This window comes from Oscillibacter sp. PC13, from assembly GCF_900115635.1.
Lineage (GTDB): Bacteria > Bacillota > Clostridia > Oscillospirales > Oscillospiraceae > Oscillibacter.
This window is the reverse complement of sequence record NZ_FOXE01000022.1, coordinates 1-54813: the sequence shown is the minus strand read 5'-3', so window position 1 is coordinate 54813 and position 54813 is coordinate 1. Positions and strand designations below refer to the sequence as shown.

General features: G+C 54.4%; 51 protein-coding genes, 1 tRNA gene and 2 other annotated features. Of the genes, 38 read left to right on the top strand and 14 right to left on the bottom strand.

Annotated elements, in window-relative coordinates; translation table 11 throughout:
* Nucleotides 1–132 precede the first annotated feature (132 nt).
* The 6 genes from tnpA to proB form a co-directional block, all read right to left on the bottom strand.
* Nucleotides 133–609 carry an IS200/IS605 family transposase gene (gene tnpA, locus BMZ81_RS12445; RefSeq protein ID WP_091132625.1) on the bottom strand — a complete coding sequence of 159 codons (477 nt, stop codon included), beginning with the start codon at nt 607–609 and terminating at the stop codon, nt 133–135.
* 188 nt (nt 610–797) lie between these two features.
* On the bottom strand, nt 798–1283 hold the full coding sequence (locus BMZ81_RS12440) for a hypothetical protein (protein ID WP_091132623.1): 486 nt from the start codon (nt 1281–1283) through the stop codon (nt 798–800).
* A 16-nt stretch (nt 1284–1299) separates the two neighbouring features.
* Nucleotides 1300–2103, bottom strand: a complete 804-nt coding sequence (gene proC / locus BMZ81_RS12435; protein WP_091132620.1) for a pyrroline-5-carboxylate reductase — start codon at nt 2101–2103, stop codon at nt 1300–1302.
* 39 nt (nt 2104–2142) lie between these two features.
* Nucleotides 2143–2469: a hypothetical protein gene (locus BMZ81_RS12430; RefSeq protein ID WP_091132619.1), complete on the bottom strand. Its 327-nt coding sequence runs from the start codon at nt 2467–2469 to the stop codon at nt 2143–2145.
* Nucleotides 2470–2489: 20 nt separating this feature from the next.
* Nucleotides 2490–3737: a glutamate-5-semialdehyde dehydrogenase gene (locus BMZ81_RS12425; RefSeq protein ID WP_091132616.1), complete on the bottom strand. Its 1248-nt coding sequence runs from the start codon at nt 3735–3737 to the stop codon at nt 2490–2492.
* A 13-nt stretch (nt 3738–3750) separates the two neighbouring features.
* Entirely contained in the window at nt 3751–4584 is an 834-nt protein-coding gene (proB, locus tag BMZ81_RS12420; protein ID WP_091132614.1) for a glutamate 5-kinase, read from the bottom strand.
* A gap of 184 nt (nt 4585–4768) precedes the next feature.
* Between proB and BMZ81_RS12415 the strand changes: the two genes are divergently transcribed.
* Nucleotides 4769–5386 (top strand): ClpP family protease, encoded by a 618-nt coding sequence (locus BMZ81_RS12415; protein ID WP_242942642.1) that lies wholly within the window; start codon nt 4769–4771, stop codon nt 5384–5386.
* Nucleotides 5387–5451: 65 nt separating this feature from the next.
* On the opposite strand, the gene BMZ81_RS12410 is transcribed toward BMZ81_RS12415, so the two are convergent.
* Genes BMZ81_RS12410 through BMZ81_RS12400 form a run of 3 tightly spaced genes read right to left on the bottom strand, consistent with a single transcriptional unit; the run spans nt 5452 to nt 7050 of the window.
* Nucleotides 5452–5655 carry a sulfurtransferase TusA family protein gene (locus tag BMZ81_RS12410; protein ID WP_091132609.1) on the bottom strand — a complete coding sequence of 68 codons (204 nt, stop codon included), beginning with the start codon at nt 5653–5655 and terminating at the stop codon, nt 5452–5454.
* Nucleotides 5652–6761, bottom strand: a complete 1110-nt coding sequence (yedE, locus tag BMZ81_RS12405) for a YedE family putative selenium transporter (protein ID WP_091132607.1) — start codon at nt 6759–6761, stop codon at nt 5652–5654. Before yedE ends, BMZ81_RS12410 begins: the two co-directional genes overlap by 4 nt.
* A 52-nt stretch (nt 6762–6813) precedes the next feature.
* Nucleotides 6814–7050: a putative Se/S carrier protein gene (locus BMZ81_RS12400; RefSeq protein ID WP_091132604.1), complete on the bottom strand. Its 237-nt coding sequence runs from the start codon at nt 7048–7050 to the stop codon at nt 6814–6816.
* A 237-nt stretch (nt 7051–7287) separates the two neighbouring features.
* Here BMZ81_RS12400 and smc point away from each other — a divergent pair, with 237 nt between their 5' ends.
* From smc to rsfS, 11 genes are all read left to right on the top strand, one after another.
* A complete protein-coding gene (gene smc, locus BMZ81_RS12395; RefSeq protein ID WP_347498073.1) occupies nt 7288–10863 on the top strand; it encodes a chromosome segregation protein SMC in 3576 nt (1191 codons plus the stop codon).
* Nucleotides 10860–11108: a hypothetical protein gene (locus tag BMZ81_RS12390; protein WP_091132600.1), complete on the top strand. Its 249-nt coding sequence runs from the start codon at nt 10860–10862 to the stop codon at nt 11106–11108. Before smc ends, BMZ81_RS12390 begins: the two co-directional genes overlap by 4 nt.
* A gap of 98 nt (nt 11109–11206) precedes the next feature.
* Nucleotides 11207–11455: a PhlB family protein gene (locus BMZ81_RS12385; RefSeq protein ID WP_091132598.1), complete on the top strand. Its 249-nt coding sequence runs from the start codon at nt 11207–11209 to the stop codon at nt 11453–11455.
* Nucleotides 11456–11472: 17 nt separating this feature from the next.
* Nucleotides 11473–12345 (top strand): signal recognition particle-docking protein FtsY, encoded by an 873-nt coding sequence (gene ftsY, locus BMZ81_RS12380; protein WP_091132596.1) that lies wholly within the window; start codon nt 11473–11475, stop codon nt 12343–12345.
* 26 nt (nt 12346–12371) lie between these two features.
* Nucleotides 12372–12629, top strand: a complete 258-nt coding sequence (locus tag BMZ81_RS12375) for a hypothetical protein (RefSeq protein WP_091132593.1) — start codon at nt 12372–12374, stop codon at nt 12627–12629.
* 246 nt (nt 12630–12875) lie between these two features.
* Nucleotides 12876–13598, top strand: coding sequence for a ribonuclease PH (gene rph, locus BMZ81_RS12365; RefSeq protein ID WP_091132589.1), 723 nt, complete (start codon nt 12876–12878; stop codon nt 13596–13598).
* A complete protein-coding gene (locus BMZ81_RS12360) occupies nt 13598–14194 on the top strand; it encodes an XTP/dITP diphosphatase (protein ID WP_091132587.1) in 597 nt (198 codons plus the stop codon). Before rph ends, BMZ81_RS12360 begins: the two co-directional genes overlap by 1 nt.
* A gap of 33 nt (nt 14195–14227) precedes the next feature.
* Entirely contained in the window at nt 14228–14557 is a 330-nt protein-coding gene (gene yhbY / locus BMZ81_RS12355) for a ribosome assembly RNA-binding protein YhbY (RefSeq protein ID WP_091132585.1), read from the top strand.
* A gap of 14 nt (nt 14558–14571) precedes the next feature.
* On the top strand, nt 14572–15762 hold the full coding sequence (gene yqeK, locus BMZ81_RS12350; RefSeq protein ID WP_091132582.1) for a bis(5'-nucleosyl)-tetraphosphatase (symmetrical) YqeK: 1191 nt from the start codon (nt 14572–14574) through the stop codon (nt 15760–15762).
* A gap of 7 nt (nt 15763–15769) precedes the next feature.
* Entirely contained in the window at nt 15770–17299 is a 1530-nt protein-coding gene (locus tag BMZ81_RS12345; protein WP_091132579.1) for an LCP family protein, read from the top strand.
* Nucleotides 17300–17365: 66 nt separating this feature from the next.
* The gene (gene rsfS, locus BMZ81_RS12340) at nt 17366–17728 is read left to right on the top strand and encodes a ribosome silencing factor (RefSeq protein ID WP_091132633.1); all 363 of its coding nucleotides are present in this window, start codon (nt 17366–17368) and stop codon (nt 17726–17728) included.
* A gap of 194 nt (nt 17729–17922) precedes the next feature.
* Here the strand turns inward: rsfS and BMZ81_RS12335 are convergent, their stop codons facing one another.
* On the bottom strand, nt 17923–18861 hold the full coding sequence (locus BMZ81_RS12335; RefSeq protein WP_177187311.1) for a LysR family transcriptional regulator: 939 nt from the start codon (nt 18859–18861) through the stop codon (nt 17923–17925).
* 453 nt (nt 18862–19314) lie between these two features.
* Between BMZ81_RS12335 and BMZ81_RS12330 the strand changes: the two genes are divergently transcribed.
* The 3 genes from BMZ81_RS12330 (at nt 19315) to rpsU (ending at nt 23375) form a co-directional block, all read left to right on the top strand.
* The gene (locus tag BMZ81_RS12330; protein WP_091132573.1) at nt 19315–20040 is read left to right on the top strand and encodes a DUF6198 family protein; all 726 of its coding nucleotides are present in this window, start codon (nt 19315–19317) and stop codon (nt 20038–20040) included.
* 157 nt (nt 20041–20197) lie between these two features.
* Nucleotides 20198–20428 (top strand) — a binding site (T-box leader).
* A 69-nt stretch (nt 20429–20497) separates the two neighbouring features.
* Nucleotides 20498–22924 (top strand): leucine--tRNA ligase, encoded by a 2427-nt coding sequence (gene leuS / locus BMZ81_RS12325; protein ID WP_091132572.1) that lies wholly within the window; start codon nt 20498–20500, stop codon nt 22922–22924.
* Between the two features lie 268 nt (nt 22925–23192).
* The gene (gene rpsU, locus BMZ81_RS12320; RefSeq protein WP_091132569.1) at nt 23193–23375 is read left to right on the top strand and encodes a 30S ribosomal protein S21; all 183 of its coding nucleotides are present in this window, start codon (nt 23193–23195) and stop codon (nt 23373–23375) included.
* A gap of 38 nt (nt 23376–23413) precedes the next feature.
* On the opposite strand, the gene BMZ81_RS12315 is transcribed toward rpsU, so the two are convergent.
* The gene (locus tag BMZ81_RS12315; protein WP_091132568.1) at nt 23414–24202 is read right to left on the bottom strand and encodes a hypothetical protein; all 789 of its coding nucleotides are present in this window, start codon (nt 24200–24202) and stop codon (nt 23414–23416) included.
* 77 nt (nt 24203–24279) lie between these two features.
* Between BMZ81_RS12315 and BMZ81_RS12310 the strand changes: the two genes are divergently transcribed.
* Nucleotides 24280–24792: a YqeG family HAD IIIA-type phosphatase gene (locus BMZ81_RS12310; protein ID WP_091132565.1), complete on the top strand. Its 513-nt coding sequence runs from the start codon at nt 24280–24282 to the stop codon at nt 24790–24792.
* Between the two features lie 41 nt (nt 24793–24833).
* Here the strand turns inward: BMZ81_RS12310 and BMZ81_RS12305 are convergent, their stop codons facing one another.
* Nucleotides 24834–25304 (bottom strand): hotdog fold domain-containing protein, encoded by a 471-nt coding sequence (locus BMZ81_RS12305; RefSeq protein WP_091132564.1) that lies wholly within the window; start codon nt 25302–25304, stop codon nt 24834–24836.
* Nucleotides 25305–25569: 265 nt separating this feature from the next.
* Between BMZ81_RS12305 and BMZ81_RS12300 the strand changes: the two genes are divergently transcribed.
* The 3 genes from BMZ81_RS12300 (at nt 25570) to BMZ81_RS12290 (ending at nt 27821) form a co-directional block, all read left to right on the top strand.
* Nucleotides 25570–26475, top strand: coding sequence for a LysR family transcriptional regulator (locus BMZ81_RS12300; RefSeq protein WP_091132561.1), 906 nt, complete (start codon nt 25570–25572; stop codon nt 26473–26475).
* 244 nt (nt 26476–26719) lie between these two features.
* The gene (gene efp / locus BMZ81_RS12295) at nt 26720–27289 is read left to right on the top strand and encodes an elongation factor P (RefSeq protein WP_091132559.1); all 570 of its coding nucleotides are present in this window, start codon (nt 26720–26722) and stop codon (nt 27287–27289) included.
* A 97-nt stretch (nt 27290–27386) separates the two neighbouring features.
* Nucleotides 27387–27821, top strand: coding sequence for a CD1247 N-terminal domain-containing protein (locus BMZ81_RS12290; protein ID WP_091132557.1), 435 nt, complete (start codon nt 27387–27389; stop codon nt 27819–27821).
* A gap of 191 nt (nt 27822–28012) precedes the next feature.
* On the opposite strand, the gene BMZ81_RS12285 is transcribed toward BMZ81_RS12290, so the two are convergent.
* Nucleotides 28013–28852, bottom strand: a complete 840-nt coding sequence (locus BMZ81_RS12285) for a BadF/BadG/BcrA/BcrD ATPase family protein (RefSeq protein ID WP_091132554.1) — start codon at nt 28850–28852, stop codon at nt 28013–28015.
* A gap of 207 nt (nt 28853–29059) precedes the next feature.
* On the opposite strand from BMZ81_RS12285, the gene BMZ81_RS12280 reads away from it, so the two are divergent.
* From BMZ81_RS12280 to BMZ81_RS12210, 14 genes are all read left to right on the top strand, one after another.
* Nucleotides 29060–30508: a nicotinate phosphoribosyltransferase gene (locus BMZ81_RS12280; RefSeq protein ID WP_091132552.1), complete on the top strand. Its 1449-nt coding sequence runs from the start codon at nt 29060–29062 to the stop codon at nt 30506–30508.
* A gap of 133 nt (nt 30509–30641) precedes the next feature.
* A complete protein-coding gene (cls, locus tag BMZ81_RS12275) occupies nt 30642–32195 on the top strand; it encodes a cardiolipin synthase (protein WP_242942641.1) in 1554 nt (517 codons plus the stop codon).
* Between the two features lie 168 nt (nt 32196–32363).
* The gene (locus BMZ81_RS12270) at nt 32364–33251 is read left to right on the top strand and encodes a tRNA lysidine(34) synthetase (RefSeq protein WP_091132550.1); all 888 of its coding nucleotides are present in this window, start codon (nt 32364–32366) and stop codon (nt 33249–33251) included.
* 3 nt (nt 33252–33254) lie between these two features.
* Complete coding sequence (locus tag BMZ81_RS12265; RefSeq protein ID WP_091132548.1) at nt 33255–35297, top strand: SEL1-like repeat protein; 2043 nt, start codon at nt 33255–33257, stop codon at nt 35295–35297.
* 131 nt (nt 35298–35428) lie between these two features.
* Nucleotides 35429–35502: transfer RNA gene (locus BMZ81_RS12260), tRNA-Gln, on the top strand.
* A gap of 2148 nt (nt 35503–37650) precedes the next feature.
* Entirely contained in the window at nt 37651–38217 is a 567-nt protein-coding gene (locus BMZ81_RS12255; protein WP_091132546.1) for a hypothetical protein, read from the top strand.
* A gap of 15 nt (nt 38218–38232) precedes the next feature.
* Entirely contained in the window at nt 38233–40083 is a 1851-nt protein-coding gene (dxs, locus tag BMZ81_RS12250; protein WP_091132543.1) for a 1-deoxy-D-xylulose-5-phosphate synthase, read from the top strand.
* Nucleotides 40080–40904 (top strand): TlyA family RNA methyltransferase, encoded by an 825-nt coding sequence (locus BMZ81_RS12245; RefSeq protein WP_091132542.1) that lies wholly within the window; start codon nt 40080–40082, stop codon nt 40902–40904. Before dxs ends, BMZ81_RS12245 begins: the two co-directional genes overlap by 4 nt.
* Nucleotides 40901–41785, top strand: a complete 885-nt coding sequence (locus BMZ81_RS12240; protein ID WP_091132539.1) for an NAD(+)/NADH kinase — start codon at nt 40901–40903, stop codon at nt 41783–41785. Before BMZ81_RS12245 ends, BMZ81_RS12240 begins: the two co-directional genes overlap by 4 nt.
* Nucleotides 41775–42224, top strand: a complete 450-nt coding sequence (locus tag BMZ81_RS12235) for an arginine repressor (protein ID WP_091132538.1) — start codon at nt 41775–41777, stop codon at nt 42222–42224. The genes BMZ81_RS12240 and BMZ81_RS12235 overlap by 11 nt, the downstream gene beginning before the upstream one ends.
* Nucleotides 42225–42349: 125 nt before the next feature.
* Nucleotides 42350–44050 (top strand): DNA repair protein RecN, encoded by a 1701-nt coding sequence (gene recN / locus BMZ81_RS12230; protein WP_242942640.1) that lies wholly within the window; start codon nt 42350–42352, stop codon nt 44048–44050.
* 279 nt (nt 44051–44329) lie between these two features.
* Nucleotides 44330–44580, top strand: a binding site (T-box leader).
* Between the two features lie 68 nt (nt 44581–44648).
* Entirely contained in the window at nt 44649–45878 is a 1230-nt protein-coding gene (gene tyrS, locus BMZ81_RS12220) for a tyrosine--tRNA ligase (RefSeq protein WP_091132534.1), read from the top strand.
* Between the two features lie 84 nt (nt 45879–45962).
* Nucleotides 45963–47591 (top strand): ABC-F family ATP-binding cassette domain-containing protein, encoded by a 1629-nt coding sequence (locus tag BMZ81_RS12215; RefSeq protein ID WP_091132531.1) that lies wholly within the window; start codon nt 45963–45965, stop codon nt 47589–47591.
* 111 nt (nt 47592–47702) lie between these two features.
* Nucleotides 47703–48908 carry a hypothetical protein gene (locus BMZ81_RS12210; RefSeq protein WP_143072782.1) on the top strand — a complete coding sequence of 402 codons (1206 nt, stop codon included), beginning with the start codon at nt 47703–47705 and terminating at the stop codon, nt 48906–48908.
* Nucleotides 48909–48966: 58 nt separating this feature from the next.
* On the opposite strand, the gene BMZ81_RS12205 is transcribed toward BMZ81_RS12210, so the two are convergent.
* Complete coding sequence (locus BMZ81_RS12205) at nt 48967–49650, bottom strand: YjjG family noncanonical pyrimidine nucleotidase (protein WP_091132527.1); 684 nt, start codon at nt 49648–49650, stop codon at nt 48967–48969.
* A gap of 112 nt (nt 49651–49762) precedes the next feature.
* On the opposite strand from BMZ81_RS12205, the gene BMZ81_RS12200 reads away from it, so the two are divergent.
* The 5 genes from BMZ81_RS12200 to BMZ81_RS12180 all read left to right on the top strand — a co-directional run bounded on the left by BMZ81_RS12200 (nt 49763) and on the right by BMZ81_RS12180 (nt 54368).
* Nucleotides 49763–50614: a dipicolinate synthase subunit DpsA gene (locus BMZ81_RS12200; RefSeq protein ID WP_091132524.1), complete on the top strand. Its 852-nt coding sequence runs from the start codon at nt 49763–49765 to the stop codon at nt 50612–50614.
* Nucleotides 50611–51186 carry a dipicolinate synthase subunit B gene (locus BMZ81_RS12195; protein WP_091132522.1) on the top strand — a complete coding sequence of 192 codons (576 nt, stop codon included), beginning with the start codon at nt 50611–50613 and terminating at the stop codon, nt 51184–51186. The genes BMZ81_RS12200 and BMZ81_RS12195 overlap by 4 nt, the downstream gene beginning before the upstream one ends.
* A gap of 120 nt (nt 51187–51306) precedes the next feature.
* Nucleotides 51307–51882 carry a TetR/AcrR family transcriptional regulator C-terminal domain-containing protein gene (locus BMZ81_RS12190; protein ID WP_091132520.1) on the top strand — a complete coding sequence of 192 codons (576 nt, stop codon included), beginning with the start codon at nt 51307–51309 and terminating at the stop codon, nt 51880–51882.
* Between the two features lie 152 nt (nt 51883–52034).
* Complete coding sequence (locus tag BMZ81_RS12185) at nt 52035–52901, top strand: DegV family protein (RefSeq protein WP_091132517.1); 867 nt, start codon at nt 52035–52037, stop codon at nt 52899–52901.
* A 138-nt stretch (nt 52902–53039) separates the two neighbouring features.
* Nucleotides 53040–54368, top strand: a complete 1329-nt coding sequence (locus tag BMZ81_RS12180) for a radical SAM/SPASM domain-containing protein (protein WP_091132627.1) — start codon at nt 53040–53042, stop codon at nt 54366–54368.
* The last annotated feature ends 445 nt before the right edge of the window (nt 54369–54813 follow it).

Here is a 54813-nt window from a genome sequence, read left to right as displayed (position 1 = left end):
AATCAAAACCACCGGCCGTGCCGGTGGTTTGCACAAGCCCCCTTGGGGCATGCCCTGGGCAGAGCCTATAGGCTCATCGAAAAGTCTGCCAACCGCACGACTTTTCCAGGCTGCCCCTAAAGGGGCTTGATTTTATTTGCCTTCTTTTACTGGCTTACCCGTAAACGGGTCAATATACTCCTGGATGCTCATCTGGTCATCCGTATAATCCTCTTGCAGCTGATTCCTGATATACTGCTCGATTGCCTTCTTGTTTCGGCCAACCGTACTCACATAGTACCCTCTACACCAAAAGTGCCAATTCCCGTACTTGTACTTCATGTTGGCATATTTTTCGTATATCATCAAGCTGCTCTTTCCCTTTAAGTACCCCATGATTTGCGACACGCTATACTTAGGTGGGATACTCACCAGCATATGGATGTGGTCTTTACACGCCTCCGCTTCTATAATTTCTACTCCTTTGTACTCGCAGAGTTTTCGCAACATCATTCCTATATCCTGTTTGATCTTTCCATAGATGACCTGCCGCCGATATTTTGGGGCAAATACAATATGATACTTACATTCCCACTTCGTGTGTGCTAAACTACTTACATCAAGTTTCATCTGGACTTGATTCCTCCTTTGGTTTCTTGTTGACGGTTGGCAGACCATCTTCATCCTACCAAAGGAGGATACTTTTTTCTGTGCATAGCTAAAGCTTTTTGGAACCACCAGCACTGCTGGTGGTTTTCTATGTACAAACAAAAACAAGGACCTGGCCGAATTGTTCGGCCAGGTCCTTGTCATACGGTTCATTCGATGTTGCCGCACATGTCGCTGTCGGGGAAATATGGCTGCACAGCAGCCCAGTAACCACCGCCGTCCACAGAGAGAAAACGGTGCCTTGCTTCCGTTCCATCATCGCGGTAAAAGTTGGCGGCGGTGCCGTCATAGGTCATGGAAGTTCCGTCCGCATAGAAAAATCGGAGCCCGAAGCGGCCACCCCAGTTATAATCCCGGTGAACATACCGCCGGATCAGCGGCAGCTCATCCAATGTATCCGCAAGAGAGGAAAGTTGCTCCGGCGGCAGGGCTGAGGCAACAGGTTTCTCATCGCCCCGCGCCACAAAATACTCGACGCCGGAGAGCTCGGCGTCCGTGTAATAGGATGTCAGTTCCCGGGAGACGTGGTGATCAAAGACTCCAGCCAGCAAAGCTATCAGGATTACCCAGGCTGCGGCCACAGTCAGCAGAACCGCCAGCAGAACTTTGAGAGCGATGTGGACCCGTTTTGCCATCAAGCAACAGCTCCTTTTATGTTCCGGCGCCAACGGTTTTTTCGTAGGCAGCGATCACAGCTTCCATTACAGCGCCGCGGAAACCGGCCTTTTCCAACGCACGAACCCCTTGAATGGTGGTGCCGCCGGGGGAGCAGACGGCGTCCTTCAATGCACCGGGGTGCTGCCCGCTTTCCAGCGCCAGCCGGGCAGAGCCAACCACCATTTGGGCGGCCAGCTCCATTGCCGTTGCCCGGGGCAGACCGCAGGCTACACCGCCGTCTGCCAGCGCTTCAAGAAAGAGATCCACATAGGCCGGGCCGCAGCCGGACACCGCGGAACCGGCGTCAATTAAATTCTCTGGCAGGGCACTCAGGCGGCCCGCACCTGTCATGGCATCTAGAAAGACGGTTTCCTCCGTCTTTGCTACGCCGTCGCCGCAGACATAAAGAATCATCCCCTCTCCAATGGAGGCGGGGGTGTTCGGCATGATGCGGATCACGGGATACGCCCCGCCCGCCATCGCCTGAATACTTGTAATGGTAAGGCCGGAAGCCATGGTTACCAAAATGAAGCGGCTTTGCCGCTTGGCCAGAACCGGGCCGATCTCTGCCAGCAGATCCGTCATCATCTGAGGCTTAACGCCCAAAAAGATGAAATCGGCATTCGCTGCAATGGCGGTGCTGTCTGATGGAAAGCAGCCCAGCTCTTCAGCCAGGAGCCTTGCTTTCTCCGCTGTGCGGTTGGCCACAAATACCTGGTCGGCGGGAATCCGTGTGCACACCGCCCGCGCCAGTGCGCCGCCCATGTTGCCGGTGCCGATAAAACCAAAAGTCGCCATGTTGATCACGTTCTTTCTTTCAGAGTTTCCGATAAAGCGTCACTGCGGATCCTGGGCCCTTTTCTGGCGGGCCAGCTTGGCCGCCTTATTGAAACGCAGCTTTCGCTGGCTGAGTGCTGCCGCAATCCAGCCCCAGGCAGCCAGAAGCAGACAAAGGCCGCAGGGGAGATACAGCTGAAGCAGTTCTCTCCCCTTGTCGGCACCTCCGTTTTGATGCAGTATCCAAAGATACAGCGCCATGGTTGCCAAAGCACAGGTTCCTGTCAGCAGCCCCAGCAGCAGTTTTACATGTCCGGCCTTCCGGGTCAGCATCAGAAAAAACAGCAAAACCGTGATGATACCGATTGCAGCCGCCTGCCATACCATTGTGGTCAGCCCTCCTTCGTTCAGCGCACTTGTCCTTCGCCGTAGATGACGTATTTGCAGCTGGTCAGTTCCTCCAGCCCCATGGGCCCGCGGGCGTGCATCTTCTGCGTGGAGATGCCGATTTCTGCGCCCAGACCGAATTCTCCGCCGTCGGTAAAGCGGGTGGAGGCGTTGACATATACCGCCGCGGCATCCACCCGATCCAAGAATTGCTGGGCCTTAAAATAGTTTTTTGTAATAATGGATTCCGAGTGGCCGGTGCCGTGGGCATTGATGAAGCGAATCGCTTCCTCCATGTCCGCCACGGTCCGCACGGCCAGGATATAGTCATCGTACTCTGCATCCCAGTCGCTCTCCGCCGCCGGAATGCCGCGGCTTCCAAGGATGGACAGGGCGTTTTCGTCGCATCGTAGCTCTACCTGGTGTTTGTCCAGCAGCGGTACGGCCTTGGCAAGGAATGCCTCCGCCACATCCTTCTGGATTAAAACGCACTCCGCTGCGTTGCAGACGGAGGGCCGGGAGCATTTGGCGTTGTACAAAATACCGGCGCCCATATCCAGATCCGCCTCGTTGTCAATGTATACGTGGCATACGCCCTCGCCGGTGCGGATGACCGGGACACTGGCTTCCTTGGCCACTGCCCGGATGAGCCCTGCGCCACCCCGGGGAATCAGTACATCCACATATCCATCCAGATGCATCAGTTCATTGGCCGTTTCATGGCTGGTGTCCTGCACCAGAGAGATACAGTCCGCGGGCAGCCCGGCCTGCTCCAATGCCTGCCGCATCAAATCCGTCACGCAGCAGTTGGAACGGATGGCTTCCTTGCCGCCCCGCAGAATACAGACATTGCCGGACTTCAGGCACAGGGCCGCTGCATCCACGGTAACGTTAGGACGGGCCTCAAAAATGATGGCAATGACGCCCAGCGGCACTCGCCGCCGGCCGATGATTAAGCCGTTTGGCCGGGTCTCCATCCGGTCCACCTTTCCAATGGGATCGGGCAGGGCCATTACCTGCCGTACGCCATCCACAATACCCGCCACCCGCTCCGGGGTCAGCGTGAGACGATCCAGCATGGCGGGCCGCATGCCTGCCTCTTTTGCAGCCGCAACGTCCGCAGCGTTGGCGGCCAGCCACTCCTGCTGACGGGCGGTCAGAACATCGGCGATAGCGACCAGCGCCGCATTTTTTCTGGCTGTGCCGGCGGTGGCCAACACATAGGCGGCAGCTTTGGCTGCCGTACCCTGCTGCTGTAAAGCTGTCATAGAATGTCCTCCTTCACTTCGAGGCAAGGAACCGTGTCCCGATATCCTGCCCTGCTACAATCCCGTACAGATCTTCCATCCTGGTGCCGTTGGTGATCACCATGTCACAGCCGCTCTCCATGGCGATTTTGGCGGCGGAGAGCTTGGTGGACATGCCGCCGGTACCCCGCCAGCTGCCAGCTCCGCCAGCCATCTCCAGAATCTCCGGCGTTAGGGATTCCACCCGATGAATCAAGGTGGCGTCTGGATGTGCATGAGGATCCGCATCATATAGTCCGTCAATGTCGCTGAGCAGAATCAAAAGATCGGCGTGACAGAGCTTTGCCACAATGGCGGACAGGGTGTCGTTGTCGCCCAGCACCTTGTGACGGCCGGTTTCGATCTCGGCGGAGGAGACGGAGTCGTTTTCGTTGACCACCGGGATGACCCGCATCTCCAAAAGCGCGGAGAAGGTGCCCATCAGATGCTCAGCCCGTTCTGGGCTGTCCACATCTTCTCCGGTCAGCAGAATCTGGGCGACGGAGCGGTTATACTCAGAAAACAGCTTGTCGTAGATGTGCATGATCCGGCACTGGCCCACTGCGGCGGCAGCTTGCTTCATTCGGAGCTCTGTCGGCCGTTCCGGCAGTCTTAGCTTGGCGGTGCCGACGGCAATTGCGGCGGAGGTCACTAAAATAATATCGTGCCCTATTCCGTGGAGATCCGACAACGTCCGAACCAGGTGCTCCATACTCCGCAGGTCGACGGTTCCGGAGTCGTGGGTGAGGGTGGAGGTGCCCACCTTTACTACAATGCGCCGCTTTGCCTGTTCCACATATATGTCCTCCTGAAGAAAATTTGCAGTCATTATAGCACACGATGTCAAAAAAAGAAAGTGTGAGCGGCGTGTAGTTTTCGTAAAAGTGCGGAAAATAGAGGAGAAAGCGAGGGATTCCATGACTGATTTTACAAATACCACCGCCCACGACGGCGACGACAACAACAGCGGTACCAAAGATACCACACAGGCCATCGTGGACTTTGGATCCGCTATGACCAGAACGCCGTATGGTACGGTTTACTGCCTGACCATCATCGGCCAGATTGAAGGGCACATGAGCGCCAGTACCAATACCAAGACCACCAAATATGAGCATGTTCTGCCGCTTCTTGCCAAGCTGGAGGAAAGTGAAGATGTAGACGGCGTCCTGTTTTTGCTGAATACGGTTGGCGGTGACGTGGAGGCAGGGCTGGCTATCGCAGAACTGATCGCCGGCATGACAAAACCCACGGTTTCCATTGTCCTGGGAGGAAGCCACTCCATCGGCGTACCGCTGGCAGTGGCTGCCAGGCGGAGCTTTGCGGTGCCATCAGCCGCTATGACCATCCATCCGGTCCGAATGAGCGGCACGGTCATCGCCGCACCGCAAACCTACAGCTATTTTCAGCGGCTGCAGGACCGCATTGTGGACTTTGTGTCCAGACACAGCAGGATTTCTGCAGAATCCTTTCAGCAGCTGATGCTGAAAAAGGACGATATGGCGGCGGATGTAGGCAGCGTGATCTATGGGGAGGAAGCGGTGTCGCTTGGCATCATTGACCAGGTGGGCGGCCTCAGCGATGGGCTTGCCTACCTCTACCGGCAGATAGAGGATCGAAAAAACCTATAAGAGGCGGTGCCTAAGCACCGCCTCTTATGACTGTGGTGAACGGGATAATAAGCTGTACCGTTCCGTTATTTTTCCAGTATCAGTTTAAAATCCCGGCCTTCCGGCGTCACCTGGACCTGGTACCCCTGGGAATGGGCATACCGGGTAATGTTTTCCACGGCTACCTGGGCATCCACAAGAACCGCCAGGGAGGCGGGAGAGTCCTTCTGCACTGCTTTCTGCACCATAATGACAGGAAGCGGGCAGGAAAATCCGCGGGCATCAATCATACGGCTTCCTCCTTTCCGGGGAGATGGGCCAGTGTGACGGCCAGCAGGACTGCAAACCCCAGTGCGACGGCAGCCATACCGGCCGTGCCGATTCCGCCGATGACATAGGTGCCGTCGGCCGCCACAGAATCGGCCGCGCCGGCCAGGCCGAAGTTATGGGACACCGCTGCTCCCACGATCATGCCCAGCACTGTTACGGCGGAGTCGCCGTTGCCCTCACCGGCCAGAATCAGCTGCCGCAGGGGACAGCCGCCAAGGAGAATGGATCCCCAGCCAGCTAGTGCCATCCCCAGGAAGGACCAGAGGTGCTGAGAGTGGGCAATGGGCTGGGAAAGGGCGGAGAGGTGGTAGTTGCCAAGCAGCAGGTTCCCGATTGTCACAGTGATCCAAATGGCGAGAAATCCGCTGAGCAGGCGAAAATCCCGGAGGAGAAAGACGTCCCGCAGGCCGCCGGCCATGCAAAGGCGGCTGCGTTGGGCCAGTGCGCCGACAGCCAGTCCGGCAATGAGGGAGATTCCCCAGAAAGCGTGCATGGAGCCCGGTCCCTCCTCTGAAAAACGAAGGAGGCTTGGAGCTGCCAGCAGAAGGAACAGCAGCAGAATCATCATCCCCGGCAGAATGCTCCCCTCTCCCTTCCGGACGGGATAGGCACGGCCCAGAGAGAACCCTCTCCTCAAAAAGAAAATTCCGACCAGGATTCCTGCAAGAAAGCCAAGCAAGCCCGCCACAGCCGTCAGATCCCCGCCGCCCAAGCGGATGACCATCCGCAGCGGACAGCCCAGAAACACCAGTGCACCGATCATTACAAACACCCCGATGGCAAACCGGCAGGCAGGGGAGGAACCGGCCCGTCCGCGGAATTCCTTTGAGACTGCGGCTGCAAGCGTGGAACCCAGCACAATGCCGATGATCTCAGGACGTAAGTACTGAACCTTCCCGGCGCTGTGCATCCCAAGAGCGCCCGCGATATCCCGCTCAAAGCAGGCAATGCAAAAGCCCATGTTCTTCGGATTTCCGGCGGAGGTCAAGACCAGGGCCGCCACGCCCACCACCACGCCGGTGAGAAGAATCCATCCATATTCCCGTATCCAATTTTTTTCCCGCATACACACACTCCTTGCGCTGTTTTTTTAAAAAAATAGCGAATGGCAAAAAATATCAGAGAAGCAGATCATACAGCCCGGCTGTTTCAATACCGGCCTGCTGAAGCTTGCCCTCCAGAAGCTCCCGCAAATTCGGCGGTGCTGACCAGGCAATTCCGCAGTCAGAAGTAATGATCCTTGGAACAGGGATCAAACGGCCTTCCATTCCGCATGCCTGACACAGCCGTTCCGTTGCGATGGCGCCCGCAGTGGTGTGAAAAGCCACGACCAGCCGTGGCTGCTTTTTCCGCATCTGGATACCTCCTCCCAAAGTACCGCTATTTTTTTAAAAGAATAACATGGCAAAAGGGAAAAATCAACAGGTTGTGGGAATCTTTTTTGAGAATAACGCAATGCGTGCTGGACTCTGTTTTGCCTGAAAGATGCCGCTTTCTGGCTCGCGTTCACGGATTTTTCCTTGAAATGTGCAGCCTTGTCTGATATAATATTCTAGTTATCGTATGTAAAGCGGCTGCTTCGGCCGAGCGAGGTGAAAACGTTGTACCTGAAAGCATTGGAGATCCAAGGATTCAAATCTTTTCCGGATAAAACGGTTCTGAATTTTGGCGAGGATATTACCGCCATCGTAGGGCCGAATGGATCGGGCAAGTCTAATATTTCTGATGCCATTCGATGGGTAATGGGCGAGCAGAGCGCCAAGGGGCTTCGTGGCGCCAAGATGGAGGATGTGATTTTCGGCGGAACGGAAAAACGATCCCAGGTTGGCTTTGCCCAGGTGACGCTGGTCATCGACAATACGGAGCACATCTTCCCCACCATGGAGGAAGCGGAGGTTTCCATCACCCGCCGCTATTACCGCAGCGGTGAGAGCGAGTATTACATCAACCGCCAGTCCGTCCGCCTGAAAGATGTATCTGAGCTTTTTATGGATACCGGCATGGGCAGAGAGGGCTACTCCATCATTGGACAGGGTAAAATCGATGAGATTTTGTCTGCGAAGAGCGGAGAGCGCCGGGAAATTTTTGAAGAGGCCGCCGGCATCTCCAAATTCCGCCACCGGAAGGAAGACGCAGAGCGAAAACTGGAGCGCACAGAGGAGAATCTGGTCCGTATCAATGATAAAATTGCAGAACTGGAGCTGCAGGTGGATCCGCTCCGGGATCAGGCTGAAAAGGCCAAAAAGTACTTGGTCCTCCGGGACGAGCTGCGCTTGCTGGAGATTTCCGTCTGGCTGGAAAACCTGGACACACTGAAGGCGGGAGCGCGAAAGCTGGAGACAGATTTCCATGCGGCGGAGGCCCAGCGGGATGAGGCCCGGGCCGCTCTGGACGCCCTCTATGCAGAGGGAGAGCGGTACGGAGAACGGATGCAGGAAAAGGATATGGAGGCCGAGCGTACCCGCTCCGAGGCCTCTGAGCTGGATGGCCGGATAAAGGAGCAGGAGAGCGCCGTCGCTGTGCTGGAGGGTACCATTTCCCACAACCAGGAGAATATTGAAAGAGCCGCGGCGGAGCTTCAGGAGACGGACAGCCGTGCCGGCAGCCTGGAAAGCCAGGCGGAGGAGCAGGAGCACCGTATTGCCGAGATTGAGGAGCAGCTGGCTGAATGGAATGCCGCCTTGGATGCCTTGCTGACAAAGGCGCGGGAAACTGCGGAGCAGGCGGGCGGCGCGCAGAGTCAGGCGGAAGCCCTGCGCGCGCAGGAGGCCATTCATATCGCTGCCGCCGCAGATGCAAAGGCAGAGACTGCTGCCATCGCGGCGGAAAATGCACAGATTGCTGATCGCAGGACGGCTGTGGAAGCGGACAGGACTGCCGCGGAGGAACAGCTGGCCAGGACGGAACAAGAGAGCAAAGCCAACCGGCGGGCGTTGGAGGACGCGCGGGACGAGGCAGAGGCGGCCGGCAACATCATCGCAGGCCACAGTCTGCGAATGGAGGAGCGGAAAAAGAAGTCCGCGGCGGCGGCAGAGAAAAAGGTCCAGCTCACCATGGATGTGGGGGCCTTGGATAACCGCATCCGCCTTCTCACGGAGATGGAAAAGGAGTACGAGGGCTTTTCCAAGGCCGTCAAGCTTGTGATGCAGGCAAAGGGAACGCTGCGCGGTATTCACGGGCCGGTGGCAAATTTGATGAAGACAGACGGAAAATACTCTCTTGCTATTGAAATTGCCCTGGGCGCGGGTCTGCAGAATGTCGTGGTGGACCGGGAAGAGGATGCCAAGGCAGCCATTGGCTTTTTAAAGCAGCGGGATGGCGGACGTGCTACCTTCCTGCCGCTGACTGCCATTCATGGTGACGAATTGCGGGAGAAGGGCGTGGAGCAGGAGTTCGGCTTTGTAGGCATTGCCTCCCGATTGATCTCCTTTGATGCAAAATACCGGAATGTGTTCACCAGCCTTCTGGGCCGCACCGTGATTGCGGAGGATCTGGACTGCGGCATTGCCATGGCCAGAAAATACCGCAGTGCCTTTCGGATTGTCACACTGGATGGACAGGTGATCAACCGGGGCGGATCGATGACGGGCGGCTCCGTCTCCCGCAGCGCTGGCGTTTTAAGCCGGGCCGCAGAACTGGAAAAGCTGAGCGGCCGTTCCGACGCGCTTCACAGAGCGCTGGAGGAGGCAAAAGAGGCGGAAGCGGCTGCCAGCCGGGAGATGTCCGCTGTCCAGTACGAGCTGGAGACTGCGGAGGCGCAGCGCCGCCGGGCTGAGGATGAGGTGCTGCGGCTGGAGGGTACCGGGCATCACCTTGAGAGCCTTCTGCGAAGCCTGAGGGAGAACTTAGAAAACTTGAATGGAGAGCTGGAAAGCCTGAACGGGCGAATTGTGGACAACGTGTCCCGCTCTGAACAAACCGGCGGGCGGATTGCAGAGGCGGAACGGCTGGCGGCGGCCTGCCGGGATCAGGCGGAAAGCATTCTCTCCGGAAAGTCAGAGCTTTTGGCGCAGTCCGGTGCGCTGGCCGAGGAAATCAGCTTAAAAAAGAGTACGTTGGCGGCACTCACTGCCGAGCGGGAGGCCACGCTTGCCCGGGCTGCGGACTTGAGGCAGCTGGCAGACAGCCTTACCGGCGACCGAACCCAAAAGGAGCAGACGCTGCTGTCCTATCACCGGAACATTGAAACCGCCCGGGAGGAGATTACCCGGCGGCAGGATGCCACGGCAGCGCTGGCCGCAAAGGCGGCTGCGCTTCGGGAGAGATTGACGGCGCTGAATGAGGAAAAGATTGCACTGGAGGCGGAGCGGACTGCCAAGAACCGGGCCGGACAGGAGATGAATGAAACCCTTCTGAACCTGGAGCGGGCGGTCTCCCGCCTGGAGCAGAAGATTGCCACCGGCGCCATGGAGGAAAAGCAGATTCTGGATCGATTGTGGGAGCATTATGAGCTTTCCCATACCGATGCGCAGGCCCAGCGGATAGAGTTGGAGAGCCTGCCCAAGGCAACCCGGCGCATTGGGGAGCTGAAGCAGGAGATTACGGCTTTGGGCACGCCCAACATCGGCGCCATTGAGGAATTTGAACGGGTGAACACCCGGTATACGTATCTCACCGACCAGCGCAATGATGTGGAAAAGGCCAAAGGGGATCTGGAGGAGATTATTGAGGAGATCACGGGCCAGATGACCCTGATTTTTGCCGAGCAGTTCCGGCTGCTCTCCGAAAGCTTCCAGACAACCTTTGTGGAGCTGTTCGGCGGAGGCACCGCCACGCTGGAGCTGGAGGACGAGGCGGACATCCTGGGCTGCGGTATTGAAATTAAGGCGCAGCCGCCGGGCAAGACGCTGAAGACCATCTCGCTTCTCTCCGGCGGCGAGAAGGCGTTTGTGGCCATTGCCCTGTATTTTTCCATTTTGAAGGTACATCCGACCCCCTTCTGTGTGATGGACGAGATTGAGGCCGCGCTGGATGATGCCAACGTGACCCGTTATGCCCGTTATATGCGCCGTTTGGCAGGGAAGACGCAGTTCATCGTCATCACCCACCGCCGGGGCACCATGGAGGAGGCTGACGTTCTCTATGGCGTGACCATGCAGGAGCAGGGTGTGAGCAAGATCCTGACGATTAACCTGAACGACATGGTCAAGGAGCTGAAGATTCAATGAGCTTGAAGCAGAAGCAGTATGTGGTTCTTGTCCTACTGGGAATCGGACTCATCCTGATCATGACAGGGGCGGTCAAGGCCTGGGGCTTGATAGAGGGATCCGGATTCTTCATGATGATCTTCGGATTTGCGGCAGATTTTGCGCTGCTCCGCTGCCCGCGCTGCGGCGTCTGGCTTGGAAAATATCCTGGGGAATACTGCCAGAGCTGCGGAAAGAAGATCGACTGGAACGATCCAGCCGAATGAATACTCCGGTGAGAGCGCGAACAATCAAGTGACGCCGGGCTGCGGATCCATTGCAGAAACGGCACGGAAGACGAATAAAAATCAGGTAGGAGTGCGGTATGAGCTTAAAACAAAAACAGATGGTATCCGTCGGCATTATGGTGGCCGGCCTATTTCCGATGATTTTATGCGTGCTCGATGGAAACCGGCAGCAGCTGATGTGGCTTGGCATGCTGGTCTTCTTTGCGGGCATGGCGCTCAATTTTTTGCTGGTGCGCTGCCCGCACTGCGGAAAGTGGCTGGGGCAGCATCCCAGTGAATACTGCCGGGAATGCGGTGGAAAAATTGATTATCAGGCGAAAAAATAGATAAAAGGACGAACGCTATGGGCTTTTTTGACAAACTGAAAAAAATTACCACCAATCTCTTCTCCGGCTTTACGGAGGCGGACGAGGCATTTTTTGAAGAACTGGAGGAGACGCTGATCCTGGCCGACCTTGGCATGAACACTGCTTTGGAGGCGGTGGAACAGCTGCGCACGCGGGTTCGGAAGGAAAAACTCCACGATCAAGAGGAGGTCAAGGCAGCCCTGCGGGAGATCTTGGCAGAGATGATCTCTGTCAGTGATACGGAGCTGGCTCTCTCTACCAAGCCGTCGGTGGTACTGGTCATCGGCGTCAACGGCGTTGGCAAGACCACCTCCATCGGAAAGCTGGCTTACCAGCTGAAGGGCCAAGGCAGGCGTGTCCTGCTTTGTGCTGCGGACACCTTCCGGGCTGCCGCGGCGGACCAACTGGAAATCTGGGCCCAGCGGGCGGGCTGTGAGTTGATCCGCCAGCATGAAGGAGCAGATCCCGGCGCCGTTCTGTTTGACGCCCTGCAGGCCGCCAAGGCCCGGGGCGTGGATGTGGTGCTGTGCGACACTGCCGGACGTCTCCACAACAAGTCCAATCTGATGGCGGAGCTTTCCAAGCTCTCCAAAATCATTGATCGGGAGTGCCCCGGCGCCGCCAGGGAGACATTGCTGGTACTGGATGCCACCACCGGCCAGAACGGTTTGGTGCAGGCCAAGCAGTTTAAGGAGGCCGCCGGCCTTACGGGCATTATCCTCACGAAGCTGGACGGCACCGCCAAGGGCGGTATTGTGGTGGCCATTGCCAGGGAACTGGGGGTACCCGTCAAGTTTGCCGGCGTGGGAGAGGGCATCGAGGATTTGAAGCCCTTTGACGCCAAGGAATATGTGGAGGCAGTGATCTGACCGTCTGAAAGAGGGGAGGAGCTTTCGTGCTCACCATTTTGAATCGAAGAGAACTGATCACGGTGGTTTCACAGGAAAAGCTTTTTCGCATTCGGGAGGATCTTTCCAACGCTGGGATACCCTGTACCGTGAAAATGCGGGGAGCAGCCCGGGCGGCGGAACGCGCCCGGTACGGGACTGCCGGAATCCGGCAGGACGCCCTGTACAGCTATGCCATTTATGTCACCCGTTCTGATTATGCCCGGGCTGCGGCAGCCATCCGGCCCGCCCTGCGCCATGAATAAGGGAGGGACACTTATGGAATGTATTTGCCCCGCCTACGGTGGAAGCCTGCAGAAAGGCTATATACAGAGTCCGCGGCGCATTGTCTGGACAACGAAGAAGCGCCTGCTTTCCGTTCCGGCACCGGAGGAGGGAATGGGAGAATTCTCGCTTCCGGACTCTGAGTCCTTGCATGTCAGCAACTGCCCGGCAATGCATTGCCCGTCCTGCGGGCTGATTTTGATTTCAACAAAAGAGGATAGAGAAGCATGAAAAGACAAGATGGCCGGGGATATGATGAACTGCGCCCCATCAAAATTACCACAGACTTCGTAAAATTCGCAGAGGGCAGCTGCCTCATCGAGTGCGGCGACACGAAGGTGCTCTGCTGCGCCAGTGTGGAGAACCGTACGCCGCCCCACGTGCCGGAGGGCACCGGCTGGGTGACGGCGGAGTACTCCATGCTGCCCCGGGCTAACCGGGAGCGGAGCAGGCGGGACATAGCAAAGCTGAAGCTCTCTCCCCGCAGCGCCGAAATTCAGCGGCTGGTGGGCCGCTCCCTCCGGGCTGCTGTGGATATGGCGAAGCTGGGAGAGCACACCATCACCATCGACTGTGATGTGCTCCAGGGAGACGGCGGCACACGGACTGCCTCTGTCACCGGCGGCTTCATCGCGCTGGCGCTGGCCTGCCGCTCTTTGGTGGAAAGCGGCGCTCTGGGCAGCAGCCCCATCCGCCACTTTGTCACAGGCGTCTCCGCCGGTATTGTGGACGAGCAGCCGCTGCTGGACCTCCAATACAGCGAGGACAGCCGGGCCCAGGTGGATTTGAACTGCGTCATGAATGAGCTGGGGGAGATCATTGAACTTCAGGGCACCGGCGAGGGCCGGGCCTTTACCCTGAACGAGCAGCAGGAGCTGGTGCGCCTGTGCGCCAAGGGCAACCGGGAGCTTCTGGCCATTCAGAAGGAAGCCCTGGGAGGAAGAGTCTGATGTCTGAAAAATTTGTGCTTGCCACCCACAATCCGGGAAAGCTGAAAGAGATGGGGGCCATTTTGTCTCAGTACGGTGTAGAAGTCGTCAGCCCGAGGGAATTGGGAATTGCGGTGGATGTGGAGGAGACCGGCACCACCTTTGCGGAAAACGCCATGCTGAAGGCAAAGGCCATCTGCGCCGCATCCGGCCTGCCCGCTATCGCGGATGACTCCGGCCTCTGCGTGGACGCATTGAACGGCGGACCCGGCGTGTACTCTGCCCGTTACGGCGGAGAGGGCCTGGATGACAAAGGTCGCTGTCAGCTTCTGCTGAACACCATGCGGGGCCAGACCACCCGGGCGGCCCACTTTGCCTGCGCCATCGCCTGCGCATTCCCCAATGGGGATGAGCTGACGGCGGAGGGTCGGTGCGAGGGAACGATCGCTTTTGCCCCCATGGGAGAGGGCGGCTTCGGCTACGATCCGGTATTTTTTGTGCCGGAACTGAAAAAGACTTTTGGCCAGCTGACGGCGGAGGAGAAGAGTGCCATTTCCCACCGGGGAAAAGCGCTGGCCGCCTTTTCGGAAAAGCTTGCAACTTATCTGCAGAAATAACGTCTGAAAAGACAGGGAAAACAGGAGAACCATATGGAACTGACAAGCAAACAGCGGGCCCAGCTGCGGGGACTGGCCAACACCATTGATACCATCCTCCAGGTGGGGAAGGACGGCCTTGGGGAAAACCTCATCAAACAGGCGGACGACGCGCTGGAGGCCCGGGAGCTGATCAAGGGCCGGGTGCTGGACAACAACATCGAGTACGACGCCAGAACAGCCGCTCAGGAGCTGGCCGCGGCCACCCGCAGCGAAGTGGTCCAGGTCATCGGCACAAAATTCGTGCTGTACCGGGAGAGCCACTCCAAGCCCAGGGACAAGCGGATTCAGCTGGTGAAACCGGCAAAGAAGAAACCTGTTTAGAAGAAGGAAGCATCATGAAAATCGGTATCTACGGCGGAACCTTCAACCCGCCTCATCTGGGTCACATTACCGCGGCCCGGGCGGTATTTGAACTCTTGAAGCTGGACCGGCTGCTGCTGATCCCGGCGGGACTGCCGCCCCATAAGGATTTGCCGGCCGGCTCTCCCACGCCGGACCAGCGACTGGAGATGACCCGCCTGGCCGCAGAGCAAACGGGGCTGGGGGACCAGGTGGAAGTACTGGACCTGGAGCTTCGTCGGGAGGGAAAGAGCTATACCTCGGATACTCTGGCCCAGCTGAAGGAGCAGTATCCGGAGGATGAGCTGTGGCTGCTGATGGGCACAGACATGTTTTTAACCATTCAGACCTGGCATGCGCCGGAGGAGATTTTCTCTCTGGCCGGCATCGCGGCCTTCGGACGGACGGAAGAGGACATCGAGGAGCTGTTTTCCGCCCAGCGGGAGTACCTCTATCAAAACTACCCCCAGGCGCGGCTGTTTACTCTGAGCATTCCCGGAGTTGTGGAGGTCTCCTCCACGGATCTGCGGGAACAGCTGGCCATTGGAGGCGGTGGCAGCCTGCTGGCTCCCGCGGTTTATGGATACATCCTGCGGGAGAGACTGTACCGCACCCATGCCGATTTGAAGCATCTTTCTATCAGCCAGCTGCGGCCGGTGGCGTTGAGCTATCTCAAGCATAAACGCATCCCCCATGTGCTGGGAACGGAGCAGGAGGCCATCCGCCTGGCGGAGCGCTACGGCGCGGATGTGGAAAAAGCGAGAGTGGCGGCGCTGCTACACGACTGCACCAAAAGGCTGAATATGGAGGAGCAGCTGGCGCTGTGCGCGCAGTATCACATCCAGCTGGACGAGTTGGAGCAAAAGGCATTGAAACTGCTTCACGCCAAGACCGGCGCTGCCATTGCACGGGATGTGTTCGGCGTGGACGAAGAGATTTACAGTGCCATCTGGTGGCACACCACGGGCCATGCGGGGATGACGCTGCTGGAAAAAATTATCTATCTGGCGGATTATATTGAGCCCTCCCGGGATTTCCCGGGGGTGGACAAACTGCGCAATGTGTGCTATAAAGACCTGAATGCCGGCCTGTTGCTGGGCCTGGAGATGACCGTTGAAGAGATGACGGCCATGGGAAATCCCGTGCACCGTGCCACCCTTGAGGCCCGGGATGCACTGAAAGGATAGAGAGACAGTGGACAGAGAGACTGGAAAGCGCGTGGCGGGTGGAAGGCCGCAAAAGCAGCCAAAAGAGAAAAGACCAAAGAAGCCAAGCCGCCTGACCCGCCAGCAAAAAGTACTGATTGCCGTGGCGGCGGTGCTGGCTGTGGTGCTGGTGGGCGTCCTGGCTTGGCAGAGCGTATTTGTCCGCCCCGATTTGGAAAAGGAAAAGCCTGTCGGCGGAGAGGGGAGCGAAGCGGAAGAAATTGACTACGGCGACGGTGTGCAGCCACGAGCCGATGGTGAGCGGAAGACCAAGGACTGGTATACAGTTCTGGTTTTAGGCCGGGACACCGGCGGAGGCGGCAATTGCGACACCATGATGCTGGCCTCCTATAATGTTACGGACCAAAAGCTGACAGTGCTGAACATTCCCCGTGACACCATGGTAAACGTCCCATGGGATATTAAGAAGATCAACTCCGTATATAATTGGTATGGCGGCGGAGAGAAGGGAATCCAGGCCCTGTACAAGGAGATCTCCCAACTGGTGGGCTTTACACCGGATTTTCAGGTAATTGTGGAATGGGAAGCTGTAGGCGAGCTGGTGGATGCCATTGGCGGCGTCTGGTTTGATGTCCCCCGGGATATGCAGTACTGGGATCCCCTTCAGGATCTGGCGATTAACGTGAAGAAGGGATATCAGCTGCTGGACGGCGACATGGCGATGCAGGTTGTTCGGTTCCGGGATGGAAAAAATGGATACAATAATGGTGATATTGGCCGGATTGAGACCCAGCAGAACTTTCTCAAGGCTGTGATTGAGCAGCTTTTAAAAATTCAAAACGTTCCCAAGATCAAACAACTCGTCAAGGTGTTTGAGGAGAATGTGAAGACGGATCTCTCCTACCAGAACCTTTTTTGGTTTGGCCAACAGGCCATTATGGGCGGCCTGAAGATGGAAAACATCAAATTTGTCACCATGCCCGGCAATTACAGCGCCACCTGCTACAGCCGGACCTACGGCAATATGCAGTCCTATGTCACACCTTATCCAAAGGAACTGCTGGAGCTGGTAAATAATGAGCTGAGTCCCTTTGTGGAGAAATTTACCCTCAGCGATTTGGACATCATGTCTGTGAATTCCAACGGGTCTGTCAGTTCTTCCACCGGCCATGTAGAGGACGGTAAGGCGGCAGTGGCGCCGGTAAAGCCATCCAAACCGGAGACTGAGCCTGAGGAACCTGATGTGGATGAAGATGGAAATCCAATCGATCCGGGCACTGGAGATTCTCCTGAAACGCTTCCAGGAGACGGCGGCAGCGGTGGAGGCACCGGTACGACGACACCGCCGGAGGGCGACGGTGCCGGTGGGGATACTGGCACGACCACGCCGCCGGATGGCGGCAATACCGGTGGAGATACTGGTACGACGACACCACCGGAGGGCGGCAATACCGACGGGAATATCGGCACCACGGCGCCGTCTGAAAGCGGCGGAACGGGTGCCACGGATCCGATGGAACCGGATTTTTCCATCATTGAACCTGCCCCCGCTGCATAAAAGAAGCATGGTGGTATCCGGGTGATGCGTACTCTGGAAACCGCTGATCAAGAAAGGATGAAGCACATGACACCAAAGGAACTGGCTATCATTGCGGCAAAGGCCCTGGACGAGAAAAAGGGCAAGGCGATTTCCGCGATTGAAATCACAGATTTGACTACCCTGGCGGACTATTTTGTCATTGCCACCGGTACTTCCAACACCCAGATCAATGCACTGTGCGGCGCTGTGGAGAAGGCACTGAAGGAACAGGCGGGCGAGGACCCGCTGCGCCGGGAGGGTTACCGGGATGACACCTGGGTTCTGCTGGACTACGGCAGTGTTTGCATTCACGTGTTTTCTGAGGAGGCCCGGGAGTTCTATTCTCTGGAACGGCTGTGGAGCGATGGAAAGCCGCTGGATCTCAGCAGCGTGCTGACTGCGGACTGAGTGCTTCCTGTGCCGAAGGTGCATAAAGCCATTTGGACAGGGATGTATTTGGATACGGGCAGGACCTGCCCGTATCCGTTTTTGATGAGCCAAATTCTCTTGAAAAGCAAAAAGGCGGCAGGGATATTGGAGATGCACGCTCCAACGCCCCTGCCGTTTTTTGTTTTTAAGTTGATATAGATATCTTCAGAATTTCAGTTTAAAGAGCAGTTCAGCCCGGAACACTTCCGCAGGGAGGACTCCATAAAATGAATGTAATCTTCCATCTGTGGCTGAATAACGGTGTTTTTCAGCTTGATCCAGCCAATCTGCATTCCTTCCGTGCGGTCCTGCAGCGGAATGGAGACAATATCCGGGCCAATGACGTGCGGCAGCAGACAGCCTGAACCCATGCCGTATGCATCCGTACACCGGAGAAAGCTGAACAGGGCGGAACGGTCCGTTACAAAAATGCACTTGGAAGTATCTTCCAGAACGATGATTTCCTCTGCAAAATTAAACAGATCCCCGCCGGACTCATAGCGGACACAGGGATACGGCAGGAGCTGTTCAGAGGAAATGGCACTATAGCCAGCCAGAGGGTGGCCGCGCCGCAGATAAACCTGAGGGGAAAATGTCCCCATTGGATGAAATTCCAGATCGTTTTTCTGAAACAGCTGATGCATAAAATGGCTGGTTGCATTGGAGATGTAGAGAACCCCTATTTTACTGTGCTGGAACAACACATCCTTTACAACCTGGGAGGTATTTCCATCACGAAGATTGATTGTAAAAGACGGGGTTTCAGCCAGGCGCTGATTTACAAAATTGATCATAGCATCAATGGGAAAAATATAGTGCTGAACAGATACGGTAAGGCGCAGCATTTCATTTTCCTTTGAATTTAAAAAACGCATTTTCATACTGGAAGCCTGTTCCAGGATTGACTTTGCATACACCAGCAGTTCCAGCCCATCCGCAGTAAAGGATACGCCGCCAGGATTGCGCTCAAGAATGGTAACCCCTATTTCGGACTCCAGGTCACGGATCGCCCGGCTGATGCTGGGCTGCGTGACAAACAGCTTCTGGGCAGCTGCTGTAATGGAACCACAGTGGAAAATCTCTACGACATATCTCAGTTGCTGCAAAGTCATGGTTGCCCTCCCAAAAGCCAATGCTTCTCTAAGCATAACTTTTTCCTATGCATGCTCATACAAAAGCGGCATTTCCAAAAGAATCAATCTTGTGATTTAATACAATACAGGATCATGTTCTATCACATTATAGGCGAAAGACCGATACCTGTCAAATTAAGAACAAATGGCGCGATTCCTTGGTGCAGATCTATGAGTCCACCGCAGTTGCCGCCGCAGGCGATACACAAGTTGGTATATGCAAGCAGCCAGCATTTTCCATCTTTTTATACGTGTTTCATTACCTGCGGCGGCAGCTGCGGTGGACTCATCTTTTAGTTTGACAAAGGACGACTTTCATAGGAAACTGTTTCCTGCAAGCCATACTGCGATGGCTATTTTAAATGCTTAAATGCTTGTACATAAATTTCTTGTACATATAAATTTGGCTAGAAAGGTATTTGACGATTGCTTATGAAAACGGCTCTTACAAAATTCGCGGAACTTTTGTTCGGGGTTACCTCCCTCTCCATAGGAGCGACATTTGGGATCATCGCCGGTCTTGGGCAAACAACCTCCACAGGGACCTGCTCTGCAATTGCGGCCGCACTGCATATAAAAGTTGGCACCGCAATGTTTCTTTTGTACAGCCTGTTTCTCATTTTTCAGATCCTGCTGCTGGGAAAGCGGTTTGAGCGGATTCGCTTTTTGCAGGCAGTTCCTGTCATCATGCAAACATTTATTCTGAACTTTTTTCGATATACCTTTCCACCTTTTCAGGCGCTGCACCCGCAGACCTATGCACAGCGTTTCGGCCTGTTTTTTGTTGGAATGCTTTTGATCAGCCTTGGCTTTACAATTATCAAGTACGCACGGTTCCTCAATTACCCGCCGGAGGCATTTTGCGGCATTATGACGGAGCGGCTCCACATTCAGTTTGGCACCAGTAAAATCCTTCTGGATATTGTGTACGTGCTGGTTTCTATTCTGATTTGCCGCTTGAATGGAATCCCAACGGACATGGTTCGGGAGGGCACCCTGATTTTTGCCATCTGCAATGGGTTGCTGATTGACATTTTTACAAAACCGGTGAAAAAAATCCTGGCCTTTCTTGAAAACAAGATCTTTTCCGGATATACAGCAGTTCTCCTGCTGAACGGTAAATGGTCCTTCACTCCGACAAATGAGTGCAAATCATAAATTGGCAATCGAGTGGGAGTGAATGAGGGAAAAAACGATTAAGAAGAAGAAAAAGTACGCCTTGAATAACAGCTGTTGAAGCCGTCTGAAGCGGAAAAGACGGCTATTTTGGGTTGTACTCTTGACAAAAAACAAAAACGCCCGTAAAATAACTCTGTCAAAGACTTTGAAGGGGAAAAAGATGGGAACTTCCGCCTCCAGAGAGCCGGCGGCTGCTGTGAGCCGGTGGGGGAGTCCCGTGTATAACTGATCCTGGAGTCTCCTGCCTGAATACCAGTAAGGCAGGACGGCAGGCCCCGTTATCGGCTGCTGATCCTTGGGATCACAGAGGGCTGACCGGGTGACTGGCAGCTGAATCAGGGTGGTATCGCGTTCAGACGCCCCTGACCGAAACGGTCAGGGGCGTTTTTGATTTGTATTTTATATAGAACATGATGGAAAGATAAAGGAGTCAGAGATGAAGTACGATTTTACCAGTATAGAAAAAAAGTGGCAGGACAAATGGCTGGAGACAAAGCCCTTTGCTGCTGTCACCGGTGACAAGAACCGGGAAAAATTTTTTGGCTTGATTGAATTCCCCTATCCCTCTGCCCAAGGCCTTCATGTAGGCCATGCCCGGCCCTTCACGGCCATGGACATTATCTGCCGGAAAAAGCGGATGCAGGGCTATAATGTCTTGTTCCCCATCGGTTATGACGCTTTTGGCCTGCCCACGGAGAACTTTGCCATCAAGACCCACACCCATCCCGCCAAGGTGACCCACGACAATGTGGCGAACTTCCGCAAGCAGCTTCAGATGCTGGGCTATTCCTTCGACTGGGATCGGGAGGTGAATACGACCGACCCCAACTATTACAAATGGACTCAGTGGATTTTCCTCCAGATGTTTAAAAAAGGGTTGGCTTACAAAGCTTCCATGCCCGTCAACTGGTGTACCAGCTGCAAGATCGTCCTGGCCAACGAGGAGGTTGTGGAGGGTGTATGCGAGCGCTGCGGCGGCGAGGTCATCCGCAAGGAGAAGAGCCAGTGGATGCTGGCCATCACCAAGTATGCGGACCGGCTGATTGATGACTTGGACGATCTGGATTTTATTGAGCGGGTGAAGATCCAGCAGAAAAACTGGATTGGCCGCAGCGAAGGTACGGAGGTGGACTTCCAAACCACTGCCGGTGACACCATGACGGTTTATACCACGCGGTGCGACACGCTGTTCGGCGTTACCTATATGGTACTCTCTCCGGAGCACCCCTTCCTGGACAAATGGAAGGACCGGATTCAAAACTGGGACGAGGTTGCTGCCTACCGGGAGGAGGCTGCGCACAAGTCTGACTTTGAACGCAGTGAGCTGAATAAGGACAAAACCGGCGTGCGCCTTGCAGGTGTGGAGGCGATTAATCCCGCAAACGGCACCCACATTCCTGTATTTGTCTCTGACTACGTGTTGATGAGCTACGGCACCGGCGCCGTTATGGGCGTGCCCGGCCACGACCAGCGCGACTGGGAGTTTGCCACGAAGTTCGGCCTGCCCATCATTGAGGTAGTGCAGGGCGGCGACATCACGAAAGAGGCCTTCACTCTGAAGGACGACACCGGCGTTATGGTAAACTCGGGATTCCTCAATGGGCTTACCGTGAAGGAAGCCATCCCAACCATGAAGAAGTGGGTCACCGAGCAGGGGCTGGGTCATCCCAAGACCAACTTCAAGCTCCGGGACTGGGTGTTCTCCCGCCAGCGCTATTGGGGCGAGCCGATTCCCCTGGTGCACTGCGACAAGTGCGGCTGGGTGCCCCTGCCGGAAGAGCAGCTGCCTCTGCTGCTGCCGGAGGTGGACTCCTACGAGGTCACAGACACCGGTGAATCTCCCCTCAGCAAAATGACAGACTGGGTAAATACCACCTGCCCCAAGTGTGGAGGCCCTGCCCAGCGAGAGACCGATACGATGCCCCAGTGGGCTGGTTCCAGCTGGTATTTCCTGCGGTATATGGATCCCCATAACGACAAGGCCCTGGCTTCGAAGGAGGCGCTGGATTACTGGTCCCCTGTGGACTGGTACAACGGCGGCATGGAACACACCACGCTGCACCTGCTGTATAGCCGCTTTTGGCATAAATTCCTGTATGACATTGGCGTGGTGCCCACGAAGGAGCCCTATGCCAAGCGCACCAGCCACGGTATGATTCTGGGTGAGGGCGGCGAGAAGATGTCCAAGTCCCGGGGCAATGTGGTGAATCCCAACGACATTGTGGAGCAGTACGGTGCCGATACCATGCGCCTTTATATCATGTTCGTGGGTGACTTTGAGAAGGCGGCCACTTGGTCTACGGAGGCCGTAAAGGGATCCAAGCGATTCCTGGACCGGGTCTGGAACCTGGCGGAGCAGGCAGAGGAGAGCGATGACGTAACGCCCGCCAACGAATCCGCCATTCACAAGACCGTCAAAAAGGTCACTGATGATGTGGATAACCTGAAGATGAACACCGCCATTGCGGCCTTGATGACTCTCGTGAATGAGTTCTATGCCAATGGCTGCACCCGTGGCGATATGCGGTATCTGCTTTTGCTGCTGAATCCCTTTGCTCCCCATCTCACCGAGGAGCTGTGGGAGAGCCTGGGCTTTGCGGCCAAGACCGGAAAGATGTGCTGCCAAGCGGAATGGCCGGAGTTTGATGAGAGCAAGACGGTTGCTGCTGCTGTGGATATGGCTGTTCAGGTCAATGGCAAGCTGAAGGGAACCATCACCATGCCGACCGACAGTGAGGAGCAGGCAGTGGTAGAGGCGGCATTGGCCGTGGAGAAGGTTGCCAAGGCCACAGAGGGTATGAAGATTGTCAAGACCATTCTGGTGAAAAACCGGCTGGTGAACCTGATTGTGAAGCCCCAGTAAAAGCCGCCGCGCCAAATGGCACCGTCCAAGCGGTTTGCGCCTATGAGCAAACCCTTGAACCGGGTGGACTTTGCCGGACTGTTTGATTGTATGGAATTCGGCAGTCCCTTTTGAGATTTTGCAGGAGAACCGAAATTCTGGATGGATTTCAACAAATTCTCTTGACAACTTCCGAAAAGATCCGTATAATAACTTTGTTAACGCCATAGATTATGGCCCTTAAAGTATCCTGGATTTAGCCGGATACCTCGGAGGGAGGGAAATATAAATGTCTGAGATCCATGTGAAGGACGGCGAGTCCATTGACAGCGCACTGAAGCGCTTCAAGCGCAGTTGTGCCAAAGCAGGCGTGATCGCCGAGGTTCGCAAGAGAGAACATTATGAGAGCCCCAGCGTCAAGCGCCGCAAGAAGTCTGAGGCTGCTCGCAAGAACAAGAAGAGATTTTATTGATTCTGAAAAAACGCTGTGCCAACTGGCACAGCGTTTTTTTATGCAAAGGGCTGTTTTCCGTTTTTCGCAAACAGTTTGGGCAAAATATCCTTTACCTCCGGATACATCAAAAATGCGGCTGAAAACCCCATTCCGCTGCCGGTTCGCAATTTTTGCAGCAAAGTCTCCGCATCGTCAAACAATACAAAATGGGTTTGATTCTCCCGGGTATAGGTGAAGTAGCGGGCACACAGATCCTGGGAAAAGAAAACTGAGGGCTGCTCCCGTTCCATCAGTTGATAGAATTCCGCTTCGGTGAGCGGCCGTCCCTCTCCGGTTCTGGCAGGCAGCAGAAAATCCATCCGCAGCCTCTGTACATCCAGCGCCAAGCGACCGGCGCCGCCTCTGGCGGCCGCGGCCTCCTGCAGCCGCTGCATGAAATTGCCGCCGGAGATGGCCGTACAGATCAGCGGCACGGCGCCAGAAGCTGCACGGCCGTATGATTCCGGAATGTACAGACTCCGCTTACTGGCGGAGAGTGCGGCCTCCAGACGCTCAACAAAGACCGATCGATCCCTGGTGGGCGGTGCCTCAAAGTCCAGAAGCACACCGCTGTATCCCCGGCGGTTGCATTCGCGCAGAACAGCGGCGCACAGCTTTTCAGAATCAAGAACCGGCGGCATTTCCCCATCACTGACAGACAGCAGGCCGCCATGGGTCTGCAGCAGCAGACTCTGCCGCAGCAGGGTGGACTCACTGCCGATTCGATAAGCCACGTGGGCAAAGTTTCGGCAGTACCTGGAGGCATCCTGCAGCTGGGCAGGCATCACAGCCAGATAGAGTTGCAAAGGCTCTCCCCCCTTGTGGATTTGCGTCCCTTTTGATATACTGGTTATGAAAAACTTATGCGAAGAAGGAAGTGCCTATGCCATTTTCTCTGATCCCAAGCGCATTATGGAATGGATATGAGGAGATTACACCTGCATGGCTGCAGCAGCGCGGCATTACACTGCTGCTGAGCGACTTGGATTATACGTTGGCTCCTAAATATGTCCGAAGGCCGGATCTGGCCCTGCGGGAGTGGATCGCGGCGCTTCATGCTGCCGGAATCCAGTGCGTAATCGTCTCCAATAACCGATCCGGACGTCGGGTACAGGAATTCTGTGCCGATTTGGGAATTCCATATCAAGGCCATGCCGGCAAACCATCGCCACGGGGATTGGAGGCCGCCATGGCGGCAAGCGGCATCTCCCCAAAGCACACGGCCATGGTAGGGGACAAGCTGCTGACGGATGTGCTGGCTGCCAACCGCAGCGGTGTTCTGGCACTGATGGTCGAGCCAAGGGGGGGTGCTGTGACCCTTTGGCAGAAGGTGCTGCATGGATTGCAGGCCCCCTTTAAAGCCAGATGCCCTGAAAATATGGTGAAAAAATCGTGAGCAGCTTGACACTGCTCACGATTTTCGTCATACTGAATTTATCAAACAGCGAATTTAGGATCCTGCGGACCGCGCTGGCAATCCTTTGGAATCACAAGAACGCCGATTGCCTTGCCGCACAGAATGGGAGGATTGCACACCAGCGCGGCGGACTGCTTCAGGTTCAGCAGCTGAGGCTCCCCTTGAACACCGTCCAGGAAGTTGCTCTTCAATTTGAAGTCATCGGGCATGGTGATGACCTTCCAGGCCTCAAAATGCACTTCATAGGAAGTGGTGCCCTTCTTCTCAATCCAACCATGGTACTCCATGAAATCGCCGACATACACGGGAGCCAGGAAGTCGACTTCCTTGTAGCTTCTGAACAGGCTCAGGTCGCCGTCCATCCGGACCAGCAACTCTGTCGCCACGTCGCCGAAGAAGTCCAGCATGCGGGTGCCGTTGACCAGATTGCCGACATAGTGGCCGTCCTCGCCGGTCATCATGAGTTTGTGAATTACTTTTTCGCCAATCATATTCATGCTCCTTTTATGTTGATTTTTTGCCATATATGCGCAGCCGGATGACGCTTCATTTATTTTGGATGAAAACGACAATCGGAACTGCTTGGTGATTCCAATTTAGTGCATTCTTTCTAATATTTAAATACCAAATTTATAAAGACTTCTTTTAGAAAATCTAAAGGAAATGCGCGGCATGTCAGTGTGCTGCGGAGTTTGACTGCGTGGGGATTCAGACAGTCCCGCACAGGGGAATGCTGAAGGTAAGGGGGCGGAGACGATGGATACAGAGAAATGCAGGATTTTACTGAAAACGGTTGACTGCGGCAGCCTCTCCACTGCGGCGGCAGAATTGGGTTATACGCCGGCGGGAATTGGCTATATTGTAGACGTTGTGGAAAGTGAACTGGGCTTTCCCGTTTTATACCGTGGCCGGACAGGCGTGACACTGACCTCGGAGGGAAAACGAATTCTGCCGGTTATTCAGGAACTGGTGGAATCGGAACTCCGCTTGGAGCAGCGGGCCTTTGAACTGCGGAACCTTTTCAGCGGGGAAATTACCATTGGAACCTTTTCTAGTATTGCCAGCCAGTTGATGCCGCAGATCATCGAGGACTTCCAAAAGGAATATCCGGGAATCACGATTCATTTGGTGGAGGGAATTGAGGAACGGCTGAAGGAACTCCTCTCTGGGAAAAAGGTCGATTTTTGTATCTGCAGCTATCAAAAAGAGGATCCATTCCGCTTTATTCCGCTGAGAAGGGATCCCATGATCTGTGTCCTTCCCTCGGAGCATCCGCTGGCAAAGCAGACGGCGATTCAGCCGGAACAGCTCCGCAATGAGCCAATGATTATGCCAGGCTATGGCCGGGATCCGGATGTGCTGGCCATTTTCAAGAGATTCTGCATTGAGCCCCGCATCAAATATTCCACTGTGGAATACAATTCGGTCTTCGCCATGGTGGAGCGCGGCCTTGGCCTTTCTATTGCAAACGAGCTTGTGACGGTGGGGCGTGTCAAAAATGCCGTGCTGCTGCCGTTTGATCCGCCTCAATACATTGTGGAGGGCATTTTGCTGCGATCCCTGGAAACTGCATCGCCAATTACCAAAAAATTTATGAAGTTCCTGGAACGGTTTTTTTCTGACTGTGGTGAAGAAATACGTGCGGAGGAAATCTCTGGATAGAACGGAGGCTCCTAAAGGGCACCGGCTGGAATCCGGCAAAAATGCTGACAAGAAGGCGCAGATATTTGTGGTTCATGGCTGGAAAGTTTGGAAACTCCAATATTTTCTTGAAAAAGCTCTTGCAATAGCGGACAACATAGGATAAAATATCTTAGGTAATTTGACTGAATATGAATGTGAAAAAATGGAGAAAATGTCCTTCTGCAGGTCGTTTTCTCATAGATTTGTAAGGAGGATCAATTTTATGCCAACAATTACTGCCGGTGATTTCCGCAATGGTGTCACCTTTGAGATGGACGGTAAGGTTATGACTGTCGTGGAGTTCCAGCATGTGAAGCCCGGCAAGGGCGCTGCGTTTGTGCGTACCAAGTACAAGAACGTGATGACTGGTGCCATCCGCGAGGAGTCCTTTAACCCCACTGCCAAGTTTGAGCAGGCTGTGGTGGAGCGCAAGGATGCGGAATACAGCTATAATGATGGCGACCTGTACTACTTCATGGATCCGGAGACGTTTGATATGACCCCGCTGAACCGGGATGTCCTGGGTGACGCGTTTAAGTTCGTCAAGGAGAATACCGTGTGTAAGCTGGTGAGCTATAAGGGCAGCGTGTTTACCGTAGAAGTGCCTAATTTTATGGATCTGGAGGTTACGGAGACAGAGCCGGGCGTGCGGGGCGACACGGCGACCAACGTGACTAAGCCTGCAACCCTGGAAACCGGCGCAGAGGTCAAGGTGCCCCTGTTTATCAACACCGGTGACAAAATCCAGATCGATACCCGCACTGGTGAGTATATCGGCCGCAGCAAAGAGTAAAGAAGATAGAAAAGGGGGGATGAAGATCCCCCCTTTCTTACCCCTGCAAAACAAACGATCGGATTGTTAGCTGATTGAAACGAAAGGAGCTGCTACGATGGAAATTACAGAGAAGGTTGCCTATTTGAAAGGCTTGGCTGAGGGTATGGAGCTGGACACCACCACCAAGGAGGGGAAGCTGCTCGCTGCCATGATTGATGTCTTGGATGACATTGCACTGGAAATGGAGGATTTGAAGGATGCCCAGGCAGAACTGGGTGACGGCCTGGACGCTGTCAGCGACGACTTGGAGGATGTAGAGGATCTCATCTATGGCGATGAGGATGACGAAGACGACGAGGAATATGAAGAGCTGGACGAGGACGAGGATTGCTACGCAACCACTTGCCCCACCTGCGAGGAAACCATTTATTTTGACGAGTCGATTCTGGAAGACGGCGAGGTTATTTGCCCCAACTGTGGCGAGAAGCTGGAGTTTGACGTGAGCGGCTTGGAAGAAGAGCCCTCCGACGAGGATGGGGATCAGGAGTAAAGTGCCTTTGAGCACAATAGGAACAGCGCCCGGACCGTTTGACGGTCCGGGCGCTCTGCGTTGTTTAAACATGTACAGAAAATTGCTGACAGGTGCCGCACCTGTCCCTGCTACATGGATGCGTGGGGCATAAGATTCGGCGGAAACCAGTGTCAGGGCTGGACAGCACAGCGTTACTGGCTTCAGCAAACTCAGCAAACAGCCTTTTTTCGCAGACTGCACAGACCGGCACCAATGGCGGTGGCAAAAGTGGCATTTTCCGGTACAATATAATGAATTCCGTATAGCCGTTCGAACAGCTCAAAGTTGGGCAGCACCTGCGGCAGCGTGGTCATAGAGCCGGTAAGAATTACTGTTTTGCTGTCACAGCATTGACAGGCCAGCACCGTCATGGTACCGATGGCCTGCAGCACCAGGTTCACCACACCCGCGGCCAAGTCAGCAGAAGAGGCATCCTCTGCCAGGTTGCCAAAATTGGCGGCGGTCATATCCGGATCCAAAGTGGCGGCAGCATCCTTGGAGAGCTCTGCAATGGTCAAATCCACCTGATGCAAATCCCCCTGTTCCGCCAGCTTTTTGATTTGGCTAAAACGTTCGGCTCCCACCAGTTTATGGCATAATCCGCCCAAGGTTCCCCCGCCGATGCCGCTCCCGCAGAGATGCCGGATGGTTCCGCTTTTTTCCGCCCAGAGAAAGGCCGTTCCAGTGCCCATTGTCACGACCACGCCGGATTCCTGGCTGGTCAGAGCAAGACCGCCTTCTCCGCTGGCCCGGAATTCATCCACCTTACAGGTTGGAACGCCGTAGATATTCCCGTCTACATAAGAAGAACCTACGCCAGTCAGTACGATTCGCCGAACATCCTGCAGCGAGAGCTGATTGCTGGTAAGGTAATTGCCGAGTGCACCGTACAGGCTGGTAATCTGATCCTCTGCCCGCACCCGCAACATAGACAAAACGGTTCCGTCAGTCTGAAGACCCACGATTTTCGTGGTGGAACCACCGATGTCGATGCCCAAAATCACATCCATGATGAAAGATCCTTTCCGCAACGGCGGTTTAACGCCGCTGCTCATATCCACATCATAGGGGAGAGAAGGCTGCTTGTCAATTCCAATTTGACAATTATTTGACATGAATTTGACGAGAATTTAGAAAACCGATTGCTTTTCCGTGCTCATCTGCTTATAATAAAAAAAGCAGTACCCAATTACAGATGAGGGGATTTGAGGGGTAATATGAGGACCGAAGAAAAGCTGAATATGACCATGCTCTGTGACTTTTATGAGCTGACGATGGGCAACGGTTATTTTCAGGCGGGTTTTCAGGACCGCATCACGTATTTTGATGTGTTTTTCCGGACGGTGCCGGACAACGGCGGTTTTGCGATCTGCGCAGGCCTGGATCAGCTAATTGCATATATTGAAGATCTGCATTTTGACAAGGATGATCTGGCGTATCTCCGCAGCAAGAATTTATTTTCAGAGGAGTTTCTGGAGTATCTGCGGAATTTTAAATTTACAGGTGACATCTGGGCGGTTCCGGAAGGGACGCCGATTTTTCCGCGGGAGCCAGTGGTGACGGTTCGGGCGCCTGCAATCCAAGCACAGCTGATTGAAACATTCACGCTCCTGTCCATCAACCACCAAAGTCTCATTGCCACGAAGGCCAACCGCATTGTCCGCGCAGCACAGGGACGGACGGTGCTGGAGTTTGGCTCCCGCCGGGCGCAGGGGACAGACGGCGCCATCAGCGGTGCCCGGGCGGCCTATATCGGCGGCTGTAAGGGGACGGCCTGCACCATCTCGGATCAGCTGTACGGTGTTCCGGCGGGCGGAACCATGGCCCACTCCTGGGTCCAGATGTTTGACTCCGAGTATGAGGCGTTTAAAACCTACTGTGAGATTTATCCGACCAACGCGACCTTGTTGGTGGATACCTATAATGTGCTGAAGTCTGGTGTGCCCAATGCGATCCGGGCGTTCAATGAGGTGCTGAAGCCCAGGGGCATTACCAAATGCGGCATCCGCCTGGACTCCGGAGATATCGCTTACCTTACCCGGGAGGCCAGAAAGATGCTGGACGATGCGGGATGGACAGAGTGCCAAATCTCGGCCTCTAATTCACTGGACGAATATATCATCCAGGATTTGCTGCTGCAGGGGGCAAAAATCGACCTGTTCGGTGTGGGTGAACGGATGATTACCGCACGCAGTGAGCCGGTGTTTGGCGGCGTGTACAAGCTGGCGGCAGTGGAGGATACAAGCGGAAATATCACGCCTAAAATTAAGGTCAGCGAGAACATAGACAAAATCACGAACCCGCATTTCAAAAGGGTGTACCGCCTTTATGACAAGCAAACAGGCAAAGCCGAGGCCGACTATATTGCGGTTTGGGATGAAACAGTGGATGAAAGCCAGCCGCTGGAGCTGTTTGATCCACAGGCAACATGGAAGCGCAAGACTTTTACCAACTACGCAATCCGCTCCCTGCAGGTGCCGGTGTTTCAGGGGGGCAAGCTGGTTTATCAGCGGCCAAGCCTGCAGGAAATTCAGGCATATTGCAAAGAGCAGGTGGATACCCTGTGGGATGAGGTAAAACGCTTTGAAAATCCGCATACCTACTATGTGGATCTCAGCCAAAAGCTGTGGGATATCAAGCAGGCCCTGCTGTGCCAGAACCGGTGATAGAAGTCCCCCGCTCAGAGAGCGGGGGACTCCATTTTACAGAAAGAAGGTTGCAGCGGATCTGCTTTTTTTGTATAATCATTTAATAAGAGAAGCAAGCTGACGGCAGAGTAAAAGAGAGGGGGCGGAAGATTTGTCCAGAACGCATCCAAAAGAACGAACGGAACGGCGGATTTCCGCAGCGACCAGCCTGTCGATGTGCGTCTTGACGGTCTTTGCCCAAATCTGTACCACAGTATTTTTGTCCCGGATTTTGCAGGAAAAAGCCACATATGTATATTCAGCATTGGTCTGTGTGGCCGCGGTTGTGGCCATCCGGGTCTACCAGCGTCCCGGCAGTCCAAGCTACAAGCTGATATGGATGTGTCTGTTGCTGGCCTTGCCGGTATCTGGCATGATTCTCTTCTGCCTGTGGGGCGGCACGCATCAGGCAAAGAATTTAAGTATGCGCAAAATTGCACCGCCAAAGGAACGGGAGAGCACGCAGATGGAGAGCGCCAATAATGTGGCGCGGCTTGGAAAACAGTCCCCAGCGCTGGGGCGTCTGGCCGCCTATCTTCAGAAAAAAGGCTTTTTGCTCTACCGCAATACGGATGCCAAGTATTTTTCCGATGGGGCGGAATTCTTGGATGACCTGATTACGCATCTGCAGCAGGCGGAGCTTTATATTTTCCTGGAGTATTATATTCTGGCCGAAGGGCAGATCTGGGATCGCATGTTTGCTGTTTTGCGGGAGAGGGCCGCTGCCGGGGTGGAAGTCCGCATTATCTTTGACGATTTCGGCAATATTACCCGCCTGTCGGACGGCACACTGCAGGCGATACAGGATGCAGGCATTGAGGTAGAGGTGTTTAACCCTGTTCACCGATATATCAACCGGATCTACTTCAACTACCGGGATCATCGCAAGATTGCCGTGATTGACGGACAGTATGCCTACACCGGCGGCATCAATATTGCTGATGAATACGCAAATCTGATTGTCCGGTTTGGCCATTGGAAAGACACAGGCGTTCGGATTGATGGAGAGGGAGCCTGGGGATTTGCTGCCCAGTTTATCCAGATGTGGAAAATGATTGGCCGGACGCTGCCCAACGAAGATGACTATTACCGCTCCAGAGTGGAGAGCAGCGGCGCCGGCTTCTGTCAGCCATTCACCGATGGCCCGCTGAACAATCCGGATAACCCCATTGAGGACACCTATCTGCAGCTCTTTTCCGCGGCCAAGCGTTTTTTGTATATTACAACGCCCTATTATGCTGTGGAGGAATATATGCAGCGGAGCTTGTGCATGGCCGCTGACGGTGGAGTGGACGTCCGACTGATGATTCCGGCGGTTCCGGACCATAAGTTCACATATCTGGTTGCGGAAACTTATTGGGGAGAGCTTCTGCAGCATGGGGTGAAAATTTATAAATACTCTCCGGGATTCCTCCATGCCAAAAGTGTGATGGTGGATCGGGAAGTAGCGCTGATCGGCAGCACAAATATGGACTACCGTACATTTCAGCTGCATTATGAATGCGGTGTGCTGTTTTATCATGCCCCGGTGGTGGAGGAACTGCTGGAAGATTTGGACCGAACGATGGCCCAAAGCACGCTGTACACGCTGGAAGATTGGGAGAAACGCCCTTGGCACCGCAGGGTATTTGCCTCTATTTTAAGGCTGGGGGCTATTTGGCTGTAATCGAAAAACGATACGGAGACTCCAGCTGCTTCGCGACGGCGGCAGGTGGCTGGCCCTAAAATTTTATGTACGCTGCGGCAGAGCGGATTTGGCTGCCGTGGTCGGACTTTTCCATTTGCCGGATTTGTATGCCGGCCGGTCTTTGACTTTATTCCCAGGAGGTCTCTCATGTCCCGTGAGCTTACCATACAAGAGACTGCTGAACGCAGCCTTATAAAAAAATACCGCAAGGAGTTGTGGAATCCCTTTATCGCCGCAGTGAAGCGCTATGAACTGGTTTCGCCAGGCGACCATATCGCTGTGTGCATTTCCGGAGGGAAGGACTCCATGGTGCTGGCCAAGCTGATGCAGGAGCTGCAGCGCCACACAGACCAACCCTTTGACCTGACATTTTTGGTGATGGACCCGGGCTACAATCCGGAAAACCGCCGCCTGATCCAAGAGAATGCACAGCTTCTTGGAATTCCCATCACCATTTTTGAAAGCGATATCTTTGACGTAACCGTGCAGGTGGAAAAGAATCCCTGCTATCTCTGTGCGCGGATGCGCCGGGGGTTTCTATACAGCAAGGCCCAGGCACTTGGGTGCAACAAGATCGCGCTGGGCCACCACTTTTCAGATGTGATTGAGACAACACTTTTGGGGCTGTTTTACGGTGCCCAACTGCAGGCGATGCCGCCGAAGCTCCACAGCAAAAACTTCCCGGATATGGAGCTGGTTCGGCCGCTGTACTGTGTCCATGAAGATGATATCATTGCTTGGAAGAACTACAATCATTTGCGCTTTCTCCAGTGTGCCTGCCGTTTTACAGAGAGCCGGGATGCTGCGGGAGACGGCGTGGGAGAGAGCAAACGCCAGGAGATGAAGGTACTGCTCCGGAGGCTGAAAACAGAAAATCCCAACATTGAAAAGAGTATTTTCCGGGCCATTCATGGCGTCCAGCTGGATACGTTTCCAGGCTTTAAATACCGGGGAATCACACATTCTTTTCTGGATTTTTACAATACGCCCCGGATGGATTCGGAGAACGGTGACTCTGTGACAAAGGAGGAGTAAACCATGGATTATTACCGGTGCGAAAATCCAGACTGCGGATACGTGGCAGAAGAGGAACCGGATGTGTGCCCCCGCTGCGGCGGCACATTTTTTGTTCCGATGGAGGAGGAGATGCTCTCTTCCGGCGACTGGGTAAGTTTGGGAAACCAAGCTGCGGATGAGCGGCGTGAAACACAAGCGCTGGCCTGTTACCAGCGGGCTGCTGCCATGGGAGATATGCTGGGCCTGACAAACCTAGCCTGGTGTTTTGAGGCAGGGATCGGTGTGGAGACGGATGCCAGACAGGCGGCGGTCTTGTATGCCCAGGCAGCGGCCCATGATTATATGCCGGCACTGACCAATCTGGGTTATTGCTATACATATGGTATCGGCGTGGAGACGGACTATGCCAAGGCACTGGAGTGCTTTCTCAAGGGGGCTGCGAACGGCTTCCCACGGGCTCAATTCCTCCTCGGAGAGGCATACCACCGGGGCTGGGGAGTGGAGCAGGACGAGGCAGAGGCTGTCAAGTGGTATCAATCCGCAGCATGGCTGGGGTATCCCAGCGCTCAGACAGAACTGGGCAGGTGCCTGGAATTTGGAAGCGGTATCCCCAAAAACCTGGAGCAGGCGGTTAAGTGGTACCGCAGCGCCGCCGATCAAGGCAATGCGGCCGGACAATGCTGCCTGGGATTTTGCTATGAGAGCGGTATTGGCGTAGAGCAGAGCTGGGAGCAAGCGGTGAACTGGTATCGCGCAGCGTCCAGCCAGGGGTATCCACGTGCCCAGTGCAACTTGGCCTGGTGTTACGAATATGCCAAGGGTGTGGAAGAGAATTTTCAAGAGGCTGCCCGCCTATACCGTGCGGCCGCAGATCAAAACTATCCACGGGGGCAGTTGTGCTATGGCCTTTGTTGTGAGCGGGGGCGGGGCGTACCGGCAGACCCGGTGGAGGCAGTGACTTGGTACCGTAAGGCAGCGGAGCAGAATGATGAAGATGGCCAGTGCTGCTTGGGATTTTGCTATGAGACCGGGACGGGTGTGGAACAGAGCTATGAAAAGGCGGCGGAGCTGTATCGGCAGGCTGCTGAACTGAAAAACGCACCCGGCCAGTGCAACTTGGGGTTTCTGTATGAGCTTGGCTGCGGGGTTAAACAAGACTGGGAGCAGGCTGTCAAATGGTATCGCGCCGCCGCAGAGCAGGGGATGCCCCGCGCGCAGTGTAATTTGGCCTGGTGCTATGAAAACGGCAAGGGTGTGGAGAAAAACTTGGTGCGTGCTGCAAGCTGGTATCGGAAGGCGGCAGAGCAGGGGGATCCGCGGGGCATGTTCTGTATGGGCGTATTCTGTAAACGCGGCTTGGGGGTGAAGCAGGATCTGGCAGAAGCCATCCGCTGGTATAAAGCGGCTGCAGATGCCGGAGTAGCTGGCGCCCAGTGCAATCTCGGCGTATGCTATGAGCATGGTGAGGGCGTAAAGCAGAGCTACGAGAAAGCGGCGGATCTATACCGGCAGGCAGCAGAGCAGGGTGATTTAGCGGCTCAGTGCAATCTGGGCTATCTCTATGAGGCTGGCTTTGGCGTATCTCAGAGCTGGGAGCAGGCGGCTCAGTGGTATGGACGGGCGGCTGATGCTTCCTACCCGCGTGCGCAATGTAACCTTGGGGTGTGTTACGAATTTGGCCACGGCGTGAAAAAGAATACAGCCCGGGCTGCAGCGCTGTATCAGCAGGCAGCGGATCAAGGCGATCAGGTGGCTCAATGCAACTTAGGCTATCTCTATGAGACCGGCGTTGGCGTACCTCAGAGCTGGGAACAAGCGGTCAAGTGGTATCACCGCTCGGCAGAGCAGGCGCATCCCCGTGCCCAATATCATTTGGCGTGGTGCTACGAGCATGGCAAGGGTGTTTCCAAGGATCTGGAAAGAGCCATCTGCCTGTATCAAGCTGCTGCAGAGCAGGCGTATGAAGGAGCTGCGGAGGCGTTGCAGCGGTTGAAAAGTGGGAAAAAGCCACAGCAAAAACGAAGCGGCTTTAAAGGATTTTTGGATAGCTTTCGCAGTCATTAAGGCCGTGACCGACACCGTTTCTCATAGAAACGGTGTCGGTTGAAAAAACAAAAGAAAAATTTGTAAAACCCCTTGACAAAAATGCAATTTTCAGTATAATAATATCTGTTCGCTATGAACAAGCACGGTTTAGCGGGTTTGTGTAAAGGTAGCACAGCAGACTCTGACTCTGTATGTGAGGGTTCGAATCCTTCACCCGCTGCCAAAGTAGACAAAGCCTGCGTATAACTATTGTTATACGCAGGCTTTGCTATTTCTTATTGCTTTACACCGGAAATATCACGGTTGACTGGCAACTATTCCTTGAATATAGGCTTTGATATTGGAAGGGTATTTTGCTTTTAGCAGTGAACCCATCAGGCAGGCGGTCCTGACCAGAAGAATATCACCAAAGGAACTCCTATAACAATGAACAGGATGAGCCATATGAACACCATGCCCAACAGAAAACCGAGCTTTCTCAAATTCTTTTTCATATTTCTTCTCCTTTCCTGATTCCCAAGCCAGCAATTTCTACAGCTTTTTGCTATTTGAAGTTGGAAAAAGACTTCGCCGGAAAATCCTGGTTTGCTGTTTGACTTCTTTGGAGCAAAGTATATCATAATTCTATGAATATTCCATACGTATTCCAGCCTATTGTCATACGTTGAATTTGCCGAGAAAAGCCTTGAATCCCTTAGTTTTACGCTGATAAGGAAGTATTCACAACAACTTATCACTAACGCTGACAGACAGGTTTGCAAGCAGAGAGTTAATCACTTCCTAAAGTGGTCGGTTCTCTGTTTTTCTATGTTCTCATTGTTACGCAGTAGAACCGCATTTTTGAGTATCCGAATATAAAGCTTCTACCCTTGATACCTCTTTTTCAATTTGCGCAACTTATCTTACTTTATCGTAGCCATTGCATTATAGAGCATTGTAGAGTATCCCGATTTAGATCGGAAAGTAGAGTGGAATAACGCATTCCGAGAGTTTAACCCTTCCGCTGGATTACAGTCAATTCAGAGACAGGCCTAAACTACCACACAAGGAAGAGGGGGGGTTATCAATATGGAGAAAGAAAGTAGAGAGGCTGATGTGCCGGTCTACAGAGACGTATCAAAGACATAAAAGGAACAACACATTTTTAAACTAAGCGGTGAAATGAAAGTATACTTCCTGAAAACCCAAGTGAGGAAGTGCCTCTGGGGTAGCGACTCTCACAATCACGCATGGAATGGATTAATAAGTGTAAAGTCAGATAAAAAATTAAGATCACCAGAGACTTCAAATATTTTTTTAAATAACATAATTTCCAGGTTACAGAGCTCCATGCGTTGCGGCATACGAATGCAACATTCCCCTTTGAGAACGGTACCCCTGGAGAAAATTCAGCACTGGCTTGGACATGCAAATATATCCACTACTGCCGGTATATATGTTCATTTTGCGGATGAGCACAACGAGCGGCTTTCGGACAAGATCACAGGGCTTGTAAAGGTTCCGGATCTGCGCGTTCCGAAGAAATTTGTTAGAAAAATGTTAGAATTTCCGAAGCCTGCATCAGGTGAATAGTAGCCTGAAACCGTCAATTCGTTGCAGCCCAATGGATTCAGGACCTTGCTTTTTTCGTCATAATGCCATATACAGAATATGTTGTATATTTATTGCTTTGGTGCTATACTAAATCACGCTAAGCGGCGGCGCAGTATTCTAGTCAGATCTGCCGTTTCCTAGGGAGGGCCTAAAAATCCTCTGAAGGGCACATCGATGAAACCCGTGGTGCCTGCTTGATACGCCCAGTTTTGGGTGGGTGCTGGGGGGAAGCGCATGCCTGCGCTTGCGAACTCAGGGCGCTTTCCAATGGCATGGTTAACCCGACCCTGTTTTCGTGGAGACCTGTTCTTGTGCACAGACGTACTCCCTTGTGGTATTTTCGGCCTGTGTACGAAACAGATTGTGAACCTGCAATGCGGTGCATCGGCCCCTTCGGACCGTAACGCTGTGTGCAGACGTAGCCTGCCTTGCGTGGGGTGGGTGAATGGGGGAACACGCGGCGTTGCTCTGGCCAGAGCGGCGGCACGCGATTGCCCCCTGAAACCCTTCTTGCAAAAGAGGCTAAAGAAACGGATGGACTGCGGTGGAAATCACCTAGGCTGTCAATTCCGGGCAGAAAAAGGATTGCAGTGCGGACTAAGTGGCAATCGGGTCGCATGGCTTGGCGACACTGTGCCGCGGTACCGAAGGGGGAACCGCCTCTATCGGCAACGAGAGGTGTACCGTGGGGAAAACCAACCCGTACCTAAGCCGTAAGATTTACTTTTTCTGCCGCCGCCAGCTTAGCAAACAGCACTTCCCTAATGGAGGTATTTTTTTGAAAAAGGACCAGCATAAGAAAATGAAAAAACAGAAAAAAGGCGGGGAGATCTCCCGCTATCGCTGGGCCTTACAGGTCTTTCTGATTGCGATTGCTCTGTCTGCAGCTCTGAGCCTGGCATCGGAGACGGTGCTGGCTGGTGCGGGCATAGCCATCGCTGTTTTGATTTTGGTGGTATTTGTCGGTCTTGGCATTGTATTCGATATCATTGGCGTGGCGGTGACAGCGGCAGATGCCACACCGTTTCACTCCATGGCAGCCCACCGGGAAAAAGGCGCCACGGAGGCACTCAGTCTGCTGCGCAATGCCAGCCGTGTCAGCAGCATCTGCAATGATGTGGTGGGTGATATCTGTGGCATCGTCAGCGGCACGACGGCTGCAGTGATTGTGGCGCGGCTGCAGGCGTCTTTTAATCTGAAAACGGTGCTGCTGTCGGTGGGAGTTACGGCGCTGATTTCCGGACTTACCATAGGCGGCAAGGCGCTTGGCAAAACGTTTGCCATCAGCAAATGCACCCGCGTTGTTTACTGGGCGGGCAGATTCCTGCACTTGTTCCACCACTGAGAGGAGTTATCAACTGTGATTCTGGAAACCATCCATTCTCCTGCTGACGTCAAGGCACTGGACCAGCGGCAACTGTCCCAGCTCTGCCAGGAACTGCGGGAGTTTCTCATATCCAACGTGTCAGAGACCGGCGGACATCTGGCCTCTAATTTGGGGGCAGTGGAGTTGACTGTGGCCATTCACCGTGTATTTGACACTGCGTCGGATCGGCTGGTATTTGACGTAGGTCACCAGTGCTATGTCCATAAGGCCCTTACAGGACGTCAGGAACTATTCAGCACTCTGCGCCAGCTGGACGGCCTCTCCGGTTTTCCAAAACCAAGGGAGAGCAGGCATGACGCCTTTGTGGCGGGCCATGCATCCAACTCTGTTTCTGTGGCTCTTGGAATGGCAAGGGCAAGAACTTTACAGAAAGAAAAATACAGTGTTTTGGCACTGATTGGCGACGGGGCCCTGACGGGAGGGCTTGCCTATGAGGGACTCAATAACGCCGGAGCATCCGGTGAGCCGCTGATCGTCATTCTCAATGATAACGGGATGTCCATCAATCCCAATGTGGGAGCGATGCCGGATCACCTGAGCCGGCTGCGATCCAAGCCAGCCTACTACCATTTTAAAAAATGGTACCGGGGTCTTTTTGGGGAGCATCCCATGGAAAACCGACTGTACCGATTTAACCATCAGCTGAAAAGCTCCTTGAAAAAGGCACTGTGGCCGGGCAGCACGCTGTTTGAGGATATGGGATTTACGTATCTGGGGCCGATTGACGGCCATGATATGGAGCGGCTGATCAACGTTTTGGAGTGGGCCAGAGAGCTGCATGGTCCGGTTGTGGTCCATGTGAAGACCATGAAGGGGAAAGGGTACTCTTTCGCAGAGCAGAATCCCGGTAAATTTCATGGAATTGCGCCCTTTGATCCGCAGACAGGGTTGCTCAAAAAGCAGGGAGGGACAAGCTTTTCCGCTGAATTCGGCAAGGTTTTATCCACCTGCGGAGCAGAGGACCGGCGGGTTTGCGCCATCACGGCTGCCATGGCGGATGGGACTGGCCTGACAGATTTTTCCAGAGAGTTTCCGAACCGTTTCTTTGACGTGGCCATTGCAGAGGGACACGGCGTTTCCATGGCTGCAGGACTGGCTAAACAGGGAATGATCCCGGTTTTTGCAGTGTACTCTACATTTCTTCAGCGCGGATATGATATGCTGATTCATGATGTCGCACTTCAGCAGCTTCATGTGGTGGTGGGGGTGGATCGGGCCGGACTGGTGGGCGCCGACGGGGAGACGCACCACGGCTGCTTTGATGCCCTGTTTCTCCCGGCGATTCCCGGCTTTATTGTCTTGTGCCCGGCGAACTTTGCAGAGCTGCGGCATATGACGCGTCAGGCGCTCTTTGAATATACGGGACCGGTGGCGATTCGCTATCCACGAGGCGGAGAGGGCGATTTTCAGACAGATACCTCCGACAGGATAATTGTCCGCCTCCGGGAGGGGCGCGATGTGACAATCCTGACATATGGGATGATGATCAATCATGCGCTGGAAGCTGCGGATTTGCTGGCCGGGCAGGGATTGTCTGCAGAGGTGCTGAAACTGAACCGGATTTCGCCGCTGGATTATGAAACGCTGAAAGAAACTCTGGGAGGCACGGCCTGCCTGCTGGTGGCGGAGGATTCCTTTGGAACAGGCTGTGTGGGACAGCGGATTACGGCGATGATGGCGGAACATGGAGAAGCGCCCAAAAGGCTGATTTTGAAAAACCTGGGAAAAACCTTCGCACCGGAGGGAACCGTGGAGCAGCTGGAGCATCGCTTCGGCCTTGACGGGGCAGGCATTGCGGCGGCGATATTGGAGGCGGGAGTATGAGTACCAAGACAAGACTGGATGTGCTTCTGGTAGAGCGGGGACTCCAGGAGAGCCGGCAAAAGGCACAGGCCACCATTATGAGCGGCTTGGTATTCGTAAAAGGACAGCGGGTGGATAAGCCGGGAACAGCGGTAGCCAGCGACGCGGAGATTGAAGTGCGCGGAAATGTGCTGCGCTATGTCAGCCGGGGCGGACTGAAACTGGAAAAGGCGATGAAGACCTTTCCCATTGCACTGAATGGATTGGTTTGTGGAGATATCGGTGCGTCTACAGGCGGTTTTACGGACTGCATGCTTCAAAACGGCGCAGCAAGAGTGTATGCGGTGGATGTGGGATATGGCCAGCTGGCATGGAAGCTGCGGAGCGATGCACGGGTAGTGTGCCTGGAGCGGACCAATGCCAGATACCTCACGCATGAGCAGATCCCGGACGAACTGGATTTTGCATCGGTTGATGTAAGTTTTATTTCCTTGAAATTGATTCTTCCCGCGGTTTGTGGAATTTTAAAGGACGGCGGCCATGTGGCCTGTCTGGTAAAGCCCCAATTTGAAGCAGGAAAAGAAAAAGTGGGCAAAAAAGGGGTTGTCCGGGATCCAGCGGTTCATCTGGAAGTGCTGGAGCACTTTCTGGGACATGCAAAGGATTCTGGCTTTACAGTGCTTGGGATGACATTTTCACCCATCCGCGGGCCTGAGGGAAATATTGAATATTTGGGATATTTGGAAAAGCGGGACTGGCAGGAGCCGCAGATCGATTTAAAAGCGCTGGTGGAGGAGTCCCACGAGGTACTGAAAGAGCATGGAGAGGGGGAGAAGGGATGAACCCGAAAAAGATTATTCTCTGCCCGAACCCCAACCGGGACCGGGGAATGCTGGCCACCAAGGCGGCGGAAAAGATTATAAAAGAACAGGGGTTTCAGACGGTGGTCTGCTCCCCGTTTCGGGATCCGCAGGAGGAGGCCTTTGCAGATTACCGGCTTCAGCCGCTGAACCAGGAACTGAGGTCTGCCGATCTGCTGATTACCTTTGGCGGAGATGGAACCATTCTGCATTTGGCAAAGCTGGCGGCGCTGAATAAAACCCCGGTCCTCGGAATCAATATGGGCGGGCTGGGCTTTATTGCGGAGCTGGAGGCGGGCGAGCTGGAGGCGCTGCGAAAGCTGGCAGACTGGAAGTTTGAGGTAGAGTCCCGCATGATGCTGGATGTCTCCGTCTGGCGGGACGGCAAGCAAATCTACAACAACCTGGGTTTGAATGACGCGGTAATCCGGGAGGGGCCGATTTCCCATGTCATTCACCTAAAGGTTTCGTCCGACGGGCGGCATTTGGCGGATATCGCCGGCGACGGCGTCATTATCGCTACGCCGACCGGATCCACGGCCTACTCCCTGTCGGCGGGCGGTCCGGTGGTAGAGCCGGTGGCCCAGACGATGGTGGTCTGTCCCATCTGTACGCACAACATGCGGTTTTCTTCCTATGTGCTCTCTCCAGAACATACGTTGACCATTGAACTGGAGCGAAATGGCCGCAAACCGGTCTATCTGTTTGTGGACGAGAGCCGGGCCTTTGCCTTGAAATCCGACGACAAGGTGCAGGTGCGCCGGTCAAAGTATGTGACAAAGCTGGTGCACTTATCGGAAAAGAGCTTCTGCGAGATTTTTGCACAGAAAATGCTGCCGGGAGGATTGAATGATGAAAAATGACCGTCAAAATATGATCTTAGAGATTATTTCCCGGGAAAATATTGAAACCCAGGAGCAGCTGCTCTCCCGATTGCAGGCTCGGGGCATTACCAGTACACAGGCAACCATTTCCAGGGATATTAAGCAAATGCACTTGATTAAGGAGCCCGCGGGACAGGGGATTTACAAGTATGCAGTCTCCGGAAACCGCACCAAGCTGAACTTTGCAGAAAAGCTGCGGACGATTTTCCGGGAGAGCATCACCAGCATTGAAAGCGCCCAGAATATTGTGGTGGTGAAAACCATGCCCGGGCTGGCCTCGGCTGCCTGCGCAGCACTGGATGATATGGATATTGCCTTTATGGTGGGCTCCTTGGCTGGAGACGACACGGCATTCCTGGTGATGAAGGACACGGAGTCCGCGCTGACTTTCTGCGAGGAAATTCAGGAGATGCTGTAACCTTCAGGAATGACACGTCTCTTTTACTTTTAAATATTGAAATCCCCTGCCTTGCGTATTGCACGGGCGGGAGTTGCCCGGCCACAAGTGAATTTTGCGAAAAGGCTGTGCCGGAAAGTGCTTATATGAATGAGGTGGACACCATGCTGGAACTGCTTCATATCGAGAATATTGCAGTAATCGAGGAGGCGGACATTTTTTTCCGTCCGGGTTTCAATGCGCTCACTGGCGAAACCGGCGCCGGCAAGTCCATTGTAATTGATGCGATGGGCGCGGTGCTGGGAGGCAGGACCTCCCGGGATCTCATCCGCACCGGTGCTTCCAAGGCCTTTGTCAGCGCGGATTTTTCCGATGTTCCGACGGAGCTGCCTGGACTGGCAGAGGTCGGAGCGGCCATTGATGAAGAGGGGCATCTATTGCTGCAGCGGGAGATTACCGCAGACGGAAAAAATATCTGCCGTGTCAATGGCAGGCCCTTGACTGTGGCGCAGCTGCGGAGAATTGGAGAGGAGCTTCTGAATATCCATGGCCAGCATGACGGCCAGCAGCTGCTGGATGAGGAGCAGCATGGTGCTTATTTGGACCGCTTTGGCAAAACAGAGGCAGTTTTGGAGGCTTATCACGGGGCGTATGACGCCATGGCAAACCTGCGGGCTGAGATCAAAGCCCTGCAGATGGACGAAGCAGAAAGGGCCCGCCGAATCGACAGTCTTCACTTCCAGATTGACGAGCTGGAGCGGGCCAATCTCCAGACAGGCGAGGAAGAGGAGCTGACACAACGCAGAAATTTGCTGCGCAATGGCGAGAAGTACGTATCTGCGCTTTCCAATGCGGATTACTGCCTGAACGGCGATGATGAAACTGCCGGAGCGGTGGCCCAATTGAGGGAGGCGGAAGAGGCCCTTTCCGGCATCCGCACGCTGGGTGATGATTTGGCGGCACTGTACCGGCGCTTAGGGGACCTGCGCAGCGAGGCTTACGACCTTGCGGAGACCGTCCGGGACAAGCAGGCGGAGTTCGATTTTTCCCCGGCAGAACTGGACGCAGTGGAGAGCCGGACCGATCAGCTGTATCGGCTGAAGAAGAAGTACGGCGCAACCGTGGAGGACATGCTGGCCTATCTGGACAAGTGCCGGGCAGAGCTGGACGCCATCGAGACAGCGGATGACACGCGGACACTGCTGGAACAAAAACTGAAAAAAGCAGAGAAAGCGACACTGGCTGCCGGGGCGGAACTGACCCGTGTCCGGAGGGAAGCCGCTGCAGCGTTGGAACAGCGGATTCAGAAGGAACTGCGGGATCTGGACATGCACAAGGTTCAGTTTGCCATTGACTTTATGGAAAAGGAGCCGTCTCCCGACGGCTGTGACACCATCCGATTCCTGATGTCTGCCAATACCGGCGAGGACTTGAAGCCGATTGCTAAGATTGCATCCGGCGGTGAGCTGGCGAGAATTATGTTGGCGCTGAAGAATGTGCTGGCGGAACAGGAGGCCATTGGGACTCTGGTATTTGATGAAGTGGATACCGGCGTTTCTGGCCGTGCCGCTCAAAAGGTGGCGGAGAAACTGGCTCAGGTCAGCCGTCATAAGCAGGTGCTGTGCGTCACTCATCTGCCCCAACTGGCAGCGATGGCAGACACACATTTCTCTGTGGAAAAAGGGGAAAGCAGGGGAAGGACCTTTACACGTGTGGTACAATTGAATCGGGAACAGAGAAAGGCGGAACTGGCCCGGATTACCGGCGGCACCCGTGTGACAGATGCCCTGCTGCAAAGTGCGGGGGAATTGCTGGATGAGGCGGAGGCCTACCGGCAGACAATATGAGACTGCTGGTAGAACCGGATATGCGTTCTTCCGTCAAAGCGTCTCGAGGCCTTTTACGGCGATTGGCGATTTTGCCCTTCGGCGTATACCTGCTGACTGGACTTCTCATGATGCTTGCCAGCCTGCCGGGGATGCTGGTGTTTCTTCTGACGGCAGCCGGCGGCGCTGTTCATGCAGGTGGAGGAGCACTGCAGAATAAATGGTTTCCGCCGCCAGGTCGGTGTTGGAAAAACGATAATTTTATTGACAATTTCAATTTTATCAGATACAATACCCGCGTATACAGCAAAGAAGAGGACGAGTACCCGTCATGGCGCTGCAAAGAGAGCTTCCGGCTTGGTGAAAGGGAGAGAGCGGCGGACGGCGAATACACCTTGGAGCTGGCACCCAAACGGCTTTTCTGGAAAGCCCAGTAGGCGTGCTCCGGGAGCGCCCGTTACCGCGCGGGAGTGTGTTGGCACTCCACGAGGCCGTCTTTGCGAGGAGGCGGTGAACCAGAGGTGGTACCGCGAAGCTGTTTCGCCCTCTGTCCCCATGGGACGGAGGGCGTTTTTCCCTGTCCCGAAAGTTTTGGACAACAATAAAGGAGAGTATTGACATGCAGATCTATGAAGAACTGAAAGCCCGGGGGCTGATTGCCCAGGTGACGGATGAAGAGGAGATCCGGGAACTGGTGAATACCGGCAAGGCGGTGTTTTATATCGGCTTTGACCCCACGGCCGACAGCCTTCACGTGGGCCATTTTATGGCGCTGTGCTTGATGAAGCGGCTGCAGATGGCGGGCAACCGGCCCATCGCCCTGATCGGCGGCGGCACCGGCTATATCGGGGATCCTTCCGGCCGCAGCGACATGCGATCCATGATGACGCCGGAGACCATCCAGCACAATTGCGATTGCTTCAAAAAGCAGATGGAGCGGTTTATTGAATTCGGCGAGGATAAGGCCATGATGCTCAATAACGCAGACTGGTTGCTGAAGCTGAATTACGTGGATTTGCTCCGCGAGGTGGGCGCCTGCTTCTCCGTGAACAATATGCTGCGGGCCGAGTGCTACAAGCAGCGGATGGAGAAAGGCCTTAGCTTCCTGGAATTCAATTATATGATTATGCAGTCTTATGACTTCTACCATATGTTCCAGACCGTGGGCTGCAACATGCAGTTCGGCGGAGACGACCAATGGAGCAATATGCTGGGCGGCACAGAACTGATCCGCCGGAAGCTGGGCAAGGATGCCTACGCCATGACCATCACCCTGCTGATGAACAGCGAAGGCAAGAAGATGGGCAAGACCGCCAGCGGCGCCGTATGGCTGGATCCCGCAAAGACCAGCCCCTTCGACTTCTACCAGTATTGGCGGAACGTGGGCGACGCGGATGTGCTCAAGTGTATCCGGATGTTGACCTTCCTGCCTTTGGAGGAGATCGACGCCATGGACAAATGGGAGGGCGCGCAGCTGAACGCCGCAAAAGAGATCCTGGCCTATGAACTGACCAAGCTGGTTCACGGTGAGGCGGAGGCCGAAAAGGCCCAGGAGACCGCCCGGGGACTGTTTGCAGGCGATGGATCCACAGAGCACATGCCCACCACCGTTTTGGCCGATGCGCAGTTCACCGATGGAGCCATCGGCGTACTGAGCCTGCTGACGGCCTGCGGCCTGTGCGCGTCCAACGGCGAGGCCCGGCGCCTGGTGCAGCAGGGCGGCGTCAGCGTGGATGACAAAAAGGTGGAAGCTGCTGATACAGTCTTTGACAAGGATGATTTTGCCGGAGATGGCATCGTTATCAAAAAGGGTAAGAAGGTCTACCACAGGGCGATGCTGGAGAAGTAAACTTTAATCTCTGCAACAGACGCGATGCTTCGGCATCGCGCCTGTTTATGCGTTTTAGAATAAGCAAAGAAGAAAGGGACTATTATGATCACAGTCAATGATATCAGCATGAACTTCAGCGGAACCACACTGTTCAAGCATGTGGATTTGAAGTTCGTGCCGGGCAACTGCTATGGCATTATCGGTGCCAACGGCGCCGGTAAATCCACCTTCCTCCGCATTCTCTCCGGCGATTTGGAGCCAACCACCGGCGAGGTGGTCATCTCCAAGGAGGACCGCATGTCTATTTTGAAGCAGGATCACTTCCAGTACGACCGGTATACCGTGCTGGACACGGTGATTCTGGGTAACCAGCACCTCTATGATGTGATGAAGGAGAAGGACGCTCTGTACGAAAAAGAGGACTTTACCGACGAGGACGGCGTGAAAGCCAGTGAGCTGGAGGCGGAGTTTGCAGAGATGGGCGGCTGGGAGGCCGAGAGCGATGTCTCCCGCCTTATTCAGGGCCTGGGTCTCTCCAACGATATTTTATACAGCGAGATGTCCACCCTTACCGCCAAGGAAAAGGTGAAGGTGCTGCTGGCCCAGGCGCTGTTTGGCAAGCCCGACATCATCCTGCTGGACGAGCCCACCAACCATTTGGACATCCAGGCCATCGAGTGGTTGGAGGATTTCCTCATGGACTGCGAGAGCCTCTGCATTGTGGTCAGCCACGACCGTCACTTCCTGAATACGGTTTGTACCAATATCGTGGATGTGGACTACGGTCAAATTAAGATGTATGTGGGCAACTATGAGTTCTGGTATGAGTCCAGCCAGCTGATGCAGCGGATGATCAAGGATCAGAACAAGAAAAAAGAGGATAAGATCAAGGAACTGCAGGAGTTTATTTCCCGCTTCTCTGCCAATAAATCCAAGAGCAAGCAGGCCACCGCCCGCCGGAAGCTCTTGGACAAGCTGTCCGTGGAGGAGATGCCCGCCTCCTCCCGCCGGTATCCTTTTGTGGGGTTCCGGATGGACCGGGAGCCAGGAAAGGAGATTCTGGCAGTGGAGGGCCTCAGCAAGACGGTGGACGGCCGGAAAGTGCTGGACAATGTCTCCTTCCGGGTAAACAAGGGGGAGAAAATCGCCTTTGTGGGGGAGGATGAGATTGCCAAGACCACCCTCTTCAAGATTTTGATGGAGGAGCTGGAGCCGGACGAGGGCTCCTTCAAGTGGGGAACCACCATCACCACCAGCTATTTCCCGCTGGACAACTCCGCCTTCTTCAACGACTGCGATTTGAATCTGGTGGACTGGCTGGGCCAGTACACCGCGGACAACGCCGAGGAGAACACGGAGTCCTTCAAGCGCTCCTTCCTGGGACGGATGCTGTTTTCGGGAGACGATGTGTTCAAGCCTGTGAAGGTTCTCTCCGGCGGTGAGAAGGTGCGGTGCATGCTCTCCCGTATGATGCTGTACGGCTCCAATGTCCTGGTGCTGGATCAGCCCACCAACCATCTGGATTTGGAGTCCATCACCGCTGTTAACAACGGACTCATCGATTTCAAGGGCGTGGTGCTGTTCGCCTCCCACGACCACGAATTTGTCCAGACGATTGCCGACCGAATCATGGAGTTTGTGGACGGCAGGCTTATCGACAAGATGGGAACCTATGACGAGTATATCGCCGGCCAGCGGGAAGAGATGCTGGCCCGGCTGAACAAGGGCTGAGGACTCGCCGCCGTTTCCGCTTTGTTGCCGTTTGTCACAGAAATGCGGTTGACAAAAAAAGACACCGCCCCTATCCTGTTGCTGAGAGCGGCAGGAGAGGGGCGGGTTTTTTTGAACAGACAGCGGCTTTGGGGCGGTTTGGCCCTGCTGATGGTGACGATTTTGGTGATTGCCGCCGCGCAGCTTCAGAAGAACAGGGCGGCGCGGGATGCGGAGGCGGCGTATCAGGCTCTGCTGGATGCTGCACCGGTGGCGGAGCTTACGGGGGAAAGCCTTTCCCCTGACGGCAGATTCGAAGCCCGGACGGTTGGGAAGAGCGACACCTACATCAACGGCGTCCGCCTGCCGGAGCGGCTGGAAATTGCAGACACGGAGACCGGCACGGCGGTGTGGAAGGACATGGGGTATGTGACCCAGTCTGTGCTGTGGTCCCCGGACAGCCGGTATTTGGCTTTGGCCTATGGCGCGCGGACGTGGGGAGCCGTCAAGGTTTTTGAAACAGAAAACTGGAGCAGTTGGGACTTCGCTCTGCCAGATGGCGTCCCCATCCCGGAGTACATCTTCCTGCCGGAGGACTGGGGCGTGTGGCGGGATGAGAACACGCTTGAGCTGACCGTGGGGCGGGGCGGCGACGGGGAGGGGCAGCGTGTTTACCGCTGCTTTTTCCGGATGGAGGATGGATCGCTCACCGGCAGCACCATGGAGCAGACCACGGAGCCATTGCCGAAATCCTGGGATTTTGACCATGACGGTGTGCCGGAGACGGCGGAGGTTGTCCTTCTGTGGGGAGGAATGCCGGATACGAATCATCAGAATTTGGGCAGCTGGGATGAGTTGCTGCTGAAGCGTCAGGACGGTACCATCCTCTGGTCGGAAGAGGCAGCTCTGAGTCACGTCGGCTGGAATACAATTGCCGCCTGTACGGTGGACGGGCAGGACTATTTGCTGCGGTACCAGCCTGCGATGTTCCAGGGAATGGCGTCGTATGCCTATCAGCTGTTTTCCCTGGATGCCGCCGGGGAGGAGATTCTTCTCCGGGAAAACCGTGTGGAGTTTGATACCAGCTTCGGCGCGCCGCATCACAGTGGTTTTGATGCTGAAACGATTGCAGACTTTTTGTGGGAGATCCGGACGTATCTTGCGGACAGCACGGTTCTTCTGAGTACGGAGAACGGGGTGTTCCAGTCTGACATCCCGGGGCTGGAACTGCGGTATTACCCGTTCGGGGACTTGCTGGCCCTGGACAGCCGGGAGGCTACGGAGGCGGCGGTTCGCCGGATGGCGACCGCCTGGAAAACGGAACAGGGAGCGATTTGAAGCCAACATCGGCCGCCGGGAGTGTCTCCCGGCGGCCGGTGCTTTTTTCATTTGATGATCATACGATGTCCAGAAGCTGGCGCAGATCCTGTATTTCATAGTTGATGCGAAGATCCGCCCGCCGCTGGCTGCCGGAGGGGTTGAACCAGCAGCAGGGAAGTCCCGCGTTGTTGGCCCCCTGCATATCCGTCGCCTGGGAATCGCCGATGACCAGACAGTTTTCCGCTGTGATGCCCGGAACAGCGGCGCGTACATAATCAAAATATGCCTTGTCCGGCTTGGCGGCGCCGGCCTCCTCGGAAATAAAGGCGCAGGAGATCAGATCTGCAAATACGCTGCCCTGCAAACGGCTCCGCTGGACGGAAGCCACGGCGTTGGTGACGATATACAGACGATGTCCCCGTGAGACAAGGGAACTGCAGACCTCCTCCGCGTGGGGCAGCGGGAAGGCGCACCTGCCAAGGGCGGACAGATAGTCCCGGTTGGCCTGGGCAGCATCCCGCGACAGACCCAACTCTCGAAAGAAGCGGACATACCGCTCCAGTGTGACAAATTCTTTGGAGACCTCGCGGCGATCAAACGCGGCCCATAACTCCAGATTAATTGTATGATACAGGTTTCGGTTTTCTGCCGTATCCGCCACATCGTGGAGGCGGCACATTGCGGCAAATGCCTCAGCGTCTGCCCTGGGAAAGTCAAACAGGGTGTCGTCTGCGTCAAAAAGCAGGTATGGATATTTCATGAAAGCAGTTCCTTTCGGGTGATTTCGTGGTTCTATGCTATCACAGTCCGCATGGAAAGGCAATCACCCATCCGGTGTCTTTGCCATACCATAGTGCGAGGGGGAATGCCGAATGAAAAAGACCTTTGGCGTGATTGGCGGAGACCGGCGCCAGGCAGAGCTGGCCCGGCTGCTGGCGGCAGATGGCCGCACGGTTTCAACATATGGACTGGAGGCCTGGAAGCCGGGCGGCGAGACCTCGCTGGAACGGGCGGCTACGGCGGACGTGGTCATTTTGCCGCTGCCGCTCTGCAAGGGAGACAGTGTGCTGAATTGCCAGGAGACACCTGTACCGACCATGGATCTGTTCCGGAAGTTTCATTCAGGACAGCTGCTGCTGGCGGGACAGGTAAAACCTGCACAGCAGCGGGAGGCAGAGGCCTGTGGACTCCATCTGGAGGACTATTTCCTCCGGGAGGAGCTGACAGTAGCCAATGCGGCGGCCACCGCAGAAGCGGCCGTTCAGGTGGCCATGGAACACCTGGACCGGTCGCTGCTGGGGATGGACTGCCTGGTACTGGGCTTTGGCCGCATAGGAAAGCTGCTGAGCAACCGCCTGCATGGCCTGGGCGCCCGCGTCACTGCCACTGCAAGGAAGCCCGGCGATCTTGCCTGGATCCGTGCCTATGGCTGGCAGGCATTGGAAACCAGCAGATTGGACGGCCATTTGAATTCCTTCGGCACCGTATTCAACACGGTCCCCTCAATGGTTCTGGATGAGAGGCTGCTTCCGCAGCTGCCCAAGGAGTGCCTGCTGGTGGATTTGGCATCTGTGCAGGGCATGGATCTGGTGGCGGCAGAGCGGCTGGGATTGGCCAATGTATGGGCCAGATCGCTGCCTGGCCGTCTGGTACCTTATACGGCGGCAGCCGTCATCCGGGACGCGGTTGATTACATCTTGGAAGAACGAGGTGACCCAGCGTGAGGAAAGAACGGGTCGGATTTGCAGTTTGCGGGTCCTTTTGTACACACGCACAGGTTCTAAAAGAACTGGAGGAGCTGGTGGAGATTTACGAGACGGTCATTCCAATTGTCTCAGAAATTTCCGCCTTCACAGACACCCGATTCGGCACGTCTGATGATTTGCTGGAGCGGTTGGAGGATTTGACGGGGCATGAGGTGCTGTGCGATATTCCGGCGGTGGAGCCGATTGGCCCCAAATCATTGCTGGATGTGTTGGTGATTGCGCCGGCAACTGGCAATACCATTGCAAAGCTGGCGGCTGGAATTACAGACACCGCCGTTACCATGGCGGCCAAGGCCCATCTTCGAAACGGCAGGCCGGTGGTCATCGCCATGGCCAGCAACGACGGACTGTCAGCAGGCGCAAAGAACATTGGAGAACTGCTGGTACGGAAGAACTACTACTTTGTTCCCTTCGGACAGGACAATGCCCAGGGAAAACCATGTTCATTGGTGGCGGATTTCACCAAAATTCCGGAGACAGTGGATGCCGCCATCCGGGGTGAACAAATTCAGCCGATTCTGCTTCGGTGAAAAGAGGGGCGCGGAGAGGGGTTCCGCGCCCCTTCAAATTCCTCCCACGAAAAATGGCATTTCTTTTCATATTAAATTGTGCTATACTAGTAGCATTATCAAGAAAAGGACGGGAAGGACATGTCTTTGACCACGAAGCGGGCACTGGCGAAATCACTGAAAAAACTGCTGTCCAAACGCGGCCTTGATAAAATCACAGTCAAGGATATTGTGGAGGACTGCGGTGTAAACCGGCAGACATTTTACTATCATTTTCACGATATTTACGATTTGACGGAGTGGATTATTCAAGATGACGCAGAAAATATCCTCTCTGCGGAGTTGGATTACAGCGACTGGAAAGTCGGAATACGGTCTGTGATCATGTACATCCAGCAAAACCGCAATTTGATTTTAAATGCGTATAACTCTGTCAGCCATGAAGTGGTGGCAGACTATCTGAAAAAACTGCTGCGCCCCTATATCCTACAGATTGTCCAAAGGGAAGCGAAAGATTTGGACAGACCTCCGCAGGAAGAGGATGTTGATTTTCTTGCAGATATGTACACGTTGATGGCAGCAGGAATCGTCATGGAGTGGATCGGGCGGCGGATGGAGATGCAGGGGACGGAAGAACGGTTGAAAAAGCTGTTTGCCGCCACGGACGGAAGTTTCTGCTTTATGCTGAATAACCTTGAAAAAAGACGGAATACCTGATAAAAAAGAGGCGATCGCCTCTTTTTTATGTGAAAAAGATGATTGTGAAAATTGCATATGGAAAGAATGGAAAATTCGTGCTATGATAATCGAAATTATTTTAAAGCGGGATTTTTCTGCTTTAACATAGGCTTGGAAGGAGAATGCGAAAGATGCCGTATGTGATTTTAACGGAGTCCTCCTGTGATTTGACACCCGAACTGGTGGAACGGGCCGGTGTGGAGGTACTGCCGTTGTCTTTCACCATAGATGGAAAAAACTACCCTCACTACCCGGATGGCCGGGCATTTCCCATTGCTGAATTTTATGATCGGATGCGGGCCGGCGCAGTTGCAGTCACGGCGGCAGCCAATGTGGCAGAGCTGTCCGATGGAATGGAGGCACACCTGAGGAATGGGGAAGACGTGCTGTTCCTGTGCTTTTCCTCTGGACTTTCCAGCACAAGGGATGCCTGTGCCATTGCTGCGGAGGAACTGCGGGAAAAATATCCGGAGCGGAAAATCTACACGGTGGATACGTTGGCAGCGTCCGGCGGACAGGGGCTGCTGGTCTATTTGGCCGGAAGAAGACGGCAGACTGGCGCATCGATTGAGGAAGTCCAGGATTTTGCAGAAGAGAGAAAGCTCCATATCGGACACTGGTTTACAGTTGACGATTTGGCCTATTTGAAGCGTGGAGGGCGGGTATCTCCGACAGCCGCTGCTGTGGGTACGATGCTGAACATCAAGCCGGTACTCCATGTGGACGACGAAGGGCACTTGATCCCAGCAGAAAAGGTGCGTGGACGCAAGGCGGCTGTTCAAACCTTATTTCAGCATATGGAAGAGACCGCCCTCCCGGAACAGGAGGCGGTCTTTGTCTGCCACACCTGCTGCCGGGAGGAGGCGGAGTCCCTGCGGGAAGCTATACAGGAAAGCTTCCATCCTAAGGAGACATTTATTACGGATGTGGGCCCCATTATCGGCGCCCACACCGGACCTGGGTTAATGGCACTTTTCTTCACAGCGAAGCACCGCTGAAATTTCGCTTTTTTGACAGAGCTGCGTCCGTGTCTAAACTTTAGACACGGATGTTTTTTTGTTTATATCAATAACAGAAACGGCCCGATATGATATAGATGATGAAAAAAGGAGATGAGGGCTGTGGATCTCTCGGATATGATCAAGCGCACCAGCATGGCAAAAGCATATGAATTCTTAGATAAAGACCCGGAGCAAAACATCCCAAAGCTGGCAGACTGGCTGGAGAAACTGGATAAAGAGGGGGGAATTGCCAGACAAATACCCACCATCCAAAAATTTGCACAGGATCCAAGTTCCAACTGGTTTCGTTTGGCTTCCAGCCTATGGGAGGATGTGGACGATGAGGTGCGCAAGACATTATTTACCAATTTCGTCATCAACGGAAATTTGCTTGCAAACCCAAAGCTGACGAAGAATCGTAAGAAATATGGATGCAACATTCCTTGGGCAATTCTGCTGGATCCGACCAGTGCCTGTAACCTCCACTGCACCGGCTGCTGGGCGGCGGAATATGGAAATAAACTGAATCTGACGTTTGATGAACTGGATGCCATTATAGAGCAGGGAAAGGCGCTGGGGACGTACTTCTACATTTTTTCTGGAGGCGAGCCCCTAGTCCGGAAGGCAGACGTCATTGCTCTATGCAACAAGCATTCCGACTGTGCATTTCTGGCGTTCACAAATGGTACCCTGATTGACGAGGCCTTTGCAAAGGAGATGCTGCGGATAAAAAATTTGATACCGGCAATTTCTGTAGAGGGATTTGAAGCAGATACGGACTTCCGCAGGGGAGAGGGGACCTTTGCCAAACTGCGAAAGGGAATGAAGATTCTGCGGCAGCACAAGCTGCCATTCGGTGTTTCCTGCTGCTATACCAGCCAAAACTACCGGATAATCGGCAGTGAGAAATATTTTGATGCTATGGTGGAATGGGGGGCCAAGTTCGCTTGGTTCTTTACCTATATGCCGGTTGGAAAAGCTGCGGTGCCGGAGCTGATGGCCACAGCCGAACAGCGGGAATACATGTATCATCAAATTCGAAGGTTCCGTCAGACGAAGCCGCTGTTCACCATGGACTTTTGGAACGACGGAGAATTTGTAGGCGGCTGTATTGCGGGAGGCAGGTGCTACTGCCACATCAATGCTGGAGGCGATATAGAGCCCTGTGCATTTATCCACTATTCCGACTCCAATATCCGTACCAAGACACTACTGGAAGCATATCAATCTCCACTGTTCATGGCCTACCACAACAATCAGCCCTTCAACCAAAACCATCTGCGTCCTTGTCCGCTCTTGGATAATCCAGGCTGTCTCAGCGGCATGGTAGATGCTTCGGGAGCAACGTCCACAGATCTGGAGGCTCCGGAAGATGTCCATAAACTGTCTGATAAATGCAAAGAGCAGGCAGAAAAATGGGCAGTCGTTGCTGACCAACTATGGAAAGAACATAAAAAGGGCTGAAGAAGCAGCTGTGGTCTGTCTACAGATGATAGGCCATAATTGCTTTACATAACAACAGAAAGTAAAAATGACGAAAAGAACCAGTAAAAGATTGCAAATTAATAAGGACAACTTATGATAAATATAAATTTTATTAGGAAATGAGCCGCATAAATTCCTTTTATTGGGAAAAAATAGAAGACGGAAAGAAAAACTCCACAAACCCATAAAAAGAGGGTTGACTTTTGTCGAGGCCTCTGGTATTCTTAACAAGCTGTCCGGCACGAAGCCAACGCGGTCAACACATGAAAGACAAAATGTTGAAGAATAGTGTTGACAAAGCGCGCTTTTTGTGGTAAAGTAATTTCCACCCGCCGGGAGAGGCGTGTACCTTGTAAATTAAACAACGTAACGAAAAGAAAGCACCAGACGTAAGCTTGGATGGTGAGAAATCACCAGAAAAGCG

What these genes read in the sequence shown, in the direction of transcription:
- tnpA (WP_091132625.1), bottom strand. Translation starts at nt 609, where the DNA reads ATGAAACTTGATGTAAGTAGTTTAGCACACACGAAGTGGGAATGTAAG.
- BMZ81_RS12440 (WP_091132623.1), bottom strand. Translation starts at nt 1,283, where the DNA reads ATGGCAAAACGGGTCCACATCGCTCTCAAAGTTCTGCTGGCGGTTCTG.
- proC (WP_091132620.1), bottom strand. Translation starts at nt 2,103, where the DNA reads ATGGCGACTTTTGGTTTTATCGGCACCGGCAACATGGGCGGCGCACTG.
- BMZ81_RS12430 (WP_091132619.1), bottom strand. Translation starts at nt 2,469, where the DNA reads ATGGTATGGCAGGCGGCTGCAATCGGTATCATCACGGTTTTGCTGTTT.
- BMZ81_RS12425 (WP_091132616.1), bottom strand. Translation starts at nt 3,737, where the DNA reads ATGACAGCTTTACAGCAGCAGGGTACGGCAGCCAAAGCTGCCGCCTAT.
- proB (WP_091132614.1), bottom strand. Translation starts at nt 4,584, where the DNA reads ATGACTGCAAATTTTCTTCAGGAGGACATATATGTGGAACAGGCAAAG.
- BMZ81_RS12415 (WP_242942642.1), top strand. Translation starts at nt 4,769, where the DNA reads ATGACCAGAACGCCGTATGGTACGGTTTACTGCCTGACCATCATCGGC.
- BMZ81_RS12410 (WP_091132609.1), bottom strand. Translation starts at nt 5,655, where the DNA reads ATGATTGATGCCCGCGGATTTTCCTGCCCGCTTCCTGTCATTATGGTG.
- yedE (WP_091132607.1), bottom strand. Translation starts at nt 6,761, where the DNA reads ATGCGGGAAAAAAATTGGATACGGGAATATGGATGGATTCTTCTCACC.
- BMZ81_RS12400 (WP_091132604.1), bottom strand. Translation starts at nt 7,050, where the DNA reads ATGCGGAAAAAGCAGCCACGGCTGGTCGTGGCTTTTCACACCACTGCG.
- BMZ81_RS12390 (WP_091132600.1), top strand. Translation starts at nt 10,860, where the DNA reads ATGAGCTTGAAGCAGAAGCAGTATGTGGTTCTTGTCCTACTGGGAATC.
- BMZ81_RS12385 (WP_091132598.1), top strand. Translation starts at nt 11,207, where the DNA reads ATGAGCTTAAAACAAAAACAGATGGTATCCGTCGGCATTATGGTGGCC.
- ftsY (WP_091132596.1), top strand. Translation starts at nt 11,473, where the DNA reads ATGGGCTTTTTTGACAAACTGAAAAAAATTACCACCAATCTCTTCTCC.
- rph (WP_091132589.1), top strand. Translation starts at nt 12,876, where the DNA reads ATGAAAAGACAAGATGGCCGGGGATATGATGAACTGCGCCCCATCAAA.
- BMZ81_RS12360 (WP_091132587.1), top strand. Translation starts at nt 13,598, where the DNA reads ATGTCTGAAAAATTTGTGCTTGCCACCCACAATCCGGGAAAGCTGAAA.
- yhbY (WP_091132585.1), top strand. Translation starts at nt 14,228, where the DNA reads ATGGAACTGACAAGCAAACAGCGGGCCCAGCTGCGGGGACTGGCCAAC.
- yqeK (WP_091132582.1), top strand. Translation starts at nt 14,572, where the DNA reads ATGAAAATCGGTATCTACGGCGGAACCTTCAACCCGCCTCATCTGGGT.
- rsfS (WP_091132633.1), top strand. Translation starts at nt 17,366, where the DNA reads ATGACACCAAAGGAACTGGCTATCATTGCGGCAAAGGCCCTGGACGAG.
- BMZ81_RS12335 (WP_177187311.1), bottom strand. Translation starts at nt 18,861, where the DNA reads ATGACTTTGCAGCAACTGAGATATGTCGTAGAGATTTTCCACTGTGGT.
- BMZ81_RS12330 (WP_091132573.1), top strand. Translation starts at nt 19,315, where the DNA reads ATGAAAACGGCTCTTACAAAATTCGCGGAACTTTTGTTCGGGGTTACC.
- leuS (WP_091132572.1), top strand. Translation starts at nt 20,498, where the DNA reads ATGAAGTACGATTTTACCAGTATAGAAAAAAAGTGGCAGGACAAATGG.
- rpsU (WP_091132569.1), top strand. Translation starts at nt 23,193, where the DNA reads ATGTCTGAGATCCATGTGAAGGACGGCGAGTCCATTGACAGCGCACTG.
- BMZ81_RS12310 (WP_091132565.1), top strand. Translation starts at nt 24,280, where the DNA reads ATGCCATTTTCTCTGATCCCAAGCGCATTATGGAATGGATATGAGGAG.
- BMZ81_RS12305 (WP_091132564.1), bottom strand. Translation starts at nt 25,304, where the DNA reads ATGATTGGCGAAAAAGTAATTCACAAACTCATGATGACCGGCGAGGAC.
- BMZ81_RS12300 (WP_091132561.1), top strand. Translation starts at nt 25,570, where the DNA reads ATGGATACAGAGAAATGCAGGATTTTACTGAAAACGGTTGACTGCGGC.
- efp (WP_091132559.1), top strand. Translation starts at nt 26,720, where the DNA reads ATGCCAACAATTACTGCCGGTGATTTCCGCAATGGTGTCACCTTTGAG.
- BMZ81_RS12290 (WP_091132557.1), top strand. Translation starts at nt 27,387, where the DNA reads ATGGAAATTACAGAGAAGGTTGCCTATTTGAAAGGCTTGGCTGAGGGT.
- BMZ81_RS12285 (WP_091132554.1), bottom strand. Translation starts at nt 28,852, where the DNA reads ATGGATGTGATTTTGGGCATCGACATCGGTGGTTCCACCACGAAAATC.
- BMZ81_RS12280 (WP_091132552.1), top strand. Translation starts at nt 29,060, where the DNA reads ATGAGGACCGAAGAAAAGCTGAATATGACCATGCTCTGTGACTTTTAT.
- BMZ81_RS12270 (WP_091132550.1), top strand. Translation starts at nt 32,364, where the DNA reads ATGTCCCGTGAGCTTACCATACAAGAGACTGCTGAACGCAGCCTTATA.
- BMZ81_RS12265 (WP_091132548.1), top strand. Translation starts at nt 33,255, where the DNA reads ATGGATTATTACCGGTGCGAAAATCCAGACTGCGGATACGTGGCAGAA.
- BMZ81_RS12245 (WP_091132542.1), top strand. Translation starts at nt 40,080, where the DNA reads ATGAGTACCAAGACAAGACTGGATGTGCTTCTGGTAGAGCGGGGACTC.
- BMZ81_RS12240 (WP_091132539.1), top strand. Translation starts at nt 40,901, where the DNA reads ATGAACCCGAAAAAGATTATTCTCTGCCCGAACCCCAACCGGGACCGG.
- BMZ81_RS12235 (WP_091132538.1), top strand. Translation starts at nt 41,775, where the DNA reads ATGAAAAATGACCGTCAAAATATGATCTTAGAGATTATTTCCCGGGAA.
- recN (WP_242942640.1), top strand. Translation starts at nt 42,350, where the DNA reads ATGAATGAGGTGGACACCATGCTGGAACTGCTTCATATCGAGAATATT.
- tyrS (WP_091132534.1), top strand. Translation starts at nt 44,649, where the DNA reads ATGCAGATCTATGAAGAACTGAAAGCCCGGGGGCTGATTGCCCAGGTG.
- BMZ81_RS12215 (WP_091132531.1), top strand. Translation starts at nt 45,963, where the DNA reads ATGATCACAGTCAATGATATCAGCATGAACTTCAGCGGAACCACACTG.
- BMZ81_RS12205 (WP_091132527.1), bottom strand. Translation starts at nt 49,650, where the DNA reads ATGAAATATCCATACCTGCTTTTTGACGCAGACGACACCCTGTTTGAC.
- BMZ81_RS12200 (WP_091132524.1), top strand. Translation starts at nt 49,763, where the DNA reads ATGAAAAAGACCTTTGGCGTGATTGGCGGAGACCGGCGCCAGGCAGAG.
- BMZ81_RS12190 (WP_091132520.1), top strand. Translation starts at nt 51,307, where the DNA reads ATGTCTTTGACCACGAAGCGGGCACTGGCGAAATCACTGAAAAAACTG.
- BMZ81_RS12185 (WP_091132517.1), top strand. Translation starts at nt 52,035, where the DNA reads ATGCCGTATGTGATTTTAACGGAGTCCTCCTGTGATTTGACACCCGAA.
- BMZ81_RS12180 (WP_091132627.1), top strand. Translation starts at nt 53,040, where the DNA reads ATGATCAAGCGCACCAGCATGGCAAAAGCATATGAATTCTTAGATAAA.